Here is a 57671-nt window from a genome sequence, read left to right on the forward strand (position 1 = left end):
ATCATCCTGAGCACGTCAAGTATCTGAGCAATCTGGTGTTCACGCTGCAGCTCCGGTACGAGCGTATGGGGTTGCTCACGGATCTGGATGAGGCGGTCGAGATGGGGCGTGAGGCGGTGCGGAGGATGCCGCCTGATCACCCTGAAAGGGGGGTATCGCTGAACAACTTGGGCATCGCGGTGCGTACGCGGTTCGAGCGGCTGGGGGCGGTGGGGGATCTGGATGAGGCGGTCGAGGTGGGGCGTGAGGCGGTGCGGGCGATGCCCGCGGATCATCCTGAGCACGTCAAGTATCTGAGCAATCTGGTGTTCACGCTGCAGCTCCGGTACGAGCGTATGGGGTTGCTCACGGATCTGGATGAGGCGGTCGAGATGGGGCGGGAGGCGGTGCGGAGGATTCCGCCTGATCATCCTCAAAGGGTCGTATCGCTGAACAACTTGGGCATCGCGGTGCGTACGCGGTTCGAGCGGCTGGGGGCGGTGGGGGATCTGGATGAGGCGGTCGAGGTGGGGCGTGAGGCGGTGCGGGCGATATCCGCGGATCAGCCTGACCGAGCCAAACCTCTGACCACTCTGGGGAACGCGCTGCTGGTCCGGTTCACGCGTACGGGGCAGGTGAGCGATCTGGATGAGGCGGTCGAGGTGGGGCGGCAGGCGGTACGGGCCGTATCTGCTGATCACCCTGGCCGAGCCCGGACTCTGTGTATCTGGGGCAACGCCTTGTCGGTCCGGTTCGGACGCACCGGGACCATGGATGACCGGAATACGGCGGCGTCGGTGTTCGCAGAGGCGGCAGGCGTGGAGTCCGCCGCGCCTTCGATTCGGATCAACGCGGCTCGGGCGGCCGCGTCACTGTGGGCGGTCTCGGAGCCCGCACGGGCTGCCGCGCTCCTGGAGAAAGCGGTGGAGTTGCTGCCGCTTGTCGCGCCGCGGCGGCTGGAGCGGCCGGACCAGCAGCATGCCCTTGGTGCGTTCGGCGGGATCGCCGCCGATGCCGCCGCCCTGACGCTCGCCGATCCGGGTCTGCCTTCCCATGCACGGCCCGCGCGGGCGTTGCGGCTGCTGGAGGCGGCCAGGGCGGTCATGCTGAGCCAAGCGCTGCGAACCCGTGGCGACGTGACCGAACTACGTGAACGCCATCCTGACCTCGCCGCCCGGTTCGTCGAACTGCGGGAGGTGCTGGACGGGTTCACTGGTGGAGCGGCCTCGGCCGTCATGACCTCTGCCGATCAGACGCCGGCGGACGCGGCCCGGCAGACGGCGCAGGACGGCCGGCGCCTGTTGGCGGAGGAGTTCACCGCACTGCTCGAGCACATTCGCACCCTGAACGGTTTCGCCCACTTCGCTCTTCCCCCCACCACCGGACAACTCCTGGAGCAGGCGGTGTCCGGGCCGGTGGTGGTGTTCAGCGTCAGCAATCACCGCAGCGACGCACTGCTGCTCACTTCTGGCGGTGTCACCGCCCTGACACTGCCAGGCCTCACCCTCGCCGCCGTGATCGACCAGGTCAACGCCTTTCACCAGGCCCTGAGCACCGCCGCCGACACCACCGCCCCCCGCGCCGCCCGGGCCGACGCCGAGATGACGATCCAGGACGTCCTGGGCTGGCTGTGGGATGAGGCCGCCGGGCCGGTACTGGCAGCACTGGGGTATCACCAGCCGCCCGCACCCGGCGAACCGTGGCCGCGTGTGTGGTGGGTACCGGGCGGAGTGCTTAGCCTGCTGCCCGTTCACGCCGCCGGCCACCACACCGGGCTGACCGACCCACAGCACCGCACCGTGCTGGACCGGGTCGTCTCCTCCTACACTCCGACCGTCGGTGCCCTGCGCCACGCTCGGCAGCGCAGCGCGGCCCGCGGCACCGCATCGCATCGCGGGCTCATCGTCGCGATGCCGACCACCCCGGGGTTGTCCGGCCACGGCGACCTGCCGAACGTGACCGCCGAAGCCGCCAAGGTGCGCGCCCGCCTGCCCGACTCGGTGGTGCTCAGCGAACCCGGCGGTACCACCCCCGCTGACCCTGGCCGGTTACCGACCACCGCCAATGTCCTGACTCATCTGTCTCGGTGCGCGATCGCGCACTTCGCGTGCCACGGTGTCAGTGACCCGGCTGACCCCTCCAACAGTCGTGTGTTGCTGCACGACCACCAGACCGACCCGCTGACGGTCACCGCCCTGGTTCCCATCGCCCTGGATCACGCCCGTCTGGCCTACTTGTCGGCCTGCGGCACCGCCCTCACCGCCACCGTCCATCTGCTGGACGAGGCGATCCATCTCGCTTCGGTGTTCCAGCTCGCTGGGTTCCCCCACGTCGTCGCCACCTTGTGGCCGATCAACGACGCCGTCGCCGTCACCATCGCCACCGCCTTCTACACCGCCCTCACCACAGCAGACGGCACTCTGGACACCGACCAGGCCGCCTGCGCGCTGCATCGCAGTGTTCGCGCCATCCGTGCCGCCCACCTCACCACTCCCTCGCTGTGGGCTGCTTACATCCACGCAGGCGCGTGACGATGGGGGGCGGGGTACGTCGCGGCCGGGACCGCCGCGACGTCGCCGCGGTCCACAACCCGCACGGGCCGCGGGCCGAAGCCCGCGGCCGTTCCGGGTGGCCGGGGTCAGGGGAAGGCCGGGCCGAAGCGGCCGATGCGGCCCTTGACGTAGAGGGGGGTCCATGAGGAGTACACGTACGGCAGTGCCGTGGGTGTGACCTCCCCGCGGTTGAGCCAGATCTCCACGTACGCCTGCACCTTGTCGTAGCGGGGGCCGGCGTCCCCGACGGGTGTGCCGAAGAGGGTCTTGGTCAGGCTCTCCTTGTCCATGGCGTCGGGCGCGAGGTCGGTGACGTAGACGGCCGCGCCGGGCCAGCCCGGCATGATCACGCCGGACGCCACGATGGAGTCGATCGCCTCCTGAGGGCCGTAGTGGTAGTAGCGCTGCAGCGTCTGGGCCTCCTCGTCCGCGGCCGTCGTGGCGACGGCGGTGACGACGAGCAGGGCGGCCATGAGCAGGAGGCCGGCCACGCCGGGGGCGGGGACCGGACGGCCGAGAAGGCGGGGGCCGAGGGCGACCGCGGCGCCGAGCGCCGGTCCGGGGCCGCCGTCACCGCCCCGGGTGGCGCCGGGGTACGTCTGACCGGTGACGCCGCGCCATGTGGGCCCGCTGTGGCCGGAGTTCCCGAAGTGGCATCCGACCCGGCACTGGGCCGGAGCGGCGCCACCGGGGCCGGCGCCGGACTCGTCGGAGTAGGCCAGCCCGCCGGGGTCGGTCCCGGAGCCCCAGGGCGCCCCGCCCCCGCCGGTGATCCAGTCCGCGACCTGGTCGGTCCAGAAGGTCGCGTTGTCGTAGTCGACCCACGTCGCGCAGCCGTCGCCTCCGCCGGAGGCGTCGCAGCCGACGTCGGTGCACTCGGCCAGGTAGCCGCTCGCGAAGCAGGGGTAGTAGCCGCTGGGGTCGGTGAAGGTGAGCGGGCTGTTGCCCACGTAGCTGTAGGGGTTCCAGCTCTGGCCGTTGCCGGGGGCGCCGACGATCGGGTCGGGCGTGAGGAACCGCCGCAGGGACGGGTCGTAGACGCGGCCGTCCATGTTGATCAGCTTCAGGGCGTCGTCGTGCTCGTGTCCGGTGAAGCCCCGCGTCACGGTGCCGGCCGTCCCGGTGAACACGCTGCCGTCGGGATTCACGCGCTGCCCGAACGGCTCGTAGTAGTGCCTGCTCTGCGGGTCGCCGTCGCCGTCGAGCACCTGGGTGACGCTGCCGAGGGCGTCGTGCAGGGAGTAGAGGACCTCGGTGGTGCCCGAGCCCCCGCCGGCGGGCTGGCGGTGGACGACGTCGGCGGCCGCGCCCTCGACGCCGCGCACGTGGAAGACGTGCTCGACGGTGCCGCCGGTCGTGCGCTTCTCGTAGTACCCGGGCACGTAGAGCGTGGATCCGTGGACCCCGCTCTTCCTGACGCGCCGCCCGAAGGCGTCGTAGGCGAAGTTCCAGGTCTGGCTGCCCGCCTGCACGGTCTTCGGCAGGTCGTCGAAGGGCGTGTAGGTGACACTCTGGGCGGGTCTCGTGGTCAGCCGGCCGTAGCCGTCGTACCCGAGGCCGGTGTGGGTGTGCGACGGCAGCGCGGTGACCCGGGTCAGGGTGCGGGGCTGGGTGCCGTCGGGCAGGCCGTACGTGCGGTGCTCGACCGGCGCGCCGTCGCGGTGGATGTCGGTGAGGTTGCCGATCGTGTCGTAGCGGTAGTCGGTGACGGGCCCGCTGCCGGGGTCCACCGTCCACCGGGTCAGCCGGCGCAGCGTGTCGTAGGCGAAGGTCTCCTCTCTTTCCAGCGCGCCGTCGTCGGTGGTGCGGCTCTTGACGAGCCCGCTCGGCCAGTGGCCGTAGCCGATGTCCAGCAGGGTGGTGGTGCCCTTGGCCGCGGTGACGCCGGTCAGCCGGCCGGTGGCCGGGTCGCGCTCGTGGTGCAGGGCGACGGAGCCGCCGAGCACCCCGTCGGTCAGGGCCATGTCGGCGTCGCGCCCGGTGACCTGCCACAACGTCCCGGCGGGTTGCTGGCCGGAGACGTCGGTGACCGACTTCAGGTACCCGAGGGGGTTGTAGGCGTACTGGACGGTGAAGCGGTCCCGGCCGGGCACCTCCGGATAGGCCAGGGTGTGCAGGCGGCCGTTCGCGTCGTAGGTCATGTCGAGGCTGTAGGTGCCCTGCTGGCCGTCGACGAGGTCCAGGCCGGCCGGCCGTCCGGCCGTGTCGTAGCGGTACGCGGTGGTGACGCCGTCGAAGCCGGTGGCCTGGGCGAGCATCCCCCGGCCGTGCGGGCTGGTGTCCCAGGTGAAGACGGTGGTGCCGTCCGCCTGCTGGACGGTGGCGGGGCGGCCGAGCTGGTCGTAGGTGTATCCCCTGACCAGGCCGCCGGCGACCTCTCTGCGCGTCTCCCCGAAACCGTTGTACTTGTACGAGGTCCAGCCCTGGTCGGGGTGGTTCAGGGAGGTGCGCCGCCCGCGCGCGTCATACGCCATCACCGTCTGGGCGCCCTTGGGGTCGGTGACGGTGCGCGGCAGGTCGAAGGGGGCGTAGGTGTAGGTGGTCCCGATGTCCTGCTTGGGTTGCCCCGGCACGGCCAGCACGTTCACGCTCCGCACGACGCGGCCGTCGGCGTCGAACGTGACCACGCCCTCGTCGCCCCCGGCGTCCACGGAGCGCTGCTCGGACATGGTGTAGGTGCTGGTGGTCACGGCGCCGCCGGGCAGTTCGCCGCGCACCAGCCGGTCGAGGCTGTCGTAGATGTACTTGGTGTGCGCGGCGGGGGCGCCGGTCGCCGGCCTGCTCTGCCGCACCAGGCGGCCGAGCGCGTCGTACACCGCCTCCACGGCGATGGGCTGGCCGTCGAGTCCCGGCGTGGCGGTCCGCAGCGCAAGGCCGCGCGCGTCGCTGGTGAGGACGGCTTGCTGCGGCCCGGACGAGGTGGCGATGTGGATGCCGTTGTATCCGCCGAACTCGTCGGCGCGGCCGGTGTAGCTCACGCTGCCGGGCACCTGCCCGTCACCGGCGGTGGTCCTGAGCCTGCCGAGACCGTCGTAGGTGGCGGACGTGGTGACGCCGTTGGCGTCCATGGTCAGCACGGGGAGGCCCAGCGCCGGGTGGACCACCGTCCACTCCGTGGCGACACTGACCGGATCGGGGTGCTCCGACCACGTCTGGCTGGGGTGGATCCGCTCGTCGGGGGCACCCGGGTACACCGGGTCGTACTCGGTGTGCGTGACCCGGGACGGCAGCCCGGCCGCCGCCGCGACGTCGAGGACCGGCACGCCCAGCCCGTCGTACCACTGGGTCGTGGTCAGGCGCTGGTCGAGGTCGGGGTTGTCCTTCTCCAGCGCCACCTGGTGCGGCCGGCCGAGGTCGTCGTGGATGAAACCGGTCCGCCTGGTCACCGGCGGGACCGCCGGGTCGGCCTCCGCCGCGGTCTCGGTTCGGGTCTGCGGCAGCCCCACCAGCCAGTTCCACGTCCGGTTCTCGTAGGTGGAGACGACGGTCCGCGTCACCCCGCCGGCGGTCTTGGTGACCCGCAGGGTGGGACTGCCGAAGTCGTCGAAGTCGCTTTCGGTGTCGACGCGGCGCGGCGGGGACGCCGGCTCGCTGATCCCGCCGACGTGCAGCCTCACGGTGTCCTGCGCGGGGAAGGAGCCCCAGGTGAGGGTGACGGGCTGCTCCCACTCGGTGGTGCGGGACTTGCGCGGGAACACCGCGTGGCTCTTCCCGCCGTTGAGGAGGCGCAGCTCCGTCTGCGTCGCGACGGTCCTGGTCACCCGCGCCGTCACCGAGCCCGGAGCGGTGACGGCCTGCTCCGGGGTGAGGATCGGTGCGGCGGTGGTCACCGTCTTGGCGATCCCCGCGTACGGGTGGTAGCGCCCGTTGCCCAGGCTCGTCCGGTGGTCGAAGGTGGTCACGGTCTGCGACGGCCGTGCGGGGTCCCACACGCGGAACTCGCCGAACCCGAGGAACCCGCGGCCCCGCACATGGGTCACCGGGTCCTCGTAGGAGTAGTGGACCGTGCGGCCCAGCTCCCCGGGGTGGGAGGGGTTGACCAGGTGCGCGCGGGAGGTGACCGAGCGGACCACCATCAGCCCGCGGCGGATGCACCGCAGCGGGTAGGCGCACGTGTGGCCCGCCTTGCCGGCGGGGGTGTCCGACCACTCGGGGGAGTAGGTCACCGACTCCCTGGGCCACGCGGTGTGCTCGTCGAAGACCTTGACGACCCGGTCGGTGGCGTGCGGGTTCTGCCGGAGCAGCTTCATGGTGCCGTCCTCGGTGACCGTCACGATGTCGGGGTGTCCGTCGCCGTTGAAGTCGCCGATCCTGGTCATCGTGGTGCCGAAGGTGTTGCGGTAGGGCGTTCCGAAGTTCAGGGGGTGCTCGGTGAAGGTGCCGTCCCCCTGGGAGAGCCACAGCCCGGTGCTGCTCACCAGGTCGTCGCGGCCGTCCAGGTTGACGTCGGCGGTCCTGCACGTGTGCGGGCACGAGCCGAGATCGACGGTCCCGGCGGCCAGCTCCAGGCCGTTGCCGGTGTTCCACAGCGCCTGGTGGGTGTTGTTCCCCCGGGAGCCCAGCACGTCGATCAACCCGTCGCCGTTGAAGTCCCCCTGCGGGTGTTGCCAGCCGGCGGCGGAACGGTACGTGCCGGCCTCCCCGAGGAACGTCGACGGGGTGGCCTGCAACTGCTTGCCGGACCCCCGGCCGAGCACGTGGCCCTTCGGCCAGCCCTGGTCGTCCGCGCAGAACCCTCGCTGCGCGTCCGGGTCCGCGCTGTAGGTCCGCTCGGTGACCAGGAGCTCGCCGCGCCCGTCCCCGTCCACGTCCCCGGCGCGGGCGGCGCAGCCCGCCTTCACCCCGGTGGGGACCGGATCCCCCAGCGCCATGCCGCCCGCGTTGTGGCGGACCTGGTACTCGCCCCAGTTCATGTGCAGTTCCGGGGTCTGCAGCGGCTCGACGTAGTGCGAGGTGTAGGCGCCCTGCGCCAGGTCAAGGCGTCCGTCGCCGTCGAAGTCCACCCATTCGGTGGGCGGGCAGAACAAGCCCTGGGCGGCGATCAAGGTCGTGCACGCGTTCCCCGAGACCCCGGTGCGCCGGAAGGCCTGGGCCGCGGCGTCCCACCGCAGGAGTTCGTACGTGCCGGCGTGCGGCACCCACCATTCGGACACGCCGTCGCCGTCCACGTCGACCGGCCGGCCGCGGGACACGGCGACGGCACCCGTGGTCATCGGGGTGCCGTCGGTGTCGTGCACCTTGTTCTGCGGGATCAGCGTGCTCAGCGGCTGCGGCGCGCCGCCGGCGTCCCGGGTCCCGAGCCGGGCGAACGTCCGCTCCTGACCGGTCGGCCCGCCGCGGAAGTACACCAGGTCGTCGAGCCCGTCGCCGTTGACGTCCAGCACCTGCAGCCACGGGGCCTGGGACGCGATGTGCTCGGCCGAGGTGTCCAGGTCGATCTGGCCGAGCGCCGTGGCGGTGAAGGCCGGCGCGGGTGAGCTCTGGTCCCAGCCGAACTTCTTGGCCCAGGCGCATCCGCCCGCCGCCGCGCACTTCCTGGCCGACGCCAGCAGGCTGCGGCCGGTCCTCCCGCTGGTCTCGTAGTCCAGGTCGTACTTCCAGACCAGCGCGGTCGCGGCGGGGTTCGGCGCGTACATGGCGATCGACGCGACACGCTTGGCCAGGACGAAGCGCACCCCGCTCTTCCAGTTCACCTGGACGTGCGGGTGGTCCTCCACCTCGAACTCCACGTAGCGGTGCGCCTGCTGCTGGCCGTTCGAGGTGTAGCGGATCCGGTGGGGGACGATCTGCAGTCCTTCGGCGCCGCCGAGGTTCTGGTACTCGTAGGTCATCGTGTTGCCCGCGCGGTCGCGCTCGGTGGTCAGCGTCCACATCACGCGCGGCGTCCCGGCGGCGAGGGTCCGCTGCGAGGGCGGCGTCGCCGGTGTCGCGGGGTCGTGGTCCACCACCGAGATCCAGCGTGGGGCCGTCACCGCGGTGTACTCCCGGATCCGCCCGTTCTTCAGGTACGCGACGAACTTCCCCGGCCCCGCGGCGGTGCTGTCCTGCGACACGAACCTCGTGAAGACGTCGGTCTCGGTGCGGTACTCGGTGCCCTCGCCGCCGTTGGCGCCGCCGTCCAGCGGGACCAGCTTGGTGCCGTTCACGCAGAACCGGTCCCAGATGTCGAGATGCACGCCGCTGACGAACCCCTCGGTCGCCAGGGTCTGGCCGCACCGCGTGATCGCCGAGAGCGCCGGCAGCGACCAGCCCACACCGAACAGGCCGTCGGTGCCGTTGCTGGAGTACTCAAGCGACAGCTCCGGCCGGACCCCGGCCCGGCCCGCGGGCACGTCGAGGGGCAGGGACATCGTGTAGTTGCCCGACGGCTTGACCTCGGAGGACCACGGCAGGTAGCCCACGGACTGTGCCGCCACGACCGGGTCGTCCGGGACGGTCAGCGGCTCGGGCGGCTCGGGCTTGACCACGGCCGCCGCCGCCACGGCCGGCCGGGCGGGGGCCGCCACCAGCGACTGGGCCACCAGCGCCGCCGTCACCACGAGCGACAGCGCGCGGGCCGGCCATCTCCTCCGACGCATCGGGGTATTCCTTTCCTGATTACTGCGATCACACGGTGGTGTAGCGGCCCGGGGCGACGATCCCCGCGGGGTCGAGCGCGTGCTTCAGGTCCGCGACGGTGTCCCAGAAGGCGTCGCCGGGGCGGGCCGCGACGTCCATGTCCTGGACGCCGAGGCGGTAGGGCGCGAAACCGGCGGCCATGAGAGCGTGGTGGAGCGCCGTCACGTACGCGCGCGCACGGGCCGCCTCGCGCGGCTCCCGGCGGTCGAACAGCACGTTGACGACGAACTCCATGGTGTGGGGGCTGACGGCGTTGAGGCTGACGGACGGCTCGAAGCCGTGCTCGGCGCCGAGGTGGCGCGCCAGGGTCACCGCGTGGCACGCGGCCTCCCCCGCCAGCGGCACCGCCTGGACGCAGAACACCGTGCCGGCCCGTGACAGGTCCACCCGGCCGGGGGAGTACGGTTCGCCGGACCGCGCGAGCAGGAGTTCGACGGCCTTGTCGGTGGGGCGGCCGAGCATCAGGTCGAACACCCCGCGCCGCGCGGCCAGGACCGGGTCGGGTTCCGGCGGAGCCGGGGCTGCGGACGGGTCGAGTTCCTCGATGTGGACGTCGCCCACCGGGCCGAGGACCGCCTCGATGTCGGCGCGGCAGGCGTCGGCCACCGCAGGGGACCCGCCGGCGGTGAGGAACGCCGTCCACACCCCGCCGTCGAGGTTCAGCGATGTCCGCAGGCGGGAGGTGTCGAACACGTGGCTCACCGTCCGGACGGTCTCCTGCACGTGGAGCAGCCGCAGGCCGTCGATCAGCGCCCGCAGGCCGTCCTCGGCGCCGACCGTGACGGCCACGCCGTACTGCCGGCGCGGCCTCGGCCGGACGCGCACGGCGGCGGCGGTCACGACGCCGAGGCTGGACTGCGTGAACAGGCCGTTGAGCGAGGGGCCGACGCCGTGCGGCCAGCGGTGCCCCATGAGGCCGGGCGAGCCCCAGTGACCGGTGCGCAGCAGGCGGCCGTTCCCGAGCACGGCCTCCAGCGCGACCAGGTCGTCCATGCGGGGCGACAGGTAACCCACCCCCCGGTCCAGGAGGTTGCCGAGGACGCTGGAGTCGGTGCTCGACCCGGTGACGTTGGGGTGTGCCCAGGGAGCCCTCGCGCCGAGGAAGGCGCACAGGGCCGACTGGGTGACCCCGGGCTCGACGACCACCACGTGGGCGTCCTCGTCGAACTCGCGGATCGCGTCCAGCCGCGACAGGTCGAGGACCGCCGTGCCGTCCCGCACCGGGAGCCGGGAGCCGAGGCCCCAGTTGCGCCCGCGGCTGATCGGGTACAGGGGGACGCCGTGCCGGCGGGCGGCCGCCACGACGCCACGCACCTGCGCGGCCGTGGCGGGCCGCACCACCGCGGGCACGTCACGCGTCTGCCCGCAGACGGCGGTGCCGTAGCGCGCGAGGATCGGCGGGTCGGTGAGCACGTGCTCCGCGCCGACGCGCCGCCGCCAGTCCCGCACGGCCGCGCCGAGGGGCGTCAGGTCCGGGCGCACGAGCACTCCTCGCGGCCCGTCACGCGGAGCAGGTCCGCCACGACGGGGCGCAGCTCCGCGGCGAGCTGCCGGTCGCGGGCCGGGAGGTCCGCGGGGGTGCACGCCATCAGCACGGCCTCGTCCTCCACCTCGGGCAGCGGGTATCGCGTGGGGGAGACCTCGGTGAACCCCATCCGCCGCAGGATCTCGTGCTGGCCGTCGCGCGTCCCCGCGAGGATCACGGCGAGCCGCAGGCCGAGCTGTTCCAGCAGGACGGTCCCCGCGACGACGAGCAGCCGGCCCACGCCGCGCGCACGCGCGTCCTCGGCGACCACCAGGCGTGCGCCCTCCCCGGTGTCGGACGGCGCGTACCCGCCGGCCGCGAGCAGACGTCCCGCCTCCGCCCCGGCCAGCGCCATCACCCGGCCCCGGGTGGCGGCGCCGAGCGGGGTCAGGCGCACCGACCCGGTGAGGGGGCCGCCTGCCGCGTTCCTGGCGAGGATGTGGTAGGCGTGCGCGTCATGCCGGTCGGGGTCGGCGAAAAGGCCGTCGCCCACCTTGAAGCGCGGCCGCCGCCCCCCGTCATGGATGACCCTCCCGCGGAAGGCCCGCAACTCCTCCTGCCACGCCTCACACGGGCGCGCCGGGCACGTCCAGGCCCGGATCTCCAAGCTCGGCCGGCCGGGCTCCGGGGACGTCCCGGACACCGGCCGCCGGTGCGCCGAAGGCGGCATCTCTACTCCCATGGGTGCCGCCCCGGTGAGCGGGGCGGGTCAAGCCCGCGGGCGCGGCGTGGTGCCGCGCCCGCGGATCGGTGCCGGGGTCAGGGGACGGAGACGTGCTCGACCTTGTAGCTCTTCACGCCGAACAGGCACCCCGCCGTGTTCTCGGACGGCGACGCGCCGAGCCAGGTCCCGTACGTGTCCGTGATCTTCGTCGGGGCGCCGTGGTAGGTGAAACCCCACTCGCATTCGGTGACGAGCCTGACCGTGCTGGCCGGCGAGTTCGCGCTCTTCTTCATGCACCTGGCGTAGGCCCGGTAACCGGTCTGGCTCTGCCAGTCGCCCGGGTAGTTGTCGTAGTCGTCGTAATAGGTGCCGTTGTCGTAGGACGGGCACACGACGTACTGCGTTTCGAGGTACGTGCCCGCCGTCGCGGGCGCTTCGGCCCCCACGACCGCGAGTGCCGTCAGCGCCGCCAGCCCCAGGGCCGCCGCGGGCCTCCTGATCGATGTGCGCATGAGAGATCCCCCATCTCCGTGCCGGAAAGGACGCGACGCTCCGCCGCGCCCAGAAAATGATCCGGCACGCCGGGCCGTCGTTTCATCGGGAATTCATCCTGATACCGACCCCAAGTTTTCCCGGTTACCGATCCATACCGGCGGGGCACTGTGGCGGCCACCTGTTTTGGGGGTCGTGTCAGGGGACCCCGAAATCGCCCGGCCGCGCGCTTTCACCGTGGTGTCATTCTTTTCTCACGCGGTTCCCTAGCGTCCGAGACGTCGACGACGGATGACGGCCCGGCACGACGGAAACCGTGTGCACGGGCGGGGAGGCGGATGTCCATGAGACTGGCGAGAACCCTGGTGGCCGCCGGATCGCTGCTGTGCGCGCTGATCCCGGCGGCGGCGCACGGCGAGGCGGGGGAGTCCTGCGCCGACGCGGGCAAGGGCGCCGCCCGCGTCTGCTTCACCCGGCCGGACCTGCTGGAGGCCTATGACATGGTCAGGCGCCTGGAGTGGCACCCGCGCGCCCCCCGTTCGACCTTCGCCGTGCACCCCGGCCCGGACGGCACGCGGCTCCACGTGAGCTTCGGCCCGGGTGACAGTGACGTCGCCCGGGCGCTGAAGGCGGAGCTCGGCGACCGCGTCGAGCTGACGCAGAGCGCGGTGACCCGGTTCGAGGGCGGCCGCGCCTCGGACGCCGGCCCGCACTGGGGCGGAGCCGAGATCCAGGTCTTCGGGAACATCTGCACCTCGGGTTTCTCGGTGGTGCTCCCCGGCGGGGCCCGGGGCTCGGTCTCGGCCGGCCACTGCTTCGACGACGGCGACGGCCTGGCCTCGGGGCCGCACTTCTACGGTGTCGCCCACGGCGAGTCGGGGTTCCCCGCCTACGACATGATCGCGATCTCCGGCGGGGGGGCGTACACCAACAAGATCTACACCGATCCCGGATCCCCCATCTCCCGTACCGTGATCGGCCGGGGCGACCCCGCGATGGGCTCCTCGGTGTGCGTGAGCGGGCGACTGGCCAAGGCCAGGTGCGGCGGGACCGTCGTCAGCCTGGCCGGGGCGCTGTTCCAGGGCGGCGGCTGGACGACCGACCTGATCGTGGTGAGCAAGCCCGGCCAGTTCCTCGGCACCGTCGGGGACTCCGGCGGCCCGGTGTACTCGCAGGCGGCGGGCAGTGGCGCCGTCGTCCGCGGCATGATCGTCGGCGGCACCCTCATCGGGGACACGGTGTACGCCGAGAAGGTCTCCACCATCGAAAGTCATCTGGGGGTCACGGTCGCCGTGACCCCTTAGCCGAGGCATTCGCCACCGTTTTCCGCCGGTGTTCCGCGCGCAGCGATGTTTGGGGTGCGGTTTAGGGGTGGCCCAGGAGGCGGCGATCGGCGGAACGCGATGGGATTGCGTCCGGAAAGGCACTCACCGGGCCGCGTGAAAACGCCGGGCCGACCGGCCGTGAATGTGTTTCCCGGCCGGTTCTCCTTTCTCTTCTTCAGTCGTTTCCTTTCTCTTCTCCAGCCGTTCGCACACACCCGTGAGCGGGTGTCCCGGCTTTCACATCGTCTTAAGGAGAGTTCGTCATGTCCTCATCGCGGCACGCGGCCGGGCACGGCCCGCTGGCCCCCGTCGGCGGCGCGGCCGGCCCCGGCCCCCTGGCCGGTCTGTGGTCCGACCGCGTCCCGGCGGCCCGCATCGCGGGGGCCGACCCCCTCGGGCTCGACCCGTTCATGGCCCGCCTGCCGGAGCTGAACGCCGCCGGCGACACCCGGGCGATCATCGGCGGGCTGCGCTCGGCGGTCCCGGCGCTCGCGGGCCTGCCCGCCATGGAGGTATGGGACTCCATGGCGGCGGTGCGCGACCTCGGCATGGCCGTCGCCTCCCTCGTGCGCCACGGGCTGACGGCGGGCGACGCCCCCGCCGGCGTCGAGGAGGCGCTGGCCGAGGCCGGGGCGCGGGTGGACATGGTTCCCCGCGAGACGATCCTGCACTACAGCGTGTGGAATCCCGCCGGCGCGCGGCGCCGCACCTTCACCGGCGCCCCTGGCGAGCACGTGCTCATCGAATGCTCCGTCGCCGGGACCCTCCCGCTGGAGAAGGCGGCGCGGGCCCTTTCCACGCTCGTCACCCGTGGCGTGGGGACCGGCGAGCATCGGTTCACGGTCACCTGCCTGGCGGCGGCGCGGGACCTGGAGCAGGCCGCCGCCCACGTGCACATGGAGCGCACGGGACTGGACCCCGTCTTCTTCACCCGGCACCTGCGCCCCTACTTCGAGCCGTTCACGGTGCGGGGCGTCTCCTACCACGCGCCCGCGGCGGCGCACCTGCCGCTGTACGCCGTCGACCAGGCCGTGTGGGCGGCCGACGCCGGCCACGACCGGCTCGACGGCTTCCGCGCCGACCTCGTCCCCTACGGCCTGCCCGTCTGGACGGCCTGCCACGAGGACCTTCTCGGCGTGCCGTCCCTGCTGACCCGGACCCTGCGCGACCTCGACTCCCGGGTGACGCCCGGCGTGCTCGCCGGGGCACGGGCCCTGCTCGCGGTGCTCAAGGCCATGATCGTCTTCCGGGGACGGCACCGCCGGCTGGTCCGCGGCGCCTACCAGGACGCTCTGAGAGGCGCGGAGATCGGCAGCGGGGGAGCGGGCATGGACCTGATCGACGAGTTGCTCGCCGCCACCCGCGCCTACGGTGAGCTCGCCGGCACCGCCGTCACCCGCGCCTCCCGTCACCTGGTGGCCGAGGCGGACCTCCCCGGCGGGGGACGGCGCCCCGCGTGAGCCCCGCGCGTGCCGCCCCTCGCTCTCACCGTCGCACTGTTGTCGGTGTGCGCGGGAGGAGCCGACAATGTGGGGACTGTGAGCGATGCGATGCCATGGCGGTTCGTCGAGCGCGCCGCCGAGCTGACCGTCCTCGACGCGGCCATGCGGAACGCGATGGGGGGACAGGGCCGTTTCGTGGTGGTCGAGGGCGCCGCGGGGCTGGGCAAGACCAGCCTGGCGCGTGAGGCCGCCGCCGCGGCCGAGAAGGCCGGATTCCGGGTGCTGTCCGGCCGGGGCGTGGAGCTGGAACGCGAGTACCCCTTCGGTGTGGCGCGGCAGCTCTTCACCCCGGCGCTGGAGCGGATCGGGCCGGCGGAGCGGAGGAAGGCGACGTCGGCCGGCGCGGCGGTCGCCGTCTCCGCGCTCGGGATCGGCGGGCCGGACGGACCCGTGGCGGCGGTGGGCGAGTTCGCCGTCCTGCACGGCCTGTACTGGCTGACGGCCAACCTGTCACAGGCCCGCCCCCTCATGCTGATGATCGACGACCTGCACTGGGTGGACATGTCCTCCCTGCGGTTCCTGGCGCACGTGCTCCCCCGGCTGGAGGACATCCCGGTCCTGCTGCTCGGCACCGTGCGGCGCAACGAACCCGGCCCCTACCGGAGGATGATCGAGCAGATCACCACCGACCCGGCCTGCGTGTCCCTGCGCCTCGGGCCGCTGAGCGAGGAGTCGGCGCGACGGCTGGTGTCCGCCGCGGTGGGGGAGCACGCCGACGCGGACTTCGTGCGGGCCTGCTGCGCGGCGGCGGAAGGCAACCCGCTGTTCCTGCGCGAGCTGATGCGGGCCGTGGACGCCGAGCGCGTCGCCCCCTCCCGGGCCAACGTGGGCCGGGTCCGGCGGCTCGGGCAGCGGGCGGTGGCGCGGAGCGTGGCGGTGCGGCTGGCGCAGTTGCCCGCGCCGGTCGTACGGCTGACCCGTGCCATGGCCGTCCTCGGGGAGGGGGCCGACCTGGCCGTAGCGGCCCGGCTGGCGCAGATGCCGCTGGCGGACGCCGGGCAGGCGGCGATATTGCTGCGTGGCGTGGAGATCCTGCGTGTGGCCGACTCCGCGGGCCCGGCCGAGCGGTGGGAGTTCGTCCACCCGCTCGTGCGCGACGCCGTCTACGGTGCGATGGACCCCGCCGAGAGGACCGCCCACCACACCCGGGCCGCGCGGTTGCTGCGCGGCGAGGCGGCGAGCACGGAGAAGATCGCGGGTCATCTGCTGTGGAGCCTGCCGGGCGGCGACCCGGACGCCCCCGCCGTCCTGCGTGCCGCCGCGGCCGGCGCCGCGGCCCGCGGCGCGCTGCCCGGCGCGCTCGCCTACCTGCGGCGCTGCCTCGCCGAACCTCTGGACCAGGCCGAACGGCACGCCGTCCTGCTCGACGCGGGGGCCGCCGCGATGGGTGTGGACCCGGCCGAGGCCGCGGAGCACCTGGACGCCGCGATGGCCGGCGCCGCCGACCCTCGTCATCGCGCGTCGATCGCCGTCCACCGGGGCATGGCGTTGTGGATCGTCGGCCGGGCGGAGGAGACGGCGGCGGTGCTGAGGCAGGCCATGGAGGGCCTGCCGGAGGACGACCCGGACCTGCGCCGCCGGCTGGCGGCCCTGATGCTCAACATCCCGCTGTGCCTCACCGGATGGAGCCATCTGCTCGACACGGTCCCGGACCTGCGCCGGCTGCCTCCCGCGGACACCGTGGGCGCCCGGATGCTGAACATGATGATCGCCTGCATCGAGGTCTTCGACGGCGACCCGCGTGGCGTCGAGGCGGCGCTCGAGGCCGTGACGGACGGGTGGCTGGACCGCGAGGCCGGCACGGGCATGGGGGTCGCGCAGGCGGCGGCCATGATGTTGCTGACCGGCGACGTGGAAGCGGGCATGGGCTTCGTGGACGCCGGCCTGGCGGAGTCCTATCTGAAGGGCTCGGTGGTCGAGGCGACCGCCCACCACGCGTACCGCATGATCGGGTGGCTCTTCCGCGGGGACCTGGCCGCGGCCGCGGCCGACGCCGGGGAGGCGATGCGCGGCATCGAGGAGAACGGCCTGGACACCGCACGGCCGTCCGTCGCCGGGCACTTCGCCGAGGTCCTCGTCGAACGGGGCGAGCCGGCGCGAGCGCAGGCCGTGCTGGACTGGGGCGAGGCCCCGCCGGTCATCCGGTCCACCGGGCTGACCTTCTGGTACGTCCAGCAAGGGCGTGCCCGGGTGGCGCGGGCGCGCGGTCAGCACGCCGAGGCCCTGGAGGCGGCGCTGGAGGCGGGGGAGCGGTTCGCGGCGAGCGGCGGCAGGAACCCGGCGCTCGTGGCCTGGCGGTCGGAGGCGGCCCTGTGCCTGCGTTCCCTCGGCCGGGCCGAGGAGGCCCGCGACCACGCACGGACCGAGGTGGAGCTGGCACGCCGCTGGGGTGCGCCACGGGCGCTCGGCCGGGCGCTCCGGGTGGCGGGCGTGGTCGCCGGAGGGGAGCAGGGCCTGGAGATGCTGCGTGAGGCGGTGGACGTGCTGCGCCCCTCGTCGGCCAGGCTGGAGTACGCCAAGTCGCTGACGGGCCTCGGCGCCGCGTTGTTCCGGTGCGGGCGGACCGGCGAGGCGCAGGAGGCGCTGCGCGAGGGCATGGCGCTGGCCGAGAGCTGCGGGGCGGAACCCCTGGCGGACAGCGCGCGCGCCGTGCTGCGCGACACCGGGGTGCGGCCCCCGCGCAAGAGCGCGAGCGGCATGGAGGCGCTGACACCCAGCGAACGCCGGGTGGCGGGCCTGGCCGCCGCCGGCTCGTCCAACCGCGACATCGCGGAGCTGCTTTTCGTCCTTCCCAAAACCGTCGAGGTGCATCTCACCAGCGTCTATCGCAAGCTCGGCGTGAAAGGGCGGGCGGAGCTCGCCGCGCGCTACCCTGACCCGCCGAGAAACCCGTGAGACCGTGAGAATGGTGCGAAAAATGGCGGTTTCGGATGCGCACTGTGATTGATCGTCTAATCTCGAACTGGCCTGTCGGGCGAGGGACGATGGCGGGGGGCGGCATTGGACTCGTCGCTGCTGGAGCGTGACAACGAACTGACGGCGCTCCGGTCCTTCACCACCGGACTGGCGGCCGGGGCGGGCCTGTTGCTGGTGGAGGGACCCGCCGGGATCGGCAAGACACGCCTGCTGCGCGAGGCCCGTGCCATGGCCCAGGCGGCGGGAGCGCGGGTGCTCAGCGCCCGCTGCACCGAACTGGACCGTGACTTCGCGTTCGGGGCGGTGCGCCAGCTCTTCGAACCCCTGCTGGCGACCGGGACCGCGGCGGAACTGGAACAGTGGTGGTCGGGCCCGGCCGCCGGCGCCCGGCCGGTGTTCGCCTACGCCGGCGGCGACCTGCGGGTGCCCGCCGGCGAGTTCGCCGTCCTGCACGGGCTGTACTGGCTGGCGGTCAACATGGCCGGCCAGGGACTGCTGCTGATCGTGGACGACCTCCACTGGTGCGACGAGGCGTCGCTGCGCTGGCTGGTGTACGTCCTGCCGCGGATCGAGGGAGTGCCGATCTCCGTCATCGCGGCGGGCCGCAGCGGCGACTGGGGCGGGGACCGGCGGCTGCTGGCGTCGCTCGGCGAGCAGGCGGTGCGCGCGCTGCGCCCGCGCCCCCTCAGCGAGTCGGCCGTCGGCCGGATGCTGAGCGAGACCCTGGGCGAGGAGGTGGAGACGGGTTTCGCGGAGGCGTGCCGCACCCAGACCAGCGGCAACCCGCTGTTCGTGCGCGCGCTGGCCCAGACGATCGAGGCCGAGCGGCTCGCCCCTTCCACGGTCAACGTGCCGAGGCTGCTGGAGATCGAGGGGTCGGCCGTCGAGAAGATGCTGCGGGTGCGGCTGGCCGGGGTCGCCCCCGAGGCGACCGCGCTCGCCCAGGCGCTCGCGGTGCTCGGCGGCCAGGCCGAGCTGAGCCAGGCCGCGGCCCTGGCGGGGCTGGACGGGGACGCCGCGGGTGAGGCCGTCACCGCCCTGGTCAACATCGAGCTCGTGCAGCGGGACGCCCCGCTGCGGTTCGCCCACCCGATGATCCAGTCGGCCGTCTACGAGCATCTGGACCTCGGTGCCCGGCAGGCGCGGCACACGCGCGCCGCCCGGTTGCTGACCGCCGCCGGCGCCGACCCCGAGATGGTGGCGGTGCAACTGCTGCACACCGCCCCCGCAAGCGACGCCGCCGTCGTCGCCGCCCTGCGCGAGGCCGCCGCCGCGGCGCTGCGGCGCGGCGCGCCCGACAGCGCCCACAACTACCTGCGGCGCGCCCTGGCCGAGCCGCCGTCCGAGGGGGACCGGCTCGGCGTGCTGTGCGACCTGGCCGACACCACCCGCGAGCTGAACTTCGCCGACGCGGCCGACTACCTGTCCCAGGCCTACCACCTCGCGGCGGACCCGGCCCTGCGCGCCCGGCTGGCCTGCAGCTACGGCGTCACGCTCTACATCCTCGGCCGGGTCGGCGAAGCGGTCACCGTGCTCGGCGGCGCCATCGACGAGCTCCCGCCGGAGGACGACGACCTGCGGCGGCGCCTGGAGACGTACCTGTTCAACGTGCCCTTCATCAGCGCGGGGTGGGACCACCTGTGGCAGAGGCTGCCCGCGCTGCGCGCCCTGCCGCCCGCCGACACCATCGGCGCCCGCATGCTCTCGTGTGTCATCGCCTCCTACGACGTGAGCGCGGGGGACCCCGCGGGGACGGAGCTGGTCCGCGGGTCGATGGCGGACGGGCGGCTCGTCGAGGAGGCCACGTCCGAGCTCGCCACGCTGACGGCGCTGTGGACCCTGACCACGGCCAGCCCCGGTGAGGGAGTGGAGACGGCGACCCGGGCGATCGCGCGGGCACAGGTCATGGGGTCGGCCACCGGGCTCGGCGGGTTGTACATGTACCGGGCGCTCGGGTGGCTCTACCAGGGGCAGCTCGACGAGGCCGAGGCCGACGCGGGCGAGGCGCTGGGGCTGCTGTACGCCACCGGCTTCAGCATCAGCATCGCGATCGTGACGGCCTTCCAGGCGTGGGCCCTGCTGGAGCAGGGCGACCTCGACGCGGCCGTGACGGCGCTCGGCGCCCCCGAGCCGTCGCAGACCGGTCTTCCCTTCTACGGCCTGTACGTCGAGTCGGCGCTGCTGCGGGCCCGCGGGACGTACGCCGACGCGCTGGACAAGGCCCGTGAGGCCGGCCACGCCGCGGCCGCCCTGCACCAGGTCAATCCCGCGGTGGTGCCCTGGCGCTCCGAGGCGGCCCTGTGCCTGCACGCTCTCGGCAGGACCGAGGAGGCGCAGGACCTCGCCGAGGAGGAACTGGTGCTCGCCCGCCGCTTCGGGGCCCCGCACGCCCTCGGGCGCGCCCTGCGGGTGGCCGGGCTGCTCGCCGACCGCGACAAGTCGACGGCCCTGCTGCAGGAGGCGGTCGACGTGCTGGCGCCCTCCACCGCGCGTCTGGAGCACGCCAAGGCGCTGGCCGACCTCGGCGCCGCGCACCGCCGCGCGGGGCAGCGCGTCCTCGCCCGTCGGTTCCTGCAGCAGGGCGCCGACCTCGCCGACGTGTGCGGCGCGCGTCCCCTGCTGGAGCAGGCGACCAAGGAACTGCGGGTGCTCGGGGCGCGCCCCCGCCTGAGCCGGACCTCCGGGCTGCGGTCGCTGACCCCCTCGGAGCTCCGGGTGGCCGAGCTCGCCGTCACCGGCCACACCAACCGGGAGATCGCGCAGGCCCTGTTCGTCACCCCCAAGACCGTCGAGGTCCACCTGACCAACGCCTACCGGAAGTTCAAGGTCTCCTCCCGCCGCCAGCTCGCCCAGGCCCTGCGCAGCGAGCAGGACGCCTCCTGAGCGGACCTGGACGCGGCGCCGCCGGGGAGGTTCCGGGCGCGGCGGCACCCGGTCAGCCCGCCACCGGGCCCGCGAGCGCGGGGCGGCACCAAGGGGCCGGCTCCACGCCGATGTCGTGCATGGCCTGCCGGTACAGCCGGTACCTGCGGCGGGCCTCCCCGTACCGCCCCGCGTCCAGCAGGGCCCGGACCAGGCCCAGGTGCACGCCCTCGTCGTAGGGGTCCCGGCCCAGCAGCCGCAGGGAACGGGAGACGACGCGGTCGACGTCCTCGGCGCGGGCGGCCAGGTCGAGCAGCGCGCGGGTGACGGACTCGTACGCCGCCGCGCACTCCTCCCTGAGCCCCGCCGTCCAGTCCTCGTAGAGGTCCTCCTCAAGGAACTCGCCGCCGTACAGCGACTCCGCCGCGGTCAGCAGCCGGACGGCGGTGGCCTCCCCGCGCTGGTAGGCGCGAAGGCCGGCGTCGGCGGCGGTGAGGAAACGCTCCACGTCGATCACCGCGCGTCGCGGGTCGAGCCGCGCCGTCGCGCGCGTCGTCACCAGCGGCCCGTCCGCGGCGCCGCCCGCCGGGTCGAGGACGCGCCGCAGCGTGTACAGCAGGACCGACAGCCGGTTCGCGGCGACGTCGTCCTCACCGGGCCACAGCAGGTCCATGAGCTGGTCGCGGGAGACGGCGCGCCCCCGTTTCGCCACGAGGATCTTCAGCAGGTCGCGGGCCTTCTTGGACTTCCACTCCGCGGCGGGCACCGGGGTGCCGTCCCGGAGCACCCGCAGCGGGCCGAGCGCGTGGATCTCGATGGCGGGGCCCTCCGCGCGGGCGACGACGGCGAGGGAGGACGCCGCGCCGCCGGGCCGCGGCAGCGGCCCTCTGGTGCCGTCGGTGAGCCATCGCGTCAGGACCTCCACCCGGGCCGCGCCCGCGGGGTGCGGCGCCTCGGCGAAGATGGCGGCGGCCTCGCGCAGCAGCGGGAGCCGGGACGAGGGGGACTCGTCGGACAGCACGGTCAGCTCCAGGGCCTCGGCGAGGCCCAGCCGGTCCCGCCGGGACCGGGCGAGGTCCCCGGCGCGGCGTGCGTCCGCGGCGGCGCCCTCCCGGTCGTCCATGAGCAGCGTCACCCACCCGCGTGTCACCAGCGCCTGGACGTGGTGCAGCCCATGCCCGAGGTCCACCGCGCGGGTGGCCAGGCTCCGGGCCGCGGGCAGGTCGTCGGCCGCGCGGACCCGGGCCAGCCCGATCAGCGCGCCGCTGGTGCCCTGCAGGTCGCCGGACCTCTCCGCCGCCTGCAGCGCCTCCTCGTAGACCGCCCTGGCCCGGGTGGTGTCCCCTGACTCCAGGTGGACCCCGCCAAGGCCCACCAGGGCGTGGGCCGCCATGGAGGAGCCGAGGCGCTGGAACAGGTCGAGCGCCTTCGTGAAGTCGGCGGCGGCCTCCCGGTGGCGGGCCAGCATGCCGGCCGCGTACCCGCGGTTGGTCAGGGCGAGCGCGTGGTGGTAGGCGTGGCCGCACCGCTCGGCGAGGGCCACGGCGCGGCCCGCCTCGTCCAGGGCCTTGACGGGAAACCCCTCCTCCAGGAAGTGCGAGCTGCGGTTGACATGGATCCGGAGCAGTTCCAGGAAACCGCCCGCACGCCCGGCGTAGGCCAGCGCGCTCGCGTAGTGCCAGGCGTTCGCCCTGCGGTCGCCCCGCGCGGCCGAGATCAGCGCCATGGTGGTGTGCGCGGTGGCGAGCGCGCCGGGGTCGCCGCACCGCTCGGCCGCCGCCATCCCGCACTCGGCGTCGTCGCGCGCCCCCTCGAACTCCCCTTTCGCCCACCGCGCCCCCGCCCGCCAGCACAACAGCGCCGCCTCGTCGGCGGTCACCTCGTCGGCGGTCGTCTCGTCGGCGGTCGTCTCGTCGGGGGGCGCCCCTGAGCCGGGGACGCCGCGTCCGTACACACGGATCGCCTCGTCGAGGTCGCCGCGCAGGTGCCACAACTGGCCCATGCGCCAGGCGAGCCCCGGATCGAGCACGTCGTCGTCGCCGGCCGCGCGGCGGAACGACGCCAGGGCGCCGGGCCAGTCGCCGGTGACCAGCAGCGCGTGGCCGACGGCCTGGTGGACCCGCGGGTCCGGTACGCGCGCGACCGCCTCGGCGGCGGCCGCGACCGACGCCGCCTCGCCGTCGCCGGCCATCCGCGCGCCGTGCTCGGCGAGAAGCCGGGCGAGGGCGTCGTGGTCGCCCGCCGCGAGCAGGTGCCGGGCGGCGGCACCGTAGGCCCCGTCGCGGTCGTGCCGCGCCGCCACCTGTCGATGCAGGTGCCGTTTCCGCTCGGGGGTGCGCGGCAGGCTCGCCGTGAGGGCGTCCCGGAGAGGCCGGGCGACCACCCAGGACGTGCCGTCGCCCGCCGCTTCGGCGAGCCCGCGCCGCGCCAGGGCGGGCAGCAGGTCGCCGGCGTCGTCCCAGCCGATCGCGCGGCACAGCGCAGCGGTGACCGGGCCGCACACCGTCATGTCGGCGAGCAACTCCCGGGTGCGCGCCGGTTCGTGCGCGAGGACCTCGGCGGCCATGTACTCCAGCACCGGGTCGCGGGACAGAGGCGTCCGCGATCTCCCCGCGCGCGCCTCGGCGGCCATGCGGACCGCGGCGGGCCACCCAGCGGTCACCTCCAGCAGCTCACGAGCCGGGTCCCCCGACGCCATCGTGGGGTCGCCGGACATGGTCGCCGGGCTCCCGGTGCGGTAGCCGGACAGGGCGGCCGGGCTCCTGGTGGGGTCGCCGGACAGGGCGGCCGGGCTTCTGGTGGGGTCGCCGGACAGGGCGGCCGGGCTTCTGGTGGGGTCGCCGGACAGGGTCGCCGGGCTCCTGGGGGCGTCGCCGGACAGGGTCGCCGGGCCCTTCGCGATGGCGCCGGCCGGGTTCGACGGTCCCCGCGCGGTGACGGGGGACAGGTTCCCCGGGTCCGCCGTGGGGGCGCCGGACAGCAGGGCCGCCACCTCGTCCACGCGGAACCGCAGTGCCGTGGCGTCCACGCGGCTGAGATGGCCCTGGCCGTCGAGCCGGTGCACCGGGAACGGCAGGTCGGTCCTGGAGGCGAGCACCAGCCGCAGGCCCGGCGGCGCGGTGTGCACCAGCCGTTCGACCAGGGCGGCGGCCGGGCCGCCGGTGCGCAGGTCCTGCAGGTCGTCCAGCACCAGCACCGCGTCCGGGCCGGGGCGGCTGCCGAGCAGGGCGCGCAGCGCGGCCTCCGCGTCGTCGCCGGGGTCCGGCGGCCCGGGTGACGCGCCGGCGCGGCGCAGCGCGGCCAGGATGCGCCGGGTGAGGTGCCCGGGGTCGTCGTCGCCGGGCCCGAGGCTCAGCCAGCAGGCGTCCCGCCGGGCCGCCCAGCTCGCCAGGGCGGTGGTCTTGCCCCAGCCCGGGCCCGCGACGACGGTGGTGAGACGCCGGGACACGGCGGCGTCCAGCAGCCGCGTCACCCGTTCGCGGCCCATGACGCCGGGCGCGAGCGGGGGTGGACCTACGCGGAGCGGACGGGCAGGCGGAGGGGCTGGTAGAAGAGGGTGTCGGTGGTCCATTCGACCTCCTCCAGCGGTACGGCGGGAAGCAGGGTGGGGCGGAGCGCGACGAGCGCGCCGAGGGCTTCCTGGAGCTCCATGCGGGCCAGGCTCGCGCCGAGGCAGTAGTGCGGCCCGTGGCCGAAGCCCAGGTGCGGGGTGACGCCGGGGTCGCGGAAGCGGCCGGCGTCGAAGCGGTCCGGCTCGGGGTAGGCGTGCGGGTCGTGGTTGGCCGCGGAGAGGTTGGGCAGCACGACCGTGCCCGCGGGCACCGTCCCCGACGGCAGGGCGACGTCCCCTCTGGTCAGGCGCAGCAGGCCGTTGCTGCCGGGTCCGTCGAAGCGCAGCACCTCCTCCACGGCCGCGGGCACCAGGCCGGGATCGGCGGCGAGCCGGGCGTACTGCCCGGGATGCAGCAGCAGCCGGTGCGCCGCGCGCGCGATCATCATGGCCACGGTCTCGTGCCCCGTCAGGATGATCGTCCAGACCATGGTGACCAGCTCGTTCTCGCTGAGCCGGTCGTGCTCGTCGCGGGCCCGCACCAGGGCGTCGATCAGGTCGTCCCCGGGCCGGGCGCGGTGCCGGGCCACCAGGTCCGCCGTGTACGCGGTGAACTCCTCCAGGGCGGCGACGCGCACGCCCGCGGAGGCGCCGGACGCGGAGGTCAGCGTGTTGGCCCACCCGGAGAACCGGCCGCGGTCGCTCTCGGGCACGCCGAGGAACGCGCAGATCACCCCGATCGACAGGGGCGCGGCGTAGTCCTCCACCACGTCGAACCGCTCGCCGAGCGTGCCGAGCAACTCGCGGGCCAGCCCGGCCGCGACCGGCCGCCAGTGCTCGGCCTGGCGCGGGGTGAAGACGGCGCGCACGATCGCGCGCAGCCTCGTGTGCTCGGGGGCGTCCATGTTGAACAGTACGTCGGGGATCTCCTCCAGGGAGGCCCCGTCCACCATGCGCACCAGGCCGGGGGCCCGCAGGTCCCGGCTGCAGGCGGGGGCGGACAGCATCGCGCGGACGTCGGCGTGCCGCACGAGCATCGGCGCACGCTCCCGGCTCGGCAGGGTCACCTCCTCCAGCGGCGCTTCCGCGTGCCGCCGGGCCAGGTCCGGGGAGGGCGTCGCGAAAGGCCCCGGGGGCAGGTCGGGCCACGCGCACGCCGGGGCGGGCGGGTGGCCGGGTCCGGTGGTGGTCATCACGCCTCCGATGGGGGTCGCCGGGCCGGGTGGCCGGCAGGTGGGCGGGGGGTCATCGCAGGCACTCGTACACGCTGGTCCAGTCCGCCTCCGCGCCGCAGGAGCGCTCGGCCCGGTCGGCGACCTCCAGGACGGCCCGCCACAGGCCGGTGTCGAGGCCGGCGAGCTCCAGGTCGTCGATCACCAGCCGGAGCGTGTGGCGGTAGTGCGCGACGGTCATCACGGCGGGCGTGTAGGTGCGCGTCCGCGTGTACCCGTGGTACATGTCGATCATCGGCGTGGCCACCAGGACGTTCGCCTGCGTCAGCCGCGCCAGCGTGTCCAGCGGGACGCCGTGCCGGTTGGCCAGCGCGCAGCTCGACAGGTACGCGTGCGCCTGAAGGAACAGCTGCATCCCGGTCGCCATCTCCAGCATCGAGGCGCTGCCCACGCCGCCGGCGTGGTGGACCTCGCCGAACGTCTCCAGCAGGCCGCGCCATCGGGTCAGGTCGCCCGGCGAGCAGCCGAGCACCAGGACGCCCTCGCCCGCGGAGATCTGGTCGGGCATGGAGACGGTGGCGGCGTCGAGGAACGCGCCGCCCCGGTCGCGCACGTCGTCGTGGATCCGCCTCGCCTCGCCGGAGGAGGTGCTGGTGAGGTTGACGACGGCCCGGCCCTCGAGCGCGTCCCCGGCCTCCCGCAGGACCCGCCGCGCCACGTCGCCGGTCGACAGCGCGCACAGCACGAGGTCGGCGTCGCGGACGGCGTCCTGCGGCCGGCCGGCGAGGCGCACGCCACGGCCACGCAGCCGTTCCGCCCTGCCGGGGGTGCGGTTCCACACCGTCAGCTCCAGGCCCGCCGAACGGCAGCGTTCGGCGAACCCGGTGCCCAGTTTCCCCACTCCCAGAATCGCGATCACTCGGCGTCTCCTTCCGCGAACCCGTCACCGGTCATGGCACCACCCGGCCCGGCCCGCCGCCACGGGGGATATCCCTAGTCGGGCACCCAAAGGTCCGCACCGTCATCCCGGTGTCACCGTGGCGTCACGCCGTTCTCAGCGGCCCTCCTAGCGTCTGCTGACGCACGCTTCGAGAACGGAGACAGACGTGAGACTTCGAACCGCCGCGACCGTGGCTGCGGCGCTGATCTGCCTCGTGCCGGCGGGCGGGCCGGCCCACGCGGGGGCGGACTTCGCCTACCGGATCCATGTCACCTTCGGGGAGTACCTGCCCTACAGCATCGACGACTGCATGGCGGAGTCGGCCTGCGACTACGCCGAGGTGTACGGCTCGCTGTCCGCGCAGCGGGTCGCGCCCGGCGGCGCCACCTCCGGCCAGGTGCGCAACATCGGCCGCTTCGTGAACCCCGGCGACACCTGGTGCGGCTCTCCCGGCATCGAGTGGAGCGCCGGCGTGGGAGGCGACTGCCTCAAGCGGGTGAACGGCAAGGCCCCGTCGTACGCCTTCGCCGACGTGCTGATGTGCCGGTCGTCCACCTACAAGACCTGCGAGTCGGCCCGGAACAAGCACATGAACACCGTCGAGCTCGCCGTCGTGCCGGGGGACGCCGTCTACGTCGGCGTGCACATCCGCGACTACGACGAGCTGTCACCCGACGACGACATCTGCAAGGTGGCGCTGACCACCCCGGCGCTGACGGACGCCGAGCTGTCGGACCTCGACGAGTCGGGTGAACTGCACGACATGGACTCCGGTGACGGCGGCTGCCTCATCCGGTACTCGATCAAGAAGACCGGGATCTTCCTCTAGGCGGGGGACGACCGCCTTCACGCACCGGCGACCCGCCACGACACCCAGGAGACACCCATGAGACCGACCGATATCGCCCTGTGCCGCACGGCCGCCGCCGGACTGCTCGCCGCGGCCGTCTCACTCGCCCTGCCGGCGGCGGCGCACGCCACCGCCGGCACCGACACCGTCGCCGTCCAGTCGGGCTACGAGGGGAAGACGATCGTCTACGACGGCGGCGACCACGCGAACCAGGTGAGCGTGGACGTCGGCGCCACGAGCATCGTCTTCCACGACCCCGCCGCGGCCGGCCTGACGGCCACCGCGCCCTGCGTGCTCACCAACGCCACCACGGTGACCTGCCCCAAGCAGACCGGCGGGAGCACCTCGGACAGGGTGATCAACGTGTCCGTCCTCGGCCACGGCGGCGACGACACCCTGACCTCCACCGGCTTCGGCATGGTCACCGGCTCGGTGTACCGCCCCGTCGCCCTCACGCTCTCCGGCTTCGACGGGGACGACGTCATCACCGCCGCGGGTGGACTGTCCTCCATCCTCGGCGGGGACGGCGACGACACCCTGACCAGCGGCCCCGGCAAGACGCAGGGCCTGGAGCACTTCGGCGACAAGGTCGACGGCGGCAGGGGCGGCGACGTCATCGACATCGCCACGACCTCCCCCGACAAGGACGGCGTCTCCTGCGACCCCACCGGCGACCACTCCTCCACCGACACCCTCGTGCGGGACGCCGGCGACATCGAGTACTCCCACGTCGTCTTCCCCAACCCACCGATCGGCAGCGGCTGCGACGCCGTGACGATCGTGTAGGCGGGCGGCGCCGGGACCGCGGCCCGCCGCGGGCGCTCCCGGCGCCGCCTTGGGGGTGTGTTCCGGGGGTCTCCCCATGTCCGCCGCCCGCGCCGATCGCTGTGATGGAGCGGGCCGGCCGCTTCACCCGACAGGAAAGGAACCGCCATGAAACGCCGTCTCTCCCTCCTCGCCACAGGCGGGCTGGGCTTGTCGCTCCTGACCGCCGTGGCGCCCGCAGGCGCCGCGCACGCCGACGCCCGGTGCCCCACGGGGTCGGTGTGCGTGTGGTCGGAGGCCGGCTACGAGGGGACGAAGTACACCTACGAGCCGAGCACGGACCTCCGGAGCGACGAGGTGCTGCCCTTCGACGCCACATCCGCCAAGAACAGCAGCCCTTTCGTCATCGACTTCGGCAACAGGACCCTCGGCGTCGTCACCACGTTGCCCCCCGGCGGCGTGGAACAGGGCCAGTGCGGAAGCTGCTGGCGCGTCCTGCACCGCGCCATCGTCTCCGGCAACCACAACGAGGCCCTGCTGCTGCACTAGCCCCCACCGGCCCGGAGAAAGGCACGGACATGCCCCTCCACCCGTCCACCCCCGCCCGAGGCCCGGTCCTCGCCCTCACCCGTGCCCCCGGCTCAGGCCCGGGGGCCGGGGAGGCGTGGCGGGTGCGGATCGACGAGACGATCCGCCTCGGGCACGCGCACCGGGTCCGCGGGCACTACGCGGAGGCCGGGCGGCTGCTGCGTGCGGCGCTGCGGGACGCCGAGGCTCACCTGCGGGCGGCGCCGTCGGCGGAGGCGTCCGCGGCGCTCGTCTCGGCGTGCAACGAGCTGGGCGTCACGTTCAAGTACAGCGGCAGGTTCGACGAGGCCCGGCGGTTGTACGAACGGGCCTTGGGCATACTGGAACGCACCGTGGGGCCCGGCCACGTCCACGTCGCCACGATCTACCACAACCTCGGCGGGCTGGCGCACGCCCGCGGCGACTACCGGGACGCCGAGGGGCCCGCCCGCCGCGCGGTCGCCATCCGGGAACGCGCCCTCGGGCCCGCCCACGTCGACGTGGCCGCCGACCGGGCCGCCCTGGCCCCCATCCTGATGGCTCTCGGCGAGCCGCAGGAGGCCGCCGCCCTCCTCGAGGACGCCTTGCGGATCTTCGAGGAGGCCGGCGACTCCCACCTCCACGACGTCGCCGTCACCCTCCACAACCTGGCCGCCCTGGCCTTCGGCCGGCACGACCACGAGAAGGCCGCGGTTCTGTTCCACCGCAGCCTCGCCTTGAAGGAACACCTCCTGGGCCCGGCCCATCCCGGCCTGACCCCCACCCTCGTCAACCTGGCCGTCCTCCACACCCGTACCGGCGCGCCGGGCAAGGCCCGCGTTCTCTACACCAGGGCCGAGCGGATCCTCGGCGCCACGGTCGAACCCACCCACCCCACCCTCCTCGCCGTCCGGAGAGAGCTCTCCCGTCTGCCGTGACAGGGCGCGGACCCGTGGCGGGACTCGCCGCCGGCGCGCCGCGGGCCGGGGTCACCCTCCGGTGCCGTGTGCGGGGGAGACGGTGAGCAGGGCCGGGCCGGTCGTGCCGGTGGCGCGCAGGGCCTCGGCGAAGACCTCCGTGGTCCATGTGGCCGTGTCGAGCGACCACTCGGCGGCGTGGCAGCGGAAGTGGTGCTCGTGGGTGAGGCCGGCGAGGTGGACGCCGCCCGCGAGCGGCCGGGCCAGGCCGCCGGTGGGGGCCGGAGGCGAGGGCTCGGCGGTCATCCGGCCGGAGGCGCGGTCCTCGGCGGCGATGGCGAGGATGTGGGGGTGGATGGGGGAGGTGGTGCGGGCGGAGACGGTCAGGGGGGTGGCGGCGGCGGGGTCGGCGAGGGCGTACCAGGGCTCGATGGAGGCGAGGTCGTGGCGGGCGTCCGGGGCCTCGTCCAGGGGGAGCAGGGTGTGGAGGCCGGTGAGGGTGACGTCGCCTACGCGGGTGAGGGTGTCGGACAGGACGGTGGCCATCGGGAGGACGGGGAGGCGGTGGCCCTGGACGCCGGAGACGTCGGCCTGGAGCCAGGCGAGTTCGCGGACCCGGCCGTCCTGGTGCCAGTCGCCGCCGGCGTCGTTGTGACCCCATCGGGTCGCGGTGGGGCCGTGGCCGAAGGAGCTCCAGTCGTAGGCCGTGGAGCGTTTGACCACCAGGCTGAAGACGTCCTCCTCCAGGGTGCCCGGGTCGATCCACGGCTTGAGGCGCAGGACGCCGTGCACCCCCATGATCATGACGGCCGCCCGGACCGCCGGGCCCGGGTATCGTGCGGGGCGGGGGGCGCCGGGCTCTGCCATGGGCCGCATCGTGGCATCCACGGCGGCAGAACGCCCCTATTGACAGAGAAAATGAACGAATTTTTAATTTGTCCCATGGGGCGCATCGCCGGAGTCACCGCCGCCGAGACCCGGGAACGGCTGCTGCGGGCGGCCGCCGGGGTGTTCGCCGAACGCGGGTACGACGGCACGCGGGTGGCGGACATCGCCGCGGCCGCGGGGGTGAGCAACGGGGCCCTGTACGCGCACTTCGGGTCGAAGGCGGAGCTGCTGGTCGCCTCGCTGCGGACGTACGGGCCGCAGCTCATGGCCACCCTGATCGCCGCCGCGCCGGACCGGTCGATCAACGACCTGCTGCTGGCCATCGGCCGCTGGCTGCCGCGCCGCCGTGACCTGCACCGGCACCTCGTCGTGGAGGCGCTGGTCGCGTCCCGCCGGGACGAGGACGTCGCGGGGCCCATGCGCGACTACTTCGGCGAGCGCGCCGGGTGGCTCGCGGACCTGGTGCGCGCGGCGCAGGGGGGCGGCGAGATGGACCCGGGCGTGTCGCCGGAGGCACTGGCCCACTTCTGCCTGCTGCTGGCGATGGGCAGCGCGCTCGTCACGCCGGACCTGCACACCGTCGACGACGCGGAGTGGTCCGCGTTGCTGACCCGCGTGGTGGGCGCCCTCGCCCCGCCGGCGGCGTCCCCGCACACAGAAGCGGAGCAACCGAAGTGAAGGTACGCATCGATCCCCAGCGCTGCCAGGGGCACGGCCGCTGCTACGAACTGGCGCCGGAGCTGTTCGGCGACGACGAGGAAGGCTACGGGCAGGTCACCGGCGACGGCGTCGTCCCTCGGGACGAGGAGCAGACGGCGCGGCGGGTGGTCGCCAACTGCCCGGAACGAGCGATCGAGATCCTCTAGGAAGTGTGACTATGACCGTGGACGACCGCTTCAGCGGGCCGGTGGACATCCTGCGCGACCCGTACCAGGGCACGCGCAACGAGATCATCACCGGCCCGGTGTCGGACTGGGCGACCGACTTCTCCCACACCGAGCCCGAGTGGGCCGCCGACCCGTACGCCATCCAGGACGACCTGCGCGGGCGCTGCCCCATCGCGCGCACCGAGCGGTTCGGCGGCGCGTGGCTGCCGACCCGCTACGCGGACGTCGCGGACATCGCGTACGACACCGACCACTTTTCCTCGCGGTCCATCATCGTGGGCAACTTCCGGCCGCCGCGCGACACCGCCCCCATCGGCGGCGTCCCGCCGATCTCGTCCGACCCGCCGTTCCACCACGACGCGCGCAAGCTGCTGCTGCCGGCGTTCACCAAGGGCGCGATCGCCCGGCACGAGGAGCCGACGCGGGCGTACTGCCACTCGCTCGCCGACGCGCTGGAGGGGCAGGACGTCGTGGACGCCGCCCGCGACTACGCCCAGCACATCCCGATGCGGGTCATCGCCGACATGCTCGGCTTCCCGCCCGAGGACGGCCCCCGGTTCCGGGAGTTCGTGGACGACGCCCTGGAAGGCGTCAACCTGCCGCCCGACGACCGCAGGGCCCGCATGGGCGTGCTGTTCGACTACCTGCTCGACCAGGTCCGCGACCACGTGGAGCGGCCGCGCGACGACCTCACGACGTACCTCGTCAACGTCGAGCTGTACGGCCGCAAGCTCGAACCGGCCCACGTGGCGGGCACCATGGCCCTGCTGCTCGTCGCCGGCATCGACACCACCTGGAGCGCCATCGGGGCGTCCCTGTGGCACCTGGCCAAGACCCCCGCCGACCGCGAACGCCTCGTCGCCGAGCCGGAACTGCTGCCCACCGCGATGGAGGAGCTGCTGCGCGCCTACGCCCCCGTCACGATGGCGCGCCTGGTGAAGGAGGACATGCACTGGCAGGGCGTCGACATGAAGGCCGACGACTGGGTCCTGTTGTCCTTCCCCGCCGCCAACCGCGACCCGGCGCAGTTCGACCGCGCGGGCGAGGTCGTCATCGACCGCGAGATCAACCGCCACGCCGCCTTCGGCCTCGGCATCCACCGCTGCGTCGGCTCCCACCTGGCCCGCATGGAACTCCGCGTCGCCCTGGAGGTCTGGCTCCAGCGCTTCCCGTCCTTCACCCTCGCCGACCCGTCCGCCGTCACCTGGGCCACCGGCCAGGTCCGCGGCCCCCGCACCCTCCCCATCCGCATCGGCTGACCGCGGCGCTTGCCCGTGGGGCGTGAACGTCTGTCGCTGCGACGCCTGGCATCGGGGCCGTGGACTCATTCCCGTCGGAAGCGGGACGCGCCGTCCGGGGACGTCAGGGTGAGGACGTCGCCGGCGACGGCCCAGGTGTACGTGCGCGGCGGCCGGCGGGGGGTGCTCCGGACGCTGGGTTCGACGGGGTCCTTCGGGTCGGTGCGGGTCAGGATCGAGGTGCGGGGGGTGAACGTGACGCGGGTGCCGGAGACGCTGAAGCCGCCTGCTTCCTGCAGGGTGTAGCGGAGGCTGCCGTCCGGCATGATCGCGTTGTACCGGTACCGGCCGTCGGCGAGCAGGTCGTAGCTGAACGCGTTGCCCCGTTCGGTGATCATCAGCCAGGCGCCGATCAGCGGCTCCGGCACAGGGGGTGGCGGCTCCGGCCCGCCGCACGCCGCGGCGAGGCTGAAGGTGGCGGCCGCGGCGAGCGGCATCACGTGGCGGTGACGCACGGGGGCGCTCCTTCCCGGTGGTGTCACGTGAAGGCCAGGACGGCGAGGACGGCGGCGGCCGTGCCCAGGGTCCCCCCGGCGAGCCCCAGCGGGCGGCGGAGGCGGCGGGCCCAGGACGCGCGGGCGATCTCGGCGCAGATGCCGGCGAGGCTGAGCAGGAGGATGACGACGACGAGCCGGTCCGAGCGGGTCCCCGCGGCCTCGGCACGCAGGACGGCGCTGTCGTGCTCCCGTTGCACCGCCTGCTGCTCGGGACCGATACCGCCCACGACGAGGCGGGTGGTGGCGTCCATGCCGTCCCGGTCCGCCGGACGCGCGCTCATGGCCACGGTCAGCAGGCCGATCCGCCTGGCCGTGGCCCGGTCCGCCGCCGCGCGGGCCCGGGCGGCCGTGCGCGTCGCCGGGCCGGCCCGGCGGGCGGCGCGGGAGAGCGCGTCGCCGCGGTGACCGGTCATCAGGGCGATCTGCGTCCCGTTGGTCTCGAACGCCTTGCGCGTCACGTGGCCGATCGCGGCCGTGGACAGCAGCGAGGCGTCGCGCGCGGCCACGCCGAGCGCGCGGCTCTCGCCGGTGCCCGCCTGGATCTGCAGCGCGGTGGCCACCGTCACGAGCACGCCGAGCAGCACGGCCCACGGCGGGACCCACCACCGCCCCGCCTTCTCCTCCGGAGCGGCCGGCGGCACACCGGGCGGCACGGCCGGCACCACGGCCTGCTCGGCGTTCCCGCCGTTCTCTCCTGGCCGGGGCGCGGCGCCGGTCCTCAGCCCTGGCCGGCCTCGGAGCAGGAACCCCGCGGCCAGCCCGCCCACCGTCAACAGGAACGCGGGCACCGGCGGGACACGCCACGTCCGCCGGCCCGCGGACGTGGCCACGAGGACGACCGCCAGCACGAGGCCCGCCGCACGCCGGCCTCCCGGCCGCCGGACCTCGTGGGAACCGTACGGGCCGGTCCCCGGCTCCCAGGGGGCCTCCGGGGACACGGCGCCGTTCCCGGTGGCGGCCTTCTGCGCCAGGAGCACACCCAGCAGCACGAGCACCGCTCCACCGATCATGGTCTGCCCGGCCGGCCCCACCACGCGGCCCGACCGGTCGCCGGCCGCGAACGCCCCCGCGGTGGCCTTGGCGGCCCCGAGGTTCCCGGCCTGCAGGTCGGCGAGCCGCCTGCCGACCCGCGGCGCGGTGTGACCGCCGTACCGGGGATCGGTGAGCAGCGGGTTCACCGGCGGAATCGTGTACCCGTAGTTCTCCAGGTACTCGCGCGCTGTGGCGCGTTCCGCCGCCGCCTCGGCCCGCACGACCCTGCCGCCCCGCGCGGCCCGCCGCGACAGCTCCTCCGCCCGGATCACCGCGGTCCAGACCTGCAGTGCCTGCGGCGCCTCGTCCAGGTACACCGCCCGCACGTTCTCCAGCGTTCTCCCGGTGTAGCGGACCTGGGCCCTGACCCCCTCCTGCCAGGAGCCGTTGGCCCGCGCCGCCTCCTGTGCCGCGACCCAGCTCGCCACGGCCACCAGTACCGCGCCGGTGCCTATGACGATGCGCGCCGCCCAGCGTAAGAGCACATTTCAGGCTACGGCCGGAAGGTGGGAAGCAGGCGGGAAAAGTTAATTCTCTGCCTCACGGGCATGAGTGACCCCTGTGACCGGGCCGATCGTCGTGGACAGGGCGCGCTGGCTGGGCTACCGGTGGCGCGAGCACGGCCTCGGCGGCCGGTGCGGCGACGCCGCGCTGGACCGCCTGCTGACGCTGGGCTTCCAGGACACCCGGCAGGTCGGGGCGGTGCAGGCGCTGGCCCAGCGCACCACGAAGGTCGACGGCACCGGCGTCGCGGACGCGGTCTCCGCGGACGGCCCGCTGGTCGCCCTGTGGTCGGTCCGGGTGGCGCCCCACGCCTACCGGCCGGGCCGGCTGGACTTCGTGCGCGACGCCCTGGCGCCGCGGGACGCCGACGAGGGCGGCCCCGCCCACGTGGAGGCGGTCGAGGAGGTGGCGGCCGCGCTGGGTGCGGTCGTGCGCGCCCCCATGCCGAAGGGCGAAGCGAGCGGCGAGGTCACCGGGCGGGTGCGGCCGGCTCTGGTGGAGTGGTGCCCGAGGTGCGAGGCCCGGCACGTTCCCGACAGGCTGTTCCGCGAGGCCGGACGCCAGGCCCGCCTCGTGCTCGACCCGGACCGGCGGCCGGGCACCGTCCTGCGTCCGCCACCGGACCACCCGCAGGAGAAGGTGGACCGTCCGCGCCTGGCGCTGCTGACGACGTACCTCCGGGTGAACGGCCCGGTGAGCAGGCCGGTGTACCGCGACTGGCTCGGCGGCGCCGCGGCGGTGGCGGACCTGTGGAAGGACCTCGGCGACCTGGTGCGCGTCGAGATCGACGGCCACCGCTACGACCTCCCCGAGGAGCTGCTGGACCCGCTGCGCGCCGCCCCCGGCGCCACCGGCGTGGCCCTCGTCCCGCCCAACGACCCCTACGTGCGCCAGACCGACCGCACCCTGCTCGTCCCCGACAGGGAACGCCGCCAGGAGGCGCTGCGTGCCCTGTCCGGACCGGGAACGCTCCTGGTGGACGGCGAGGTGGCCGGAACCTGGCGCTACCGCCGCGGCAGGCACGAGGTCGCCGTCACCGCGTTCGAGCGCGTGACGCCCGCGAGGCGCGCGGAGGCGGAGAGGAACGCGGAGCTCGTCGTGGGGGTCCTCGGGGACGACCGGCCGAAGGTGACCTGGGACTGATCTGCCTCCAGAACGCACCTTACTTCGTAAAGGCGGTCGGCCGGTCCGCGCCTCAGTGGCCGGCAGCGCGTCTGGTTTGCGCCTTCTTTAGACCTATATGAGTTACTTTCACCACCTTCGAGGCATCAGACCATGGTCACCGCAGGCCCAGGGGGCGGGAATGATCAGAAGGTTGGCGGCGCTCGGCATGGTCGTCGCGACGGCGTGGGCACCGCCCCTGCCAGGCGCGGAGGCGGACACCACGCCGGGAGCACGATCCGCCCTCGCGAGCCGGGCCTCCGCCCCGTGCCCCCCGCCGGGGTCGTCCGAGCCGACGGTGGTGCTGGTCCACGGGGCCTGGGCCGGCACCTCGAGCTGGGACGGCGAACTGGACGCCCTGCGCCGCGCCGGCCACGCCGCGCGGGCCGTGGCGAATCCGCTCCGCGGCCTGACCGGGGACGCCAGGACCGTCGCCGACTTCCTGAAGACCCTGTGCGGCCCGATCGTCCTCGTCGGGCACTCCTACGGCGGCTCGGTGATCACCAACGCCGCGGCGGACGTCCCGGCCGTCAAGGCCCTGGTGTACGTCGACGCCGCGGCCCCCGACGTCGGAGAGACCACCGGCGCCCTCAGCGGACGGGACTCCGCCCTCGCCGCGCCCCCCTCCTCCCTCTACGACAGGGTCCCCTACCCGCAAGCCCCGGCCGGCGCCGCCGACCTGTACCTCAAACAGGACGTCTTCCTCCGCTCCTTCGCCTCCGACCTCCCGAAGGACACCGCCGTACGCCTGTGGGCCTCCCAGCGTCCCGCCTCGACCAGCGCGTTCACGACCCCGTCGGCGTCGGCCGCCTGGAGGAAGATCCCCTCCTGGTACTTCATCAGCACCGGCGACCGCGTCATCACCCCCGCCTCGAAGGTGTCCATGGCCCGGCGCGCCCACTCGCGCGTCACCCGTTTCCCCGGCGGCTCCCACCTGACCCTGATCTCCCACCCCGGCGCGGTCACCTCGGTGATCGAATCGGCGATCGCCTCCGTCCGCTAGCCGGCCGGTGTCTGTCATGTTCCGGTGGCGGATGGTCGAGCACGGAGCATGGACGTGCCCGCGCTGGAAGGAGCGGCGGTCGCCATCGTCCACCCGGGACTCGCCGGAGCGCGGCGGTCACCTCCCCAACCGGAGAAAGGCCGGTGGCGGGAAGCCACCGGCCTTTCCCTGCCAGGTCAGCGGGCGGCGGTGCCCGAGCGGCGCTTGGTCCAGATGTCGAAGGCGACGGCGGCCAGCAGGACGATGCCCTTGACCAGCATGACGCGTTCGCTGGGGGAGCCGATGAGGCTCATGCCGTTGTTGATGACGCCCATGATGAGGCCGCCGGTTATCGCGCCCACCACTTTGCCGACGCCGCCCTGGACGGCGGCGCCGCCGATGAAGGCGGCGGCGATGGCGTCCAGTTCGAAGCTGCCGCCCGCGGTGGGGCCGGCCTGGTTGAGGCGGCCGGCGAAGATGATGCCGGCCATGGCGGCGAGCACACCCATGTTGACGAAGATCCAGAAGACGACCGACTTGACGCGGACGCCGGACAGGACCGCCGCCTGGAGGTTGCCGCCCACCGCGTAGATGCGGCGGCCGAAGACCGAGCGGTTGGCGAGCAGGGAGTAGCCGAGCACCAGGACGGCCAGCAGGACCAGGACCCAGGGGAGGTTCTTGAAGCGCGCGAGCTGCACGACGAGGAACAGGATGACGGCGGCGCCGACGGCCAGCTTCAGCACGAAGGCGGGGAACGGGTCGACGGTCTGCCCGTAGCTGAGGCGCGCCGAGCGGGCACGCCACTGGGCGGCGGACATGCCGGCCACGGCGATCAGGCCGACCAGCAGGCTGAACAGGTCGGCGCCGCCGAGGGGGCCGAGGCCGATGTTGCCGAGGTAGCCGTCGGTGAAGCCGTTGGACAGCGTGCGGACGGCGTCGGGGAACGGGCCGATGCCCTGGTTGCCGAGCACCGTGAGGGTGAGGGCGCGGAACAGCAGCATGCCGGCCAGCGTGACGATGAACGACGGGATGCCGAAGTACGCGATCCAGAACCCCTGCCAGGCGCCGATGAGGCCGCCGACGAACAGGGTGACCAGCAGCGCGGCGGGCCACGGCACGCCGTAGTTCACCATCAGGACGGCCGACACCGCGCCGGTGACCGCGACCACCGACCCCACCGACAGGTCGATGTGCCCGGCGATGATGATCAGGATCATCCCGACCGCGAGGATCAGGATGTAGGAGTTCTGCACGATGATGTTGGAGATGTTCTGCGGTTGCAGCAGGGCTCCGTCGGTGAGCACGGAGAACAGCACCACGATCAGCGCGAACGCGATGTAGATGCCGCTCTGCCGCACGTTGATCGAGAAGCCGCCGAACCCCATGCGGCGCGGCGGTCGTACCTCGCCCTGTCCGCCGCCGTCCTGCGGCCCCACCGCGACGCCCGTTGGCGAGACGCTGCTCATCGGGATTACTCCTGTCCCATTGTCATGTAGTGCATGAGCCGTTCCTGGGTGGCCTCCGCGCGGGGGACCTCACCGGTCACCCGGCCCTGCGACAGCGTGTAGATGCGGTCGCACAGGCCGAGCAGCTCGGGAAGCTCGGAGGAGATCACCAGCACCGCCTTGCCCTGGTCGGCCAGGCGGTTGATGATCGTGTAGATCTCGTACTTGGCGCCGACGTCGATGCCGCGGGTCGGCTCGTCGAGGATCAGCACGTCGGGGTCGGTGTAGATCCACTTGGACAACACGACCTTCTGCTGGTTGCCGCCGCTGAGCTGCCCCACCACGCTCGCCACACTCGGCGCCTTGATGTTCATGCTCTTGCGGTACTCCTCGGCGACCCGGTACTCCTCGTTCTCGTTCACCCAGCCGCGCCGCCCGAGGCGGGGCAGGCCCGCGGCGGAGACGTTGCGCTTGATGTCCTCGATGAGGTTGAGACCGTACCGCTTGCGGTCCTCGGTGGCGTACGCGATGCCGTGCTTGATGGCGTCCCTGACGCTCCGCAGCTCGATCTGGCGGCCGTCCTTGAAGATGCGCCCGGAGATGTTCACGCCGTACGCCCGGCCGAACACGCTCATCGCGAGCTCGGTGCGCCCGGCACCCATGAGCCCGGCCAGGCCGACGATCTCGCCGCGGCGCAGCGTGAGCCCGGCCCCGGAGACCACCTTGCGGCCGGGCTGGGCGGGGCTGTACACCGTCCAGTCCTCGATGCGCAGGACCTCCTCGCCGATGTGCGGCTCGTGCGGGGGGAAGCGGTTCTCCAGGTCGCGGCCGACCATGCCGGAGATGATGCGGTCCTCGGTGACGTCGCCGGAGGCGGTACGCAGGGTCTCGATGGTGCGGCCGTCGCGCAGCACGGTGATCGAGTCGGCGATGGCGATGATCTCGTTGAGCTTGTGCGAGATGATCACGCAGGTGATGCCCTGGTCGCGCAGCCCGCGCAGCAGGTCCAGCAGGTGCGCCGAGTCGTCGTCGTTGAGCGCGGCGGTGGGCTCGTCCAGGATGAGGAGCCGTACTTCCTTCGACAGCGCCTTGGCGATCTCGACGAGCTGCTGCTTGCCGACGCCGAGGTCGGCGATGTTCGTGGTCGGGCTCTCGCGCAGGCCCACCCGGGCCATCAGCGCGGCCGCGTCGCGGTTGGTGCGGTTCCAGTCGATGAAGCCGCGGGTGGCCCGCTCGTTGCCGAGGAAGATGTTCTCGGCGACGGACAACTGCGGGCACAGCGCGAGCTCCTGGTGGATGATGACGATGCCCGCGTGCTCGCTGTCGCGGATGCCGGAGAAACGGCTGACCTCGCCGTCGTACTCGATCTCGCCCTCGTAGGTGCCGTGCGGGTACACCCCGGACAGCACCTTCATCAGCGTCGACTTGCCGGCGCCGTTCTCGCCGCAGATGGCGTGGATCTCACCGCGGCGCACCGACAGGCTCACGTCCTTGAGCGCCATGACCCCAGGGAAGGTCTTGGTGATGCCCCGCATGCGCAGGATGTCGTCGGTCATTCTCACGTCCCCTCACGCTGGTCCCGGGGGCGGAGCGCGCCCCCGGGACCCTCAGGCGGTTGGTCAGCCGCCGAGCTGCGCCGCGGTGTAGTAGCCGGTGTCGACCAGGGCCTTCTGGTAGTTGCTGTTGTCGACGATCAGCGGCTCGAGCAGGTAGGACGGGACGACCTTGTTGCCGTTGTCGTAGTCGGTGGTGTTGTTGACCTCGGGCTTGCCGCCCTTCAGCACGGTGTCGGCCATCTTGACCGTCACCTCGGCGAGGTCGCGGGTGTCCTTGAAGATGGTGGAGTACTGCTCACCCGCGATGATCGACTTCACCGACGCCAGCTCGGCGTCCTGGCCGGTCACGATCGGGTACGGCTGGCCGGAGGTGCCGTAGCCGTTGCTCTTCAGCGCCGACAGGATGCCGATGGACAGGCCGTCGTACGGCGACAGCACGCCGTCCACCTTGTCGCCGCCGGTGTAGGTCTTGGTGAGGATGTCCTCCATGCGCTTCTGCGCGGTGGCGGGGTCCCAGCGCAGGATGGCGACCGTCTTGAAGTCGGTCTGGCCGCTCTTCACCTTCAGCACGCCGCTGTCGATGTACGGCTTGAGCACGGACATGGCGCCGTTGAAGAAGAAGGTCGCGTTGTTGTCGTCGGGGGACCCGGCGAACAGCTCGACGTTGAACGGGCCCTTCTCGCTGCCGTCGGACCCGTCGGCGTTCTTGACCTTCAGGCCGACGAGCAGGGAGGTGGCCTGCTGCACACCGACCTTGAAGTTGTCGAACGTCGTGTAGTAGTCGACGTTCGGGCTGTTGCGGATGAGCCGGTCGTAGGCGATGACCGGGATCTTGTTGTCCGCGGCCTGCTGGAGCTGCGTGGTGATCGCGGTGCCGTCGATCGACGCGATGATGAGCAGCTTGGCACCCTTGGTGATCTGGTTCTCGATCTGGTTGACCTGGGTGGGGATGTCGTTCTCCGCGTACTGCAGGTCGACCTTGTAGCCGAGCTTCTCCAACTGGGACTTGACGTTGTCCCCGTCGTGGATCCAGCGTTCGGACGACTTGGTCGGCATGGTGACGCCGACCAGGGCGCCGGCACCCGCGGACGCGGTGTCGCTGCCCCCGCCGCCGGTCTTCTGGCTCGATCCGCAGGCGCTCATGGTGGCGGCGAGCGCGATGGCGGACACCATCGTCGCGATCCGTCCAAGCCTCATGGTTGGTCTCCTAGAGAAGGGGATGGCACGCGGCGCCCGCACGGAGGCATGATCGACGGCCGGAGGACCTCCGCGCCCAATCGCGACGGTCGTGCGTGTTAGGCACCTTGGTTGTGAAGTGTTATCGCTAACAATTGGCATGTCAACGCCAGCCGATAACGTCTCGGAAACAGTGGCTTAACCTACCACTGACCTGGTCGTCCGAGGTCGGAGCCCCGGTAGGGCCGTTCCTGCCGAACGTTTCCGCGTTTTTGGGAGATCGTTCACGCTCACGACGCGACGCCGCGTGGGTGAACGCGCACAGCCGGTGCCCGGCCTCCGCAGGGCGGGAGTGGCCGAGGGGCCTGTGAGGCGGCGGCGGCGCGCGGGACGCGGCCCGGTGGGGGGCTCGTCCCGCGGGCGGAAATTCCACCGGGGTCTTGACAGATCGTCCGCCGAGGTTCCGGTGGAGCTCTTTACTCTTAGTAAACTTTCTTTTATATTCACGGCATCCCCCCAGCAAAAGGAGTACGGTATGCGAAGAACGATCATGGTGGTGGCGACGGCCTTGCTCACCGTGGGGGTAACGGTGTTCTCCGCCGCCCCCGCCCTCGCCCACGGTTACATCTCCTCGCCGCCGAGCAGGCAGGCCATGTGCGCCCAGGGCCGCGTCGCCAACTGCGGGGACATCATCTACGAGCCCCAGAGCGTCGAGGGGCCCAAGGGGCAGCGCAACTGCCACGGCGGCGTCGCCCGGTTCGCGCAGCTCAGCGACGAGAGCAAGAACTGGCCCGCCACCTCGGTGGGCTCCACGGTCAGCTTCAACTGGATCCTCACCGCCCGCCACGCCACCAGCACCTGGGAGTACTACATCGGCAACACCCGGGTCGCCGTGTTCAACGACGGGGGACGCCAGCCCGGGTCGACCGTGTCGCACACCGTGAGCCTGTCCGGCTTCAGCGGGCGGCAGAAGGTGCTCGCGATCTGGAACATCGCCGACACCGTCAACGCGTTCTACGCCTGCGTCGACCTGCAGATCGGCGGAGGCGGCCCCGGCCCGACGCCCACCCCGACCGCGACGCCGACCAGGACGCCGACCCCCACGCCCACCGTCACCTCGCCGGGCGGCACCTGGGCCGCCGGCACCTATTACGCCGTCGGCGCCCAGGTCACCTACGGCGGCCTGCGCTACCGGTGCCTGCAGGCCCACACGGCCCTCACCGGCTGGGAGCCCCCGAACGTCCCGGCCCTCTGGCAGCGCGTCTGACCGTTCACATGGGCGCCGCCGGGCGGCGCCCATCTCCGGCGCCCCCGGCGGGACCTGGCCCCGCCGGGGCGCCGGCCCCCGAGACGACGAGACCGAGAGGCGGAGCCCGCATGAGACGTGCCGCCCTGGCCGCCCTGGTCCTGGTGGCGGGGTGCGGGACGGCCACCGTCGCGCCCGGGGCGCCGCGCCCGCGTCCCGCGCCGGTGGCCCCGTCCCCGGCGCGGGCCGCGTTCAACGACGCGGACGTCGCGTTCCTGCGGATGATGATCCCGCACCACCGTCAGGGCATGCGGATCGCCGGGCTCGCCGCCGAGCGCGCCACCCGCCCGGAGCTGCGGGCACTCGGCGCCGCCGTCGCCGCCACCCAGGGCGACGAGGTGCGCTCGATGACGATGTGGCTGCTCGCGTGGGACCGCCCCGTGCACGCCGCCCCGCACGACGAGCACGCCCGGCTGCACGCCACCGACCCGGCGGACATCGACGCGCTCGGCGGGCTCTCCGGCGCACGCTTCGAGCACGCGTTCCTCACCCTGCTGATCGCCCACCAGCACAACGCCGTCGAGATGGCACGCGACGAATCGGGGAACGGGGTGAACCCGGAGGCCAGGGACCTGGCCCGGCGCATCGACCTGTCCCGCACCGCGCAGATCCGGCAGATGCTCGGGCACCTGGACGGCCGCTGAATCCTCTCGGCCGGTCCCGCCGGCGGATGCCGGCGACCGGAGGATCGGTGAATCCCCCGACCGGCCCTGCCGGCAGGTCCCCGGGTAACCGGAGGATCGGTGAATCCCCCAACTGGTCCCCATCGGCGGGTTCCCCGTGACGGCATAACGTTGCATAATGCAAGTCCGATACCAGGGCGACGATGCCGCCGGAGACGTGGGGGCGCGCGGAGTGCTACTGAACGATCGCGAGGCGCGCCGCTCGGGCGGGAGAGGCGCGGAGACGCTCACATTGACCACTCCGCCGTTGCCGTCCGCGCCGCAGCAGGCGCGCGACATGGCGCTGTCCGCCGTGCTCGCCTGGTCGCTCCCCGTGGACCCCGACGAGCTGTGCCTGGTCACCGGTGAGCTGGTCGCCAACGCGGTGACCCACGCGGGCACCACGCTCGGGGTGCGCATCCGCACCCGGGGCGGCGCCGCGGTCCGGGTCGAGGTGACCGACCGCGACGTCCGCCCGCCCACGCTGTTCGCCCCCGGCCGCTCCGACGAGAGCCACTGGGGCCTGGTCGTGGTGGCCGCCCTGGCGTCCCGCTGGGGCTACGAGCGCCTCACCACCGGCAAGGTGGTCTGGGCCGAGGTCGACTTCGCGGCCGAGCCGGTCCCGCTGGCCTGACGGCGAGCCGGCCGGAGACCGAACCCGGCCGGCTGTGCCCCTCACCGGGCGGCGAACACCTGCGGGTGGGACTGGCGGGTGAGGCGGCGGTGGGTGAGGAGTGAGTCGCGGATCTCGCCGGCGCGGACGGCGGTGGTGGAGAGCAGCGTCGACGTCAGGCCGTGGGTGTGCTCGGTGCCGCCCTGCAGGTAGAGGCCGGCGCTCACCTCGGGGGGGAGTGCCACGCGGTGGTCGCGGCCGACGCGGACGGCGTCCTCCTCGTCGCGCAGGCACAGTTTGGCGGTCTCGCCGAGCAGGGTGCCGATGTCCTGCGGGCGGTAGCCGGTGGCGTGCACGAGCAGGTCGGCGGTGAGCACCGTGCGTTCCCCGGTGGGGAGGAACTCGACGGTCACCTCCAGGTGGTCGCCCACGGAGCTTACGTCGCGGATGCGGGACACGTTGAGCATGCGCAGGCGCTCGCGGCCGTGCACCTTCTCGCGGTACGTGGTGGCGTACAGCGCCTCGATGAGGTCCATGTCCACCACCGAGTAGTTGGTGCCGCGGTGGTAGTCGTACAGGGAGCGCTTCACCTCCGGCGGCGAGGCGAAGTACAGGTCCACCGCCTCGGGGTCGAAGATGCGGTTGGCGAACGGGCTGTCGTCGGCGGGGGTGTAGCCGTACTTGGCGAACACCGCGCACACCTCCGCGTCGGTGAACGTGCGGTGCAGGTAGTCGACCGCCTCGGCGGCGCTCTGCCCCGCGCCGAGCACCAGCGCGCGGCGCACCTTCGCGCCGGACGCGCTGAGCCCCGCGACCCGGGGCACCAGCTCGCTGTTGTGCCACACCCGGTCGGTCAGCACGGTGCCCGGCGGCAGGTGCGGCTCCAGCCCGACGGCCACGCAGATGTTGCGCGCACGGCGCACCGTGGTGCGGCCCGGGGCCTCCGGGTCGCGGCTCACCACGTCGAACCACCGGGTCTCGCCGTGCTCGTCCGTCACCGGCTCGACGGCGACCACCTCGGCGGAGTACCGCGCGAGGTGGCGCACCCGGGCGGCGGCCCACTCGAAGTAGTCGTGGAACTCGGCGCGCAGCGGGAACAGCGTCTTCTGGTTCAGGAAGTCCACCAGCCGGCCGCGTTCGCGCAGGTAGCACAGGAAGCTGTAGTCGCTCGCCGGGTTCCGCATGGTGACCAGGTCCTTCAGGAACGACACCTGCATCGTCGCGTCGTCGATGAGCATGCCCCGGTGCCAGCCGAACGCCGGCTGGCGTTCCAGGAAGACGGCCGTGAGCCGTTCTCCCGCGGGGGCATCGGCGTTGTGCTCCTCGATCGCAATCGCCAGCGCCAAGTTGGACGGCCCGAAGCCGACTCCCAGGATGTCGTAGATGGTGTCGGGCTCACTGTCCAGTGTGTCCACCGCGGCATCGCCTCCCTCTCGGGCCCACATGTTAGATAAGGTTAGCCTTACCTGACAAGGTCTCCAAGATCGCCCTCCTGAGGAGAGGAAACACCATGCGGGTCGCCATGTTCGGCTACCAGACGTGGGGTCACCGCACACTGCGGGCCCTGCTGGACTCCGGCCACGAGGTGGTGCTCGTCGTCACCCACCCCGCCAGCGACCACGCGTACGAGCGCATCTGGGACGATTCGGTGGCCGAGCTGGCCGCCAAGCACGACCTGCCGGTGCTGCTGCGGCAGCGGCCCGGTGACGGCGAACTGCTCGCCGCGCTGCGGGACGCGGCGCCCGACATCATCGTCGCCAACAACTGGCGCACGTGGCTGCCGCCGGAGATCTTCGACCTGCCGCCGCACGGCACGCTCAACGTGCACGACTCGCTGCTGCCCGCCTACGCGGGCTTCTCGCCGCTGATCTGGGCGCTCATCAACGGAGAGAAGGAAGTCGGGGTCACCGCGCACCGCATGAACGCCGAGCTGGACGCGGGGGACGTGGTGCTGCAGCGGGCCGTGCCGGTGGGGCCGGACGACACCGCGGCCGACCTGTTCCACCGCACGGTGGACCTCATCGAGCCGATCGTGCGCGAGTCGCTCGACCTCATCGCGTCCGGCCGCGCGGTGTGGGTGCCGCAGGACCGCAGCCGGGCGAGCTTCTTCCACAAGCGGTCGGTGGAGGACAGCCGCATCGACTGGACCTGGCCCGCCGAGGCCCTGGAACGCCTCGTCCGCGCCCAGTGCGACCCCTACCCGAACGCCTTCACCTACCACCGCGGGCAGCGCGTCCGCATCGTGTCAGCGGCCCTGTCGCGGGCCCGCTACGGCGGCACCCCCGGGCGGGTGTTCATCCGCGAGGGTGACGGCGTGGTCGTCGTCGCGGGCGCCGACGCCCGCACCGGCCGGCACCCCGGGCTGCTGGTCCGCCGCGTCCGCACCGACGACGGCGCCGAGCACGCCGCCACGGACTACTTCCGCACCATGGGCGACTACCTGACACCGCACCCCTGACCGCCCCGCGCGCGGGCCGCCCTTCGCGGCGGCCCGCCGCCGTTCTCGCGGCCCCCGCGGCGGTTATCCGGTGGCGGCCGCGACGTCGTGGTGGCGGCCGACCGGGATGACCAGCGGGGTTCCGCTGACCGGGTCGGTGGTGACCTGGCACCGCAGGCCGAAGATGTCCTCCACCGTCCCGGCGGTGACGACCTCGGCGGGCGGCCCCTCGGTGACGATGCGTCCCGCCTTCATGGCGATGACGTGGTCGGCATACCGGCAGGCGTGGTTGAGGTCGTGCAGCACCATCACGATGGTGCGGTTCTCCCGCCGGTTGAGGTCGGTGACGAGGTCCAGCACGTCGATCTGGTGGGCCAGGTCCAGGTACGTCGTCGGCTCGTCCAGCAGCAGGACGGGCGTGCCCTGCGCCACGGCCATCGCGATCCACGCCCGCTGCCGCTGCCCCCCGGACAGCTCGTCCACCGGCCGGTCCGCCAGGTCCGTCAGCCCGGTGGCCTCCAGGGCCCCGTGCACCGCCTGCTCGTCGGCCTTGGACCACTGCCGCCACCACGTCTGATGCGGCGACCGTCCCCGTGTCACCAGGTCCACCACGGTCAGCCCCTCGGGCGCGACGGGAGCCTGCGGCAGGATCCCGAGCCGCTTGGCGAGCTCCCGGGTCGGGATGCTGTGCACCGCCCGCCCGTCCAGCCGCACCGCCCCCGCCCGCGGCGCCAGCAACCGCGCCAGCGCCCGCAGCAACGTCGACTTCCCGCAGGCGTTGGCCCCCACGATCGCCGTCACCCGCCCCGGCGGCACCACGAGATCCAGGTCCCGCACCACCACCCGGTCGTCATAAGCCAGCCGCAACCCGTCCGCCCGCAACTCAGGCCCACCCGGCTCCGCCGGGCGGGCGGGGAGGAAGGGGCGGGCGGGGACGCGCCCTGCCGGGATGGCGGTGCCGTGGCCGGTGCGGTCCTCGGGGAGGACGATGCCCTGGCCGGTGCGGTCCTGGGGGGCGGCGGTGCCCTGGCTTGTGCGGTCCTGGGGAACGGCGGTGCTTCGGCCGGTGCGGTCCTGGGGGGCGGCGGTGCCGTGGCCGGTGTGGTCCTGGGGGGTGGCGGTGCTTCGGCCGGTGTGGCTCTCGGGGATGACGGCGGTGTCGTCGGCCATGATGTGACCCTCCGGGGGCAGGTCGTGTGCGGGGGACGACGGGGGCGCGGCCTGGAGGGGAGGCGGAAGCTGCGTGGACTCGGTGTGGGTGGGGGTGGTCATGGTTCAGCCTCCTGAGCCGGCGCGGTTGGCGCGGATGAGCAGCCAGAGAAGGACGGGGGCGCCGAGGACGCCGGTGACGATTCCTACGGGGACCTCGGTGCCGGGGATGAGGGTCCGGGTGGCGAGGTCGGCGCCGAGGACCACCAGGGCGCCGGTGAGGCCGGCGGTCACCAGGGGGGGCCAGGCGGTGCCGGCGAGGCGCTGGGCGATCTGGGGGGCGGCCAGGGCGACGAACGCCACGGGGCCGGCGGCGGCCACTCCGAAGGCGACCAGGCCCACGGCGGCCAGCAGCAGGGCCAGCCGGGTCGGCTGGACGGCGGTGCCCAGGCCGGTGGCCACGTCGTCGCCCAGGTGGAGGGTGCGCAGGTGGCGGGTCAGGGCCAGGGTCACGGGGAGCAGGACCGCCAGGGCCACGGCCAGCGGGACGGCTTCGTCGATGTCGCGGCCGTTGAGGTTGCCGACGAGCCAGCCGAGGGCGGCCTGGGCCTGGAACTTGCCGCCCCGGGCCACCAGGTAGTCGGTGACGCTGGTGCAGATCCACGAGACGCCGATGCCGACCAGGATGATGCGGTAGCCGGTGGTGCCGCCCCGCCAGGCCAGCGTGTACACCACCAGGGCGGTGACCAGCGTGCCGAGCAGGCCGAGGATCTCGGGCCCGAGGCCGTCGTCCCAGCCGAGCACGATGCTCGCCACCACGGCGGTGCCCGCGCCCTGGGTGAGGCCGATCATGTCGGGGCTGGCCAGGGGGTTGCGTGTCAAGGTCTGGAACACCGCGCCGGACACGCCGAACGCGACGCCCGCCAGCAGGCCGACGAGCGCCCGCGGCAGCCGCAGCTCCCGCACCACCAGCAGCGTGCCGGGGTCGCCGGCACCGGCCAGCGCCTTCGCCACACCGATGAGCGTGATCGGGTAGTCCCCCACCGCCACGTTCCAGCAGAACACCACGAACGTGACGGCGGCCAGCCCCCCGCACACCAGCATCAGCCGCGGCCGCAGGATGCCGGACACGGGCGGCGCGGCCAGGCGGAACGGCCGCCGGGCGATACCGGTGCCCGGCCGTCGCGGCGTGGCGGCCGTGCTCTTGGTCCGCAGATCGGGCATCGTCACACCTCCGCCAGCTTGCGCCTGCGCACCATCGCGATGAAGAACGGGCCGCCGATGAAGGCGATGAGCACACCGGCCTGGATCTCGGACGGGCGGGCGACGAGCCGGCCGATGATGTCGGCGGTGAGCAGCAGGATCGGGGCGAGCAGCGCGGACAGCGGCAGCAGCCAGCGGTGGTCGGGCCCGATGCCAGCGCGCTCGGCGAGCACCCGGGCGACGTGCGGCACGACCAGGCCGATGAAGACGACGGGGCCGATGACCGCGACCGCGCCGCCGGTGAGCAGCATGATGGCCGTGACGCCCTGCAGGCGCACCAGCCCGAGCCTGCGGCCGAGCGCGGTGGCGACGTCCTCGCCGAGGGCCAGGCTGTTCAGCGCGGGCGCGCAGGCCAGCGCGAGCAGCGTGCCGACCGCGAGGAACGGCAGGATCCGTCGCACCACCTCGGCGTCCTGAGCCGCCAGCGACCCGGCCGCCCAGAAGCGGTAGCGGTTGAGCGGCTCGGGGTCGGTCAGCACGATGGCGCTGGTCAGCGAGGACAGCAGCGCGGTGATCGCGACCCCGGCGAGCGCCAGCTTCACCGGCGTCAGCCCGGAGCGCCCGAGCCCGCCGAGCAGGTACACGAGCACGCTCGCGGTCAGGGCCCCCGCGAAGGCGAACCAGATGTACCCGAACAACGACCCGACGCCGAGCAGCGCGATGGACAACACGATGGCGAACGACGCCCCGGCGGTGACGCCGAGCACCCCGGGGTCGGCGAGCGGGTTGCGGGTGAGCGCCTGCATGAGCGCGCCGGACAACCCGAGCGCGACCCCGGCGGCGAGGCCGAGGACGGTGCGCGGCACGCGGACCGTCCAGACGACGTTCTCGGCGGACCGGCCGCCGGGCCCGGGCACGTGGCCGGTCAGCGCCTGGACGACCTGGTCGAGCGGGATGGCGCGGGCGCCGACGGCGATCGACAACAGGCACAGCGCGAGCAGGGCGGCGCCGATCAGGACCAGCAGGGCGGCGGGGCGCGCCCGCCGGCCCCGGGTCACCGGGCTGTCTCCACGTTCCGAATTCCTTTTAGGTGAGGCAAGCCTTAACTGTAACGTCCGCCGGCGGCGTGCCCCAGAGTGACCCGGGGGGCTGTTACTTAGGTAAACCTTACCTTAGTATGTGGGGCGATCACGGCTTGAGTGAGCTGTTTCGTGCAATCTGGGAGGCGGGGGCACCTGTGTCGGCACTCGAGGACACGATGACGTACTGGCGGCACCGGCTGGTCCCGGCGCCGCGCGAGACGCCCCTCCCGGCCGACCGCCCGTACCCCCCGTCCCCCACGGTGAAGGTGGAGACCCGCACCCGTCCCCTCACGGTCACCGCGCCCGAGGACGCGCTGCTCGCCGGGTACGCCGCGCTGCTGTACCGGTACGCCGGCACGCCGGACGTCACCTTCGGGTACGACGGGCTGCCGCTGCGCGTCGAGGTGCACGGGAGCACCACCTTCGCCGGCCTGCGCGCCGGTGTCGGCGCCGCGCTCGCCGAGGCCCGCGCGCACCGCGTGCCGCTCGCCACGCTCGCCGCCGACCTGTCGCCCGAGCCCACCCGGGGCGGGGGCCTGTTCTTCAACACCGCGTTCCGCACGGAGCGGGCCGACGGCGCGGACGAGGGCACGCTGGACCTGACGGTGACCGCCGCGGCCGGGGAGGCGCGTGCGGTGTACCGGGCCGACCTGTTCGAGGCGGCGACCGTGGACCGGCTGCTCGGCCACTACACGGCGCTGCTGCGCGACGGCCTCGCCCGGCCCGGCACCCCGGTGGGGGACCTGGAGCCGCTGGACGACGCCGAGCGCCACAGGATCCTCACCGAGTGGAACGCCACCGCGCACGACGTGCCGCCGCTGACCTGGCCGCAGATGTTCGCCGAACAGGTGCGGCTGCGGCCGGACGCGGTGGCGCTGGTCTTCGAGGACACCCGGCTGACCTACGCCGAGCTGGACGAGCGGGCCAACCGCCTCGCGCACGCCCTCGTGGCGCGCGGCGCGGGACCCGAGCGGGTGGTCGCCCTGGCCGTCCCCAGGTCCGCCGAGATGATCGTCGCGCAGGTGGCCGTGCTGAAGTCCGGCGCCGCCTACCTGCCCGTGGACACCGACTATCCGCCGGACCGCATCGCCTACATGCTGGGCGACGCCGCCCCCGTCTGCGCCGTCGTCACCCGGGAGACCGCGGGCGACGTGCCCGAGGGCTCCGGGATGCCGGTGCTGGTGCTGGACGCCCCCGAGACCGCGCGGGAGTTGTCCGGCCGGCCCGCGCACGCCCCCGAGGGCGAGCTGTCGGTGCTCAACGCCGCGTACGTCATCTACACCTCCGGGTCCACCGGCCGCCCCAAGGGTGTGGTGTTGTCGCACACCGGGGTGGCCAAGCTGGTCGCCACCCAGAGCGAGCGGTTCGGGATCGGGCCGCACAGCGTGGTGCTGCAGTTCGCCTCGCCCGGGTTCGACGTCGCGTTCTGGGACCTGTGCCTCGGGCTGCTGTCCGGCGGGCGGCTGGTCGTGGTGCCGTCGGAGCTGCGGGTGCCCGCCGCTCCGCTCGCGGACTACGCGCACGCCAACGGCGTCACGTTCATGATCCTGCCGCCCGCGCTGCTGGCGGCCATGCCCGAGGACGTGCGGCTGCCCGCCGGGGCCACGCTGCTGGCCGGGACCGAGCGGGTGTCGCCCGAGCTGGTCGCCCGGTACGCCAGGGGCCGCATGATGTTCAACGCGTACGGCCCCACCGAGGCCACCACCAACTCCACCCTCGGGTTGTGCGACCCGGACATCGCGCCCGGGTCCATCGTGCCGATCGGCGTGCCCGACCCCGGCACCCGCGCCTACGTGCTGGACGCGCGCCTGCGCCCGGTGCCCGCCGGGGTCACCGGTGAGCTGTACCTCGGCGGCGAGGGCCTGGCCCGGGGCTACCTCGGACGGGCCGGGCTGACGGCCGAGCGGTTCGTCGCCGACCCGTTCGGCGGGCCGGGGGAGCGGCTGTACCGCACCGGCGACCTGGTGCGGTGGCGGGCCGACGGGCGGCTGGAGTTCCTCGGGCGGGCCGACGCGCAGGTGAAGATCCGGGGCTTCCGCATCGAGCCCGGCGAGATCGAGTCGGTGCTGCGGGGTCACCCCGCCGTCGACCAGGTCGCGGTCGTGGTGCGGGAGGACCGCCCCGGGGACCGGCGGCTCGCCGCGTACGTCGTGCCCGCGACGTCCGCGCAGGAGCCCGGGGAGCGTGTCGCGGCGTGGAAGGACCTGCACGAGCTGCTGTACACCGCGTCCGCGGAGGAGTTCGCCGGGTGGAACAGCATGTACGACGGGCGTCCCATCCCGCTGGAGGAGATGCGGGAGTGGCGGGACGCGACGGTGACCGCGATCCGTGAGCTCCGTCCGCGCCGGGTGCTGGAGATCGGGGTGGGCAGCGGGCTCATCCTGTCCCGGCTCGCGGGGGAGTGCGAGGCGTACTGGGGGACGGACCTGTCGGAGGAGGCGATCCGTGCGCTGCGGTCCCGCGTGGCGTCCCGGCCCGAGCTCGCGGGCCGGGTGTCGCTGCTCTCCCGCCCCGCGCACGACCTCAGCGGTCTGCCCGCCGGGTTCTTCGACACCGTCGTCGTCAACTCGGTGGTCCAGTACTTCCCGAGCGCCGGGTACCTGACCGAGGTTCTGCGTGGCGCCGCCGCGCTTCTCGCCCCCGGCGGTCGCGTCTTCGTCGGCGACGTCCGCAACCTGCGCCTGCTCAGGACCTTGCGCACCGCCATCGAGACCCGCCGCGGCACCGCCGACCTGTCGCGGGCCGTCGACCGCGCCGTCCGCTGGGAGGGCGAGCTCCTCCTCGACCCGGACTACTTCACCACTCTCGGCCTGAATGCCGACATCCGCCTCAAGCGCGGCGCGTTCCACAACGAGCTGACCCGCTACCGGTACGACGTCGTCCTCGGCACCTCCCCCGCGGCCCCCGAGGAGGAGGCCCCGGAGGTCCCCTGGGCCGGCATGGACGACCTCGGCGCGCTGCTGGAGGCACACCCGGCCCGGCTGCGTGTCACCGGGATCCCCAACGCGCGCCTCGCCGAGGACCTCGCCGTGGGGGACGCGGCGGTGGACCCGGAGGGCCTGTACGCGCTCGGGGAGCGGCACGGGTACCGGGTGGCGGTCACCTGGGACGGTGGCGCGGGGGACGGGGCCGTGGACGCGGTGTTCGCCGCGGACGGAGTGCCCACGGGGGTGTACCGGGGGACGGGGAGGTATCCGACGGCCAACCGGCCGGTGCCGTTCCGGGACGTGAACGCGTTGATGCGGAGCCTGCGGGGGTTCGCGGCGGAGTGGTTGCCGGAGTACATGGTGCCGGCGGCGATGGTGGCGGTGGAGAGGCTGCCGGTCACGGCCAGCGGGAAGCTGGATGTGGCGGCGTTGCCGGTGCCGGAGCCGGGGCAGCTCAGCGCGGGGCGGGCCCCGCGGGGCCCTCGGGAGGAGGTGCTCTGCGAGCTTTACGCCGAGGTGCTCGGGGTGGCGGCCGTCACGGCGGAGGACGACTTCTTCGCGCTGGGCGGGGACAGCATCGTGGCGATCCGGTTGCTGGTGCGGGCGCGGGAGGAGGGGCTGCGGCTCACCTCGCGTGACGTGTTCCGGCATCGGACGGTGGCGGCGCTGGCGGAGGCCGTCACCGACGTGGACGGCGGCGCGGCGGGGCCGCTGGTCGAGCTGACCGGGGACGAGCTGGCCGAGGTGCTGGACGGCGACCCGCTGGAGGTCGCGGAGGTGCTGCCGCTCAGCCCGCTGCAGGAGGGCTTCCTGTTCCACGCGGAGCTGGACGGCGCGGACGCGGACGCCTACGTCGTGCAGCAGGTGATCGAGCTGTCGGGGCCGGTGGACGGCACGGCACTGCGGCGGGCCGCGCAGCGGACGCTGGACCGGCACGCCTCGCTGCGGGCGTGTTTCCGCCGCCTGGGCGACGGGCGGCCCGTCCAGATCGTCGCGGCGCGGCTCGACCTGCCGTGGCGCGAGGTCACCACCGAGGACGCGGACGCCGTCGCCGCGCAGGAGCGGTCGCGGCCGTTCGACCTGCGGCACGCGCCGCTGGTGCGGTGCGCGCTGGTGCGCGCGGGGGCGGAGCACCACCGGCTCGTCCTGACGTTCCACCACATCGTGGCCGACGGCTGGTCGCTGCCCGTGCTGCACCGCGAGCTGATGGCCTCCTACGGAGCGCAGGACGCGCCCGGCGAGGCGCCGCCCTACCGGGAGTTCCTGCGGGCGCTCGCCTCGGCGGACCGGGACGCGGCGCTGGCGGCGTGGCGGGAGGCGCTGGCCGGCGTCGAGGAACCCACGCACCTGGTGGAGGCCCCGCGGGACGGGCAGGCGATCAGGCCGGCGCAGGTGCGGGTGGAGTTGCCTGAGACGGCGACCGCCCGGCTGGCGGCGCACGCGCGGGCCCTCGGCGTCACGGCCGGCACGGTCGTGCAGGGCGCCTGGGGGCTGCTGCTCGGCCTGCTCACCGGGCGGCAGGACGTCGTGTTCGGCACCACCGTGTCCGGCCGTGACGTCGCGGTGCCCGGCATCGAGTCGATGGTCGGGCTGTGCATCAACACGCTGCCCACCCGGGTCCGGTGGCGGCCGTCCGACACCCTCGCGGAACTGCTGGAACGGTTCCAGGAGGAGCAGGCGCGGCTGCTCGGGCACCACCACCTCGGGCTGGCCGAGGTGCAGCGGCTCGCCGGGGCGGCGGGCGCGGGCGGGCTGTTCGACAGCCTCGTCGTCGTGGAGAACTACCCCGGCGGCACCGGCCCGGCCGACCCGGCCGGGACGGTGCGGATCACCGGGCACGAGTTCCACGACGCCGTGCACTACCCGCTCGCCCTCATCGTCAAGCCGGGCCGCAGGCTGGACCTGCGCCTGAAGTACCACGCGCAGCGCCTGGACGCCGCCGCGGCGCGGCTGCTCGCGGACCGGCTGGCCCGCGTCCTGCTCGCGATGGCCGACGACCCCGGCCGCCCCGTGGCGCGGGTGGACGTGCTGTCCGCCCCCGAGGCCGCGCTCGCGCTGCCGCACGGCGACACGCGCGCCGTGCCCGCGACCACCCTCGCCGCCGCGTTCGCCGCCCAGGCGGCCCGCACCCCGGACGCCGCCGCCGTCACCTACGAGGGGGAGACCCTCACCTACCGGGAGCTGGACGCCCGCGCCGAGGCCCTGGCCCGGCGCCTGCGCGCCCGGGGTGCCGAGCCTGAGCGGGTCGTCGCCGTCGCCGTGCCCCGCTCCAACGAGCTGATGGTGGCCCTGCTCGGCGTGCTCAAGTCGGGCGCCGCCTACCTGCCGCTCGACCTCGACTACCCGGCCGGCCGGGTGGCCCACATGCTCGCGGACTCCGGCGCCGCCACCGTCGTGACCACCGCCGCCACCGCCCCCCGCCTGCCGGGCGGCGCCTCGTCGCTCCTGCTGCTGGACGACGCCGGCGACGAGGGCACCGGGGAGACGGCCGCCCGGCCGGCCGGCCCGGACGACCCCGCGTACCTGATCTACACCTCCGGCTCCACCGGCCGCCCCAAGGGCGTCGTCGTCACCCACCGCGCCATCGTCAACCGGCTGGCGTGGATGCAGGGCGAGTACGGGCTGACACCGGACGACCGGGTGCTGCAGAAGACGCCGTCCAGCTTCGACGTCAGCGTCTGGGAGTTCTTCTGGGCGTTGCGCGAGGGCGCGGCCGTGGTGTTCGCCCGCCCGGACGGCCACCGCGACCCGGCGTACCTGGCGGGGCTCATCCGCGCCGAGGCGGTCACCACCCTGCACTTCGTGCCGTCCATGCTGGAGGCGTTCCTCCAGGTGGACGAGATCACCGCCGACCCGTCGTGGGCGGTGTCGCTGCGCCGGGTGTTCAGCAGCGGCGAGGCGCTGCCCGGCGCCGCCGCGGCCCGCTGGCTGGAGCTCACCGGGGTGCCGCTGCACAACCTGTACGGCCCCACCGAGGCCGCCGTGGACGTCACCTACCACCCCTGCGACGGCACGCCGGGCGCCGCCGTGCCGATCGGCCGCCCCGTGTGGAACACCGGCCTGCGGGTGCTGGACTCCCGCCTGCGCCCGGTGCCGCCCGGCACACCCGGTGAGCTGTACCTGACCGGCGTGCAGCTCGCCCGCGGCTACCACGCCCGCACCGGCCTCACCGCCGAACGGTTCGTCGCCGACCCCTACGGCGGGCCGGGTGAGCGCATGTACCGCACCGGCGACCTGGTTCGCCTGCGCCAGGACGGCGTGGTCGAGTACCTCGGCCGCACCGACCGCCAGGTCAAGCTGCGCGGCAACCGCGTCGAGCTCGGCGAGGTCGAGGCCGCCGTGGCCGCGCACCCGTCCGTCGCCCGCGCCGCCGTCACCGTGCGCGGCGACCGGCTCGTCGCCTACGTCGTCCCGGCCGCCGGGGCGCGGGACGTGGAGGAGGAGCTGCGGGCCGCACTCCCCGAGACACTGCCCGCGGCCATGCTGCCCGGGGCGTACGTCACGCTGGAGGAGCTGCCGCTGACGCCGAGCGGCAAGCTGGACCGCGACGCCCTGCCCGCCCCGGCGGCCGTGCGGGCCCCCGCGAGGGCGCCGCGCACCGAGGAGGAACGGCGCCTCACCGGCATCTTCGCGGCCGTGCTGAAGCTCACCGAGGTCGGCGCCGACGACGACTTCTTCATGCTCGGCGGCGACAGCATCACCTCCATCGGCATCTCCAGCCGCGCCCGCCGCGCCGGCCTGGACGTGACGCCGCGCGACGTCTTCACCCACCGCACCCCGGCCGCCCTCGCCGCCGCCGCCCGCCCCGCCGAGGCCGGCGCCCCCGGCGCGGACGAGGCGTTCGGCGCGTCGTTCACGCTGACCGCGGACGAGCTCACCCGCGTGCGCCGCCTGGCCGGGGGAGCGGTGACCGACGTCTGGCCCCTCGCGCCGCTCCAGGAGGGCCTGTTCTTCCACTCGACCTTCGACGCCACCTCCCTGGACGTCTACACCGTCCACGAGACCTTCGACTTCCCGGGCGGGCTGGACGCCGGACGCCTGCGCGCCGCCGCGCAGGCGCTGCTGACCCGCAACCCGGGCCTGCGCGCCGGGTTCACCAGCGACGGCCTGCGCCGCCCCGTGCAGTTCGTCGCCGGGGACGTGACGGTGCCCCTGGAGGTCGCCGACCTGTCCGCCCTGCCGGACGACGAGCGCGAGGCCCGGCTGCGCGAGCTCACCGACGCCGAGCGCACCCGGCGGTTCGCCCTGGACCGGCCGCCCCTGTTCCGGCTGCTGCTGGTCCGCCTCGGCGAGGACCGCGGCGACCGGCTCGTCGTCGGCCGCCACCTGCTGCTGTGGGACGGCTGGTCGGCCTGGGTGTTCCTGGAGCAGCTCTTCGCCCTGTACGCCTCCGGCGGCGACGCGAGCGGCCTGCCCGCGCCCGGCTCCTACCGCGACTACCTGGCCTGGCTCGCCGCCCAGGACCTCACCGCCGCCGACGGCGCCTGGCGCGCGGCCCTCGCCGGCCTGGAGGAGCCCACCCTGCTCGCCGGCGCCGTCGAGGAGGGCGGCGCGGCCCTGTCGGCGACGCTGGACCTGCTGCTGCCCGAGGAGCTCGGCGACCGCGTGCGCGAGACCGCCCGGCGGCACGGACTGACCCTGAACACGGTGTTCACCACCGCCTGGGGCCTGGTGCTGGGGGCCGCCACCGGCCGCACCGACGTCGTGTTCGGCACGACCGTGGCCGGCCGGCCCGCCGAGGTGCCGGACGTGGAGAACGTCATCGGCATGTTCCTCAACACCGTGCCCGCCCGCATCGCCTTCGACCCCGCCGAGCCGGTGCTCGGCCTGCTGCGCCGCGTGCAGGACGAACGGCTGGCGCTGCTGCCGTACGAGCACCACGGCCTCGGGAGCATCCAGGCCGGCAGCGGCCACCGCCGCCTGTTCGACACGCTGTTCGTGATGCGCGACGGCGACACCGAGCGGCGCCTCGCGGACCTGGAGGAACGGTACGGCGCCCGCGCCGTCGCCAACGTCGACGCCACCCACTACCCGGTGAACGTCGTCGTGACCCCCGGCCGCCGGATCCGGGTCACCGTCGCGCACCGCCCCGACGTCGTGGACCGCGACCAGGCCGCCGCCCTGCTCGGCCGCGTCGCCGTGGTGCTGGACCGGCTCACCGCGGACCTGACGATGCCCGCCGGCCGGCTCGACCCGATGCCCGCCGCCGAGCGCGCCGCCCTGGAGCGGCGGCAGGCCGCGAGCCGGGTGCCCGTCCCCGAGGAGACCATCGCCGGCCTGCTCGCCGCCCAGGCCGCCCGCACCCCCGGGGCGACCGCGCTGGTGTTCGGCGAGCAGTCCGTGACGTACGCCGAGCTGGACGACCGGGTGGACCGGATGGCGCGGCTGCTGCTGTCCCGGGGCGCCGGGCCGGAGCGCATCGTCGCGCTCGGCCTGCTCCGCTCCATCGACATGGTGGTAGCGCTGTTCGCCGTGCTGCGCGCGGGCGCCGCGTACCTGCCGCTGGAGACCGACCACCCCGACGACCGGCTCGCCGCGACGCTGGACGACGCCCGCCCCATGCTGCTGCTGTCCACCGCCGGTGTCGCCGCCCGGCTGGACGGCGCCGTGCCCGGGGTGCCCCGGGTGCTGCTCGACGACCCGGCCGTGCGGGCCGAGCTGGCCGCCCTGCCGGGCGGGCCGGTCACCGCG

36 protein-coding genes (1 of these 36 running past the window's edge) are annotated in these 57671 nt (G+C 73.8%); 19 read left to right on the forward strand and 17 right to left on the reverse strand.

Annotation, left to right across the window (positions count from 1 at the left end):
- The coding region (locus ABGB17_RS31035) for a CHAT domain-containing tetratricopeptide repeat protein (protein ID WP_347636120.1) at positions 1 to 2510 on the forward strand (2510 nt) is incomplete at its 5' end.
- A gap of 107 nt (positions 2511 to 2617) precedes the next feature.
- Here the strand turns inward: ABGB17_RS31035 and ABGB17_RS31040 are convergent.
- The 4 genes from ABGB17_RS31040 to ABGB17_RS31055 form a co-directional block, all read right to left on the reverse strand.
- The gene (locus ABGB17_RS31040; RefSeq protein ID WP_347636122.1) at positions 2618 to 9109 is read right to left on the reverse strand and encodes an FG-GAP-like repeat-containing protein; all 6492 of its coding nucleotides are present in this window, start codon (positions 9107 to 9109) and stop codon (positions 2618 to 2620) included.
- A 28-nt stretch (positions 9110 to 9137) separates the two neighbouring features.
- Positions 9138 to 10631, reverse strand: a complete 1494-nt coding sequence (locus ABGB17_RS31045; protein WP_347636126.1) for an FAD-binding oxidoreductase — start codon at positions 10629 to 10631, stop codon at positions 9138 to 9140.
- Positions 10616 to 11344, reverse strand: coding sequence for a GNAT family N-acetyltransferase (locus ABGB17_RS31050; protein WP_347636129.1), 729 nt, complete (start codon positions 11342 to 11344; stop codon positions 10616 to 10618). The genes ABGB17_RS31045 and ABGB17_RS31050 overlap by 16 nt, the downstream gene beginning before the upstream one ends.
- 89 nt (positions 11345 to 11433) lie before the next feature.
- The gene (locus ABGB17_RS31055; RefSeq protein ID WP_347636132.1) at positions 11434 to 11850 is read right to left on the reverse strand and encodes a hypothetical protein; all 417 of its coding nucleotides are present in this window, start codon (positions 11848 to 11850) and stop codon (positions 11434 to 11436) included.
- Between the two features lie 324 nt (positions 11851 to 12174).
- Between ABGB17_RS31055 and ABGB17_RS31060 the strand changes: the two genes are divergently transcribed.
- From ABGB17_RS31060 to ABGB17_RS31075, 4 genes are all read left to right on the forward strand, one after another.
- On the forward strand, positions 12175 to 13134 hold the full coding sequence (locus ABGB17_RS31060; protein ID WP_347636135.1) for a hypothetical protein: 960 nt from the start codon (positions 12175 to 12177) through the stop codon (positions 13132 to 13134).
- Positions 13135 to 13418: 284 nt separating this feature from the next.
- Positions 13419 to 14615 (forward strand): monodechloroaminopyrrolnitrin synthase PrnB family protein, encoded by a 1197-nt coding sequence (locus ABGB17_RS31065; protein ID WP_347636140.1) that lies wholly within the window; start codon positions 13419 to 13421, stop codon positions 14613 to 14615.
- A gap of 78 nt (positions 14616 to 14693) precedes the next feature.
- Entirely contained in the window at positions 14694 to 17552 is a 2859-nt protein-coding gene (locus ABGB17_RS31070) for an AAA family ATPase (RefSeq protein WP_347636143.1), read from the forward strand.
- A 105-nt stretch (positions 17553 to 17657) separates the two neighbouring features.
- Entirely contained in the window at positions 17658 to 20456 is a 2799-nt protein-coding gene (locus ABGB17_RS31075) for an AAA family ATPase (protein ID WP_347636147.1), read from the forward strand.
- Positions 20457 to 20508: 52 nt separating this feature from the next.
- Here ABGB17_RS31075 and ABGB17_RS31080 read toward each other — a convergent pair whose 3' ends face one another.
- Genes ABGB17_RS31080 through ABGB17_RS31090 form a run of 3 tightly spaced genes read right to left on the reverse strand, consistent with a single transcriptional unit; the run spans position 20509 to position 26076 of the window.
- Positions 20509 to 23922, reverse strand: a complete 3414-nt coding sequence (locus tag ABGB17_RS31080) for a BTAD domain-containing putative transcriptional regulator (protein WP_347636151.1) — start codon at positions 23920 to 23922, stop codon at positions 20509 to 20511.
- A 26-nt stretch (positions 23923 to 23948) separates the two neighbouring features.
- Positions 23949 to 25178, reverse strand: coding sequence for a cytochrome P450 (locus ABGB17_RS31085; RefSeq protein ID WP_347636163.1), 1230 nt, complete (start codon positions 25176 to 25178; stop codon positions 23949 to 23951).
- 52 nt (positions 25179 to 25230) lie between these two features.
- Positions 25231 to 26076, reverse strand: a complete 846-nt coding sequence (locus tag ABGB17_RS31090) for an NAD(P)-binding domain-containing protein (protein ID WP_347636168.1) — start codon at positions 26074 to 26076, stop codon at positions 25231 to 25233.
- 187 nt (positions 26077 to 26263) lie between these two features.
- Between ABGB17_RS31090 and ABGB17_RS31095 the strand changes: the two genes are divergently transcribed.
- The 4 genes from ABGB17_RS31095 (at position 26264) to ABGB17_RS31110 (ending at position 29196) form a co-directional block, all read left to right on the forward strand.
- Positions 26264 to 26926, forward strand: coding sequence for a hypothetical protein (locus tag ABGB17_RS31095; RefSeq protein WP_347636171.1), 663 nt, complete (start codon positions 26264 to 26266; stop codon positions 26924 to 26926).
- 57 nt (positions 26927 to 26983) lie between these two features.
- Complete coding sequence (locus ABGB17_RS31100; protein WP_347636174.1) at positions 26984 to 27733, forward strand: hypothetical protein; 750 nt, start codon at positions 26984 to 26986, stop codon at positions 27731 to 27733.
- A gap of 147 nt (positions 27734 to 27880) precedes the next feature.
- Complete coding sequence (locus ABGB17_RS31105) at positions 27881 to 28261, forward strand: peptidase inhibitor family I36 protein (RefSeq protein WP_347636178.1); 381 nt, start codon at positions 27881 to 27883, stop codon at positions 28259 to 28261.
- A 29-nt stretch (positions 28262 to 28290) separates the two neighbouring features.
- Complete coding sequence (locus tag ABGB17_RS31110) at positions 28291 to 29196, forward strand: tetratricopeptide repeat protein (RefSeq protein WP_347636182.1); 906 nt, start codon at positions 28291 to 28293, stop codon at positions 29194 to 29196.
- A 51-nt stretch (positions 29197 to 29247) separates the two neighbouring features.
- Here ABGB17_RS31110 and ABGB17_RS31115 read toward each other — a convergent pair whose 3' ends face one another.
- Positions 29248 to 30042, reverse strand: coding sequence for a hypothetical protein (locus ABGB17_RS31115; RefSeq protein WP_347636184.1), 795 nt, complete (start codon positions 30040 to 30042; stop codon positions 29248 to 29250).
- A 75-nt stretch (positions 30043 to 30117) separates the two neighbouring features.
- Here ABGB17_RS31115 and ABGB17_RS31120 point away from each other — a divergent pair, with 75 nt between their 5' ends.
- The 3 genes from ABGB17_RS31120 to ABGB17_RS31130 are packed head-to-tail and all read left to right on the forward strand — an operon-like array spanning position 30118 to position 32209.
- The gene (locus ABGB17_RS31120) at positions 30118 to 30741 is read left to right on the forward strand and encodes a helix-turn-helix domain-containing protein (protein WP_347636187.1); all 624 of its coding nucleotides are present in this window, start codon (positions 30118 to 30120) and stop codon (positions 30739 to 30741) included.
- Complete coding sequence (locus ABGB17_RS31125) at positions 30738 to 30929, forward strand: ferredoxin (RefSeq protein WP_347636190.1); 192 nt, start codon at positions 30738 to 30740, stop codon at positions 30927 to 30929. The genes ABGB17_RS31120 and ABGB17_RS31125 overlap by 4 nt, the downstream gene beginning before the upstream one ends.
- An 11-nt stretch (positions 30930 to 30940) precedes the next feature.
- A complete protein-coding gene (locus ABGB17_RS31130) occupies positions 30941 to 32209 on the forward strand; it encodes a cytochrome P450 (RefSeq protein ID WP_347636193.1) in 1269 nt (422 codons plus the stop codon).
- A gap of 65 nt (positions 32210 to 32274) precedes the next feature.
- On the opposite strand, the gene ABGB17_RS31135 is transcribed toward ABGB17_RS31130, so the two are convergent.
- Positions 32275 to 32703, reverse strand: coding sequence for a hypothetical protein (locus ABGB17_RS31135; protein ID WP_347636196.1), 429 nt, complete (start codon positions 32701 to 32703; stop codon positions 32275 to 32277).
- Between the two features lie 23 nt (positions 32704 to 32726).
- Complete coding sequence (locus tag ABGB17_RS31140; protein ID WP_347636200.1) at positions 32727 to 34262, reverse strand: hypothetical protein; 1536 nt, start codon at positions 34260 to 34262, stop codon at positions 32727 to 32729.
- A 76-nt stretch (positions 34263 to 34338) separates the two neighbouring features.
- Here ABGB17_RS31140 and ABGB17_RS31145 point away from each other — a divergent pair, with 76 nt between their 5' ends.
- Entirely contained in the window at positions 34339 to 35424 is a 1086-nt protein-coding gene (locus ABGB17_RS31145) for a crosslink repair DNA glycosylase YcaQ family protein (RefSeq protein ID WP_347636204.1), read from the forward strand.
- A gap of 160 nt (positions 35425 to 35584) precedes the next feature.
- The gene (locus ABGB17_RS31150) at positions 35585 to 36445 is read left to right on the forward strand and encodes an alpha/beta hydrolase (RefSeq protein WP_347636208.1); all 861 of its coding nucleotides are present in this window, start codon (positions 35585 to 35587) and stop codon (positions 36443 to 36445) included.
- Positions 36446 to 36621: 176 nt separating this feature from the next.
- On the opposite strand, the gene mmsB is transcribed toward ABGB17_RS31150, so the two are convergent.
- From mmsB to chvE, 3 genes are all read right to left on the reverse strand, one after another.
- Positions 36622 to 37890: a multiple monosaccharide ABC transporter permease gene (mmsB, locus tag ABGB17_RS31155; RefSeq protein WP_347636211.1), complete on the reverse strand. Its 1269-nt coding sequence runs from the start codon at positions 37888 to 37890 to the stop codon at positions 36622 to 36624.
- A 5-nt stretch (positions 37891 to 37895) separates the two neighbouring features.
- Positions 37896 to 39425 (reverse strand): multiple monosaccharide ABC transporter ATP-binding protein, encoded by a 1530-nt coding sequence (gene mmsA / locus ABGB17_RS31160; RefSeq protein ID WP_347636215.1) that lies wholly within the window; start codon positions 39423 to 39425, stop codon positions 37896 to 37898.
- Positions 39426 to 39488: 63 nt separating this feature from the next.
- Positions 39489 to 40622, reverse strand: coding sequence for a multiple monosaccharide ABC transporter substrate-binding protein (gene chvE, locus ABGB17_RS31165; RefSeq protein WP_347636218.1), 1134 nt, complete (start codon positions 40620 to 40622; stop codon positions 39489 to 39491).
- A gap of 514 nt (positions 40623 to 41136) precedes the next feature.
- Between chvE and ABGB17_RS31170 the strand changes: the two genes are divergently transcribed.
- From ABGB17_RS31170 to ABGB17_RS31180, 3 genes are all read left to right on the forward strand, one after another.
- Positions 41137 to 41868, forward strand: a complete 732-nt coding sequence (locus tag ABGB17_RS31170; protein ID WP_347636221.1) for a lytic polysaccharide monooxygenase — start codon at positions 41137 to 41139, stop codon at positions 41866 to 41868.
- A 110-nt stretch (positions 41869 to 41978) separates the two neighbouring features.
- On the forward strand, positions 41979 to 42551 hold the full coding sequence (locus ABGB17_RS31175; protein ID WP_347636225.1) for a DUF305 domain-containing protein: 573 nt from the start codon (positions 41979 to 41981) through the stop codon (positions 42549 to 42551).
- A gap of 271 nt (positions 42552 to 42822) precedes the next feature.
- Entirely contained in the window at positions 42823 to 43203 is a 381-nt protein-coding gene (locus tag ABGB17_RS31180) for an ATP-binding protein (RefSeq protein ID WP_347636229.1), read from the forward strand.
- Positions 43204 to 43244: 41 nt separating this feature from the next.
- Here the strand turns inward: ABGB17_RS31180 and ABGB17_RS31185 are convergent, their stop codons facing one another.
- Positions 43245 to 44597, reverse strand: a complete 1353-nt coding sequence (locus ABGB17_RS31185; protein ID WP_347636231.1) for a SidA/IucD/PvdA family monooxygenase — start codon at positions 44595 to 44597, stop codon at positions 43245 to 43247.
- Between the two features lie 95 nt (positions 44598 to 44692).
- Between ABGB17_RS31185 and ABGB17_RS31190 the strand changes: the two genes are divergently transcribed.
- Positions 44693 to 45640: a methionyl-tRNA formyltransferase gene (locus tag ABGB17_RS31190; RefSeq protein ID WP_347636234.1), complete on the forward strand. Its 948-nt coding sequence runs from the start codon at positions 44693 to 44695 to the stop codon at positions 45638 to 45640.
- 63 nt (positions 45641 to 45703) lie between these two features.
- Here ABGB17_RS31190 and ABGB17_RS31195 read toward each other — a convergent pair whose 3' ends face one another.
- The 3 genes from ABGB17_RS31195 to ABGB17_RS31205 form a co-directional block, all read right to left on the reverse strand.
- Positions 45704 to 46501, reverse strand: coding sequence for an ABC transporter ATP-binding protein (locus ABGB17_RS31195; RefSeq protein WP_347636262.1), 798 nt, complete (start codon positions 46499 to 46501; stop codon positions 45704 to 45706).
- Positions 46502 to 46894: 393 nt separating this feature from the next.
- Complete coding sequence (locus tag ABGB17_RS31200) at positions 46895 to 47992, reverse strand: iron chelate uptake ABC transporter family permease subunit (protein ID WP_347636238.1); 1098 nt, start codon at positions 47990 to 47992, stop codon at positions 46895 to 46897.
- Positions 47993 to 47994: 2 nt separating this feature from the next.
- Positions 47995 to 49029, reverse strand: coding sequence for an iron chelate uptake ABC transporter family permease subunit (locus ABGB17_RS31205; protein ID WP_347636240.1), 1035 nt, complete (start codon positions 49027 to 49029; stop codon positions 47995 to 47997).
- A 179-nt stretch (positions 49030 to 49208) separates the two neighbouring features.
- Between ABGB17_RS31205 and ABGB17_RS31210 the strand changes: the two genes are divergently transcribed.
- Positions 49209 to 57671, forward strand: partial view of a non-ribosomal peptide synthase/polyketide synthase gene (locus tag ABGB17_RS31210; protein ID WP_347636243.1) — the start only. Its footprint extends 13755 nt past the window's final position; 8463 of the gene's 22218 nt are visible here — the first part of the coding sequence; its start codon is at positions 49209 to 49211; the stop codon falls past the right edge of the window.

The sequence above is a fragment of the Sphaerisporangium sp. B11E5 genome (assembly GCF_039871875.1).
GTDB lineage: Bacteria > Actinomycetota > Actinomycetes > Streptosporangiales > Streptosporangiaceae > Sphaerisporangium.

Excerpts from the sequence above, each read along its gene's own strand:
- ABGB17_RS31110 (WP_347636182.1), top strand. The coding sequence starts at position 28,291 with ATGCCCCTCCACCCGTCCACCCCCGCCCGAGGCCCGGTCCTCGCCCTC.
- ABGB17_RS31080 (WP_347636151.1), bottom strand. The coding sequence starts at position 23,922 with ATGGGCCGCGAACGGGTGACGCGGCTGCTGGACGCCGCCGTGTCCCGG.
- ABGB17_RS31120 (WP_347636187.1), top strand. The coding sequence starts at position 30,118 with ATGGGGCGCATCGCCGGAGTCACCGCCGCCGAGACCCGGGAACGGCTG.
- ABGB17_RS31150 (WP_347636208.1), top strand. The coding sequence starts at position 35,585 with ATGATCAGAAGGTTGGCGGCGCTCGGCATGGTCGTCGCGACGGCGTGG.
- ABGB17_RS31170 (WP_347636221.1), top strand. The coding sequence starts at position 41,137 with ATGCGAAGAACGATCATGGTGGTGGCGACGGCCTTGCTCACCGTGGGG.
- ABGB17_RS31100 (WP_347636174.1), top strand. The coding sequence starts at position 26,984 with ATGAGACCGACCGATATCGCCCTGTGCCGCACGGCCGCCGCCGGACTG.
- mmsA (WP_347636215.1), bottom strand. The coding sequence starts at position 39,425 with ATGACCGACGACATCCTGCGCATGCGGGGCATCACCAAGACCTTCCCT.
- ABGB17_RS31190 (WP_347636234.1), top strand. The coding sequence starts at position 44,693 with ATGCGGGTCGCCATGTTCGGCTACCAGACGTGGGGTCACCGCACACTG.
- ABGB17_RS31050 (WP_347636129.1), bottom strand. The coding sequence starts at position 11,344 with ATGCCGCCTTCGGCGCACCGGCGGCCGGTGTCCGGGACGTCCCCGGAG.
- ABGB17_RS31040 (WP_347636122.1), bottom strand. The coding sequence starts at position 9,109 with ATGCGTCGGAGGAGATGGCCGGCCCGCGCGCTGTCGCTCGTGGTGACG.
- ABGB17_RS31085 (WP_347636163.1), bottom strand. The coding sequence starts at position 25,178 with ATGACCACCACCGGACCCGGCCACCCGCCCGCCCCGGCGTGCGCGTGG.
- ABGB17_RS31065 (WP_347636140.1), top strand. The coding sequence starts at position 13,419 with ATGTCCTCATCGCGGCACGCGGCCGGGCACGGCCCGCTGGCCCCCGTC.
- ABGB17_RS31175 (WP_347636225.1), top strand. The coding sequence starts at position 41,979 with ATGAGACGTGCCGCCCTGGCCGCCCTGGTCCTGGTGGCGGGGTGCGGG.
- mmsB (WP_347636211.1), bottom strand. The coding sequence starts at position 37,890 with ATGAGCAGCGTCTCGCCAACGGGCGTCGCGGTGGGGCCGCAGGACGGC.
- ABGB17_RS31105 (WP_347636178.1), top strand. The coding sequence starts at position 27,881 with ATGAAACGCCGTCTCTCCCTCCTCGCCACAGGCGGGCTGGGCTTGTCG.
- ABGB17_RS31200 (WP_347636238.1), bottom strand. The coding sequence starts at position 47,992 with ATGCCCGATCTGCGGACCAAGAGCACGGCCGCCACGCCGCGACGGCCG.
- ABGB17_RS31055 (WP_347636132.1), bottom strand. The coding sequence starts at position 11,850 with ATGCGCACATCGATCAGGAGGCCCGCGGCGGCCCTGGGGCTGGCGGCG.
- ABGB17_RS31060 (WP_347636135.1), top strand. The coding sequence starts at position 12,175 with ATGAGACTGGCGAGAACCCTGGTGGCCGCCGGATCGCTGCTGTGCGCG.
- chvE (WP_347636218.1), bottom strand. The coding sequence starts at position 40,622 with ATGAGGCTTGGACGGATCGCGACGATGGTGTCCGCCATCGCGCTCGCC.
- ABGB17_RS31130 (WP_347636193.1), top strand. The coding sequence starts at position 30,941 with ATGACCGTGGACGACCGCTTCAGCGGGCCGGTGGACATCCTGCGCGAC.
- ABGB17_RS31115 (WP_347636184.1), bottom strand. The coding sequence starts at position 30,042 with ATGGCAGAGCCCGGCGCCCCCCGCCCCGCACGATACCCGGGCCCGGCG.